Genomic DNA, 57,671 nt, shown 5'->3' with positions numbered 1-57,671 from the left:
TCAGCGCGCAGATCGAGCGCATCGCCCGGCGCGATCCCGCCCAGTACCAGTGGACCTACAAGCGCTATACGTTGCGCCCGCCCGGCAGCGGCGAAGCCAATCCCTACGCCACCGCCCGCCATCCCCACTGAAGCGGCCGGCACGCAGTTTCCCGGCCGCGGGGTTTGGCCGATCCGCCGCCTGCCACGACAATGGCATGCCGGACGCATCGCCTTGCGGCCGGCCGCTCCCGTCGCCATCTGGTGTTCCATGTCCGTCGATCCATCCCCGCACACGCCCGATTCCCCCTTCGGCATTCCCGCCGCGATCCGCTGCGAGCGCGCGGTATCCGAGCTGCGCGCGGGGCGGCCGGTGCTGCTGGACGACGGCACCGGCACGCGCCGGGCGGTGATGGCGCTGGACAGCACCAGCCCGCAGGGCTACGCCGCCTTCGCCCGCGCCGCCGGCGGCCGCCACTACCTGTTCCTGACCGCGGTCCGCGCCGGCACGCTGGGCCTGCAGGCGCCCGAGGGCGCGCGCATCGCCCTGGCCGGGCGCGACCTGCCCGACCTGGCCGGCCTGGCCTATCGCCGCGATGGCCTCGCCCCAACCGAATGGCAGCCCGGCGACGTGCTCGACCGCGCCGCGGCCGAACTGGCGCGGCTGGGCCTGCTGCTGCCGGCGGTGCTCGAGGCGGACGTCGCGGCCGGCGATGCCTTCGAGGGCTGCAGCCGCCTGACCCTGGACGAGCTGGCCGAAGGCGGCGCCAGTGCCACGCGCAGCTACGAGATTGTCGCGCGCGCGCCGGTGCCGCTGCGCGAAGCCGGCCCGGCCGAGTTCGTGGTGTTCCGTGGCGGCGTGGCCCAGCGCGACCAGGTCGCGGTGGTGGTCGGCCAACCGGATCCGTCGCGCCCGGTGCCGGTGCGCGTGCATTCCTCGTGCCTGACCGGCGACCTGTTCGGCTCACTCAAGTGCGACTGCGGCGACCAGTTGCGCAACGCCCTGGTGGCGCTGCGCGCGCTGGGCGGCGGCGTGCTGGTGTATCTGGACCAGGAGGGCCGCGGCACCGGCATCGCCTCGAAGATGCGTGCCTACGGCTACCAGCACGACGGCCTGGACACCATCGATGCCGACGCCCAGCTCGGCTATGGCGCCGACGAGCGCCGCTACGGCGCCGCGGTGGCCATGCTGCGCGCCCTGGGCATCGCCCGGGTGCGGCTGCTGACCAACAATCCCTCCAAGGTCGAGCGCCTGCGTGCGGCCGGAATCGACGTGGTCGAGCGGATCCCGGTCACCGGGCGCATCACTCATGAGAACGAGCAGTACCTGCGCACCAAGGCCGCACGCGCCGGCCACCAGCTGGACGTGGACGCGCTGCTGCACGGCTCGCACTGAGCCGTTGCGTCGCGACGCGGGGCACGCATCCGCGGCACCCGTCGGCCGGAAGCCTGCCCTTGTGCGCCGGCGGCGCGCGCTCAGGGCGTCGCGCCGGTCGCGGATCCCCGTCCGGACGAGAATCCGGACGGGAACACCGCGCCGTCACGCATCCACCGCGGAATGCGACGCCGACCGGCGGGTGGCCCGGGCACGGCGAGGCGATCCCCATCCCGATCCGGACGATCCCGACTCCCGGCAAGCGCGCTCCGCCCCGACCGGGTGGAAGCGATACACGCCAGCGCCACGCGGCGCGGTCCCGGCCGCCACGCCGGCACCGTCACCGCGCCCCCGGCCCCCAGTAGCCCAGCTCGCGGCGGATCTGCAGGCGCCGCCACAGGGCGCCCGGCGGCTTGCGGCGCAGGCGCGCGGCGCCCCCGGCGGCGATGAACGCCTCGGTGGCCGCGATCACCCGCTCCGACGAGCGGCCGTCGCGGTACGGATGGATCCAGTCGGCATAGCGCACGATCTCGGCCATCAGCGCCGGCTCCGGCGCCAGCGCGCGCGCCAGCATCGCCGGCAGCAGCGCCGGATCGGCGAAATCGATCATGTGCGGCTGCGGCACGCGGTTGCGGAAGGTCACCACCGGTTTGTGCTGGACCACGAACTCGGACACGATCGAGGAGGTGTCCGAGACCAGCACGTCGGCGGCGCGCTGCGCGGCCATCACCTGCTCGGGCTCGACGAAACGCGCGTTCGTGCCGGCCAGCGCGCGGTAGCGGTCGAACAGTTCCGGCGCGCACTTGGGATGCAGGGTCAGCAGCCAGTAGCGTTCGCCGCGGGCGATGTCGGCGGCGATCTCCTCGTACAGCACCGGCGCGGCGCTGAGGCGCTCGGTGAAGGTCGAGCCGAACAGGATCACCGGCCGCCCCGCGGCCGGGGCGCGCAGCGCCGCGCTGGCGCCGCCGTCGTCGCGGAACAGCGGGTCGAGCTTGGGCCAGCCGGTCTCGGTGACCGCGAAATGCCCATCCTCGGCGGCCAGGGCCTGGAACGGCGCGGTGGTGGCCGGTCCCTGCGTGCAGTACAGGTCGAACAGGCCGCGCACGCGGAAGTGGCCGCGGCCGTCCGCACGCTTCTGCACGTTGAAGCCATGGAACAGCTGCACCTTGACGCCGGACACGAAGGTCGGCACCCAGTTGGCCGCGCTCAGCACCGCGCGCGGCCGCATCGCCAGCGCCTGGCGCAGGCCGATGCCTTCCACGCCGTCCAGGCGCGCGCCGGCGGCGCCGCCTTCGAACCACGCCGCCACCGGCTGGCCGGCGGCGTGCAGGGCGCGGGCCACTGGCGCCAGAATAGGCAGCGCATAACGCTCCGTCGCGAACAGCAGGTACCCGGCCATCGACACTCCATCCTCAACGACCGCCCGCGGCGAACGGCCTTGCGTCTCGGCCTGCATTATCGCGTTCAACGAAGCCGATCGCATCGGCGATTGCCTGCGCTCGCTGGACTTCTGCGACGAGATCGTCGTGGTCGATTCGGGCTCCACCGACGCCACCCCGTCCATCGCCGCCACCTTCGGCGCCACCGTGCTGCACCGCCCCTTCGACGGCTACCGCAGCCAGAAGGCCTTCGCCGTGGCCCAGGCCGGCCACGACTGGGTGCTGTGCCTGGACGCGGACGAGCGCATCGACGACACCCTGCGCGCGGCGATCCTGCGGGCCCGCGACGGCGGTTTCGCCGGCGCTGCCGGCTACCGCTTCGCGCGCCTGTCGGACTACTTCGGCAGGTTCCTGCGCCATGGCAACGCCTATCCCGACCGGGTGCTGCGCCTGTTCGACCGCCGGCGCGGCGGCTGGCGCGGCAGCCGCGAGATCCACGAGGCGGCCCGCGTGGACGGCCCGGTGCGCGACCTGCCCGGCGACCTGCTGCACTTCCCCTACCGCTCCCTGCAGCAGCAGCTGGCCAAGACCGAGCGCTACGCGCGGATGATGGCCGAGCACGACTTCGCCCGCGGCCGGCGCGCCACCTGGGGCAAGCTGGTGCTGGCGCCGGCCTGGCGCTTCTGGCGCGGCTACGTGTTCCGTCTCGGTTTCCTGGACGGCTGGCGCGGGCTGGTCTATGCCTACGTGCGCGCCAACTACGTGCGCCAGAAGGCGATCATGCTGTGGCTGCTCCAGCACGGCCAGCCGGTGTCCGACCCGGTGCGCGGGTGAGCGCGGCGCGCTGCATCGCCTGCAGCGACAGGCCGGCCAGCACGCCGACCGCGACGCTGTAGAAGCTGGCCGCGAGCTGGTGGGCGAACATCGACTGGGTCAGCCCGCACAGCGCGAACACCGCCACCAGCATCAGCCCGGCCGGCGCGGTGCCGCGGACCCCCCGCCACGGGCCGCGCCGCCAGGCGCGCAGGAACCACACCAACGGCACCGCGTACACCAGCACCAGCAGCGCCGCGCCCGGAAGGCCCTGCGTGGCGCCCCACTCGGCCAGGTCGTTGTGGGCATGCCCCAGGTGGCAGCGCGCGACCTGCGGCAACCTGCATTCGGGCACGTAGCGCTGCATGGCGCTGTCGAACTGGCCGATGCCCACCCCGGTCAGCGGATGGTCGAGCACGGTCCTGCCGGCCACCTGCAGGCGTTCCAGGCGTGCGCCGGTGGAGGAGTTATCGTCGCCCCGCTCCAGGCGCGACATGTCCTGGCGCAGCTCGGTGATGCGCGCCTGCCGCGCCAGGTCGGGCACGCCCACCAGCAGGGCCGTCGCCAGCGCCACCGCACCGACCAGCAGCCCCAGGCGCACCGCCAGGGTCCGCCAGGGCGCGGTGCACACCATCACCACCAGCAGCAGCGCCATCGCGGGCAGGGCCCCGCGGCTGCCGCTGAGGACGATCGTCGCCAGTGCCGCGACCAGGGTCGCCAGGCGGATGCGCGGGGCATCGGCGACCAGCAGGGCCGCGAGCACGGCCAGGCCCACGGTGACGTCGGCGAACACGATCGCGTTGTTCCAGCCGTCGGCCCGCGGCATGCCCAGCGCGAGCACCTGCACCAGCGCCACCCCCAGGGCGGCCCAGATGCCGGCGACCGCACCACGCCACAACCAGCGCGGATCCGGCGCCAGCGCGCAGGCCCACAACGCCGCCCACGGCAGGGCCAGGAAGCGCGTGCGCTTTTCCACCACGTGCAGGCCCAGGTCCCATCGCCAGGACGAGAACAGCGCCAGCACGACCACCGCCACGGACAGCCACAGGGTCCAGCGCAGGGCGCGCCGCTGCGGCGGGGCGATCCGCCACAGCGACCGTGCCGTCGCCACGCTGGTGCCCAGCAGCAGCGCCCCGAACGGCAACATGCCGCTGGGCATGGACACCGCGCACAGGCCGAACAGGAACAGGGCCAGCGAAGCGATTACCTGCGATTTGCCTTGCCATGGCCATGCCTGGCCGGTCGTGGGGAGCTGCGCGGTCGTCATGGGCCGCATTGTCCCGGCTGTCCCCCCAACGCCGCCTCAATCGCGGCACCGCCGGGCATCACCCCGGCGGCCTGCAAGGCGCCTTCCAGACGCAGGCGGAACTGCCGGTCATGCTCGAGGAAGAACGCCCTGGCGGCGGCGGAAAGCGCGCCGATCCGCGCCTCGTCCAGCGCCAGCGCACGCTCGATCGTACGCTCAAGCGCCGCGGCCTCCACGCGATAGCGCACGCCGAGGTTGTCGGCGGCCTGGCCCTCGACCGGGATCAGCAGCCCGCGCTGCGGCGTGACCAGCTCGTTCATCGGTGCCCCGTCGGTGGCCAGCACGATCGCGCCGGCACCGAGGGCCTCCATCAGGTAATGGCCGAAGCCCTCCACCCGCGAGGGGCACAGGTGGAACAGGTGGCTGTTCTGCAGGGTGCGCAGGAGCGAAGCCGGCATGTAGCCGGTGTGCTGCTCGACGTTGGGCAGGTCCACCGCCACCGCCTTGCGTGCGTCCTGCACCACGGTCAGCGGCGGCCACTCCGGATGCCGCGCCCACAGCTGCAACACCAGGTCGGTGTTCTTGGCCGAGCTGTGGCCGGCCAGGTGGAAGAAGCGGCGCTGCCGCGGCACCTGCGGCTCGTAGGGATCCTGGCTGGTGAAGCCGACGTAGCGGCAGGGACGGCCGAACGGCGCGAAGACGCTCTCGGCCTGGTGGCTCTTGCACCACACCGCATCGAAACGCGGCAGCCAGCGCGCCCAGCGCGGCTGGAACCATTCCGGATTGGGCACCAGCACGTTGCGGCGCCCCGCGGCCAGGCAGGACGGATAGACCCGTTCCAGGAAGATCTGCAGCTCCGCCGGCCGCTGCAGGCGCGGGCGCAGGCCCTGCAGCCACACCCGCGCGGCGCCGCTGCCGAATCCCAGCACCTGCACCTGCGCCTGGGGGCGCAGGCGGCGCAACGCCTCGGCCATCAATGCCAGGTCCTGGCTCAGGCCGACACCGTTGTCGCGGCTGATCAGGCGGATCAGGGGCACGCGCGGCCTCCCGGGCCAGCGCCGGCATGGCCGTGGTGTGTCCTTCCCTCCGTGGACCGGGCCGGCTTCGACATGCACCGATGATAGCGGTCAGTCGCGACGCCGCAGCCGCGCATAGAAGAAGCCGTCGGCGGCCTGCTCCCCGGTCAGGCGCTGGCGGCCCGCGCCGGAGGCGTGGCCGAACGCCGGCGCCAGCGGCTCGGGCTCGGCATCGGGCGTGCGGGCGAGGAAGGCCTGCACCTGGCCGGCGTTCTCGCGCGGCAGCAGCGAGCAGGTGGAATACAGCAGCACGCCGCCGGGCCGCAGCACCTGCCAGGCGGCATCGAGCAGGCGCGCCTGCAGCGCGGTCAGCGCGTCCAGGTCCGAGGCGCGCCGGTGCAGCAGCACGTCCGGCTGGCGCCGCACCACGCCGGTGGCCGAGCACGGCGCATCCAGCAGTACCGCATCGAAGGGCACGCCGTCCCACCACGCCCGCGGCGTCCCGGCATCGGCGGCCACCAGCCGTTCCGCGGCCGTGCCGGTGCGCGACAGGGTCTCGGCCACCCGCTGCAGGCGGCGCGCATCCACGTCCAGCGCGGTCAGGCGCAGCGAGGGATCGCGCTCGAGCAGGTGCGCCGCCTTGCCGCCCGGGGCGGCGCAGGCGTCGAGCACGCGCGCACCGCGCCCGGGAGCCAGCGCATCGGCCACCTGCTGCGCCGAGCCGTCCTGGACCGAGACCCGCCCCTCGGCGAAGCCGGGCAGCGCCGCCACGGCCACCGGCACGTCGAGCAGCACGGCATCGGCGAAGCCGTCCACGCAGCGGCCCGCCACGCCGGCCTGCGCCAGCGCCTGCACGTAGTCCGCGGGCGTGGCCAGGCGCCGGTTGACGCGCAACCACATCGGCGCGGGCAGGGCGCTGGCCCGGAACACGTCCCCGGCCTGGGCCGGCCAGGCCTGGCCGATCTCCCGCACCAGCCAGGCCGGCCAGCCGGCTTCCGGCGGCAGCCCGGGCAGGCCCTCGCGCTGCAGGCGCCGCAGCACCGCGTTGACCAGGCCGGCCTGGCGGGTGCGGCCAAGCGCGCGCGCGGCCTCGACCGTGGCCGACAGCGCCGCGTGCGGCGCCAGGCCGAGACCGTCGAGCTGGGCGAATCCCGCCAGCAGCAGGCCGAGCAGGTCGGCATCGCCGCGGCCCGGCGGGCGCGACAGCCATTGCCTGAGCGCCGCGGCATAGGCGGCATGCCGGCGCACGCCGGCCAGGCAGATCGCCTCGGCCAGGGCGCGGTCGCGGGGATCGTCCAGCCGTGGCAGGGCGGCGGCCAGTTCGGCCTTCAGCGAACGCCCCTTGCCCACCACCGCGCCGAGCACGTGCGCGGCGGCCACGCGCACCGCAACGCCCGGTGCCAGCGGGGAAGTGGGCGCCATCATGGTCAACCGGCGACCGGCAGGTCGCGGCGGGCGTTGAGGTAGTCGGCCGCGGTGATCGTCCTGCCGCCGTCGCGCTGGACCGCGAGCAGGCGCAGCGCGCCGCGCCCGCAGGCGATGTCGATGCCGGCCCGGGAAGCGGCCAGCACCGTGCCGGGCGCCGCGCCGTCGTGTCCGGGAACCGCCACCGCGCCGTGGATGCGCAGGCGCTCGCCGGCCACCTCGGCCTCGGCCACCGGCCACGGATCGAAGGCGCGCACCTTGCGCGCCAGCACCTCGGCCGGCTGGCCCCAGTCCAGCCGGGCCTCGTGCTTGTCGAGCTTGTGGGCGTAGGTGACCCCGTCCTGCGGCTGCGGCACCGGCCGCGGCGCCAGGCCGGCGCGCAGCAGGCCCAGCCCGTCGGCGAGCACCTGCGCACCGAGCTCGGCCAGGCGATCGTGGAGCTGGCCGCCAGTCTCCTCGGCGTCGATGTCGGTGGTGATGGCCAGCAGCACCGGGCCGGTGTCCAGGCCGGCCTCCATCTGCATTAGGCACACGCCGGTCTCGGCATCGCCGGCCTCGATCGCGCGCTGGATCGGCGCGGCGCCGCGCCAGCGCGGCAACAGCGAGGCATGCACGTTCCAGCAGCCCTGGGTCGGGATGGCCAGCACCGCCCGGGGCAGGATCAGCCCGTAGGCGACCACCACCAGCAGGTCCGGCGCCAGCGCGCGTAACGCCTGCTGCGCCGCTTCGTCGCGCAGGGTCTGCGGCTGGTACACCGGGATGCCGCGGGCGACGGCCTCGCGCTTGACCGGCGAGGCGGCCAGGCCGCGGCCGCGGCCGGCCGGGCGGTCCGGCTGGGTGTAAACCGCCACCACCTCGTTGTGGCGGGCGGCCGCGCGCAGGGCGGGCACGGCGAAGTCGGGGGTACCGGCAAAGACGATTCTCATCGGCGCTCGGAAGTCGGGGGACCGGGCGACCGGTCGTGACGAAACGGCCGCCCGCCACGGGCTGCGGCGGACGGCCGGAGGAGGAGCGGACCGCCCCGGATCAGGCGACGTGCTTGCGCTGCTTGGCCAGCTTCTTGCGCACCATCTCGCGCTTGAGCGGGGACAGGTAGTCGATGAACAGCTTGCCTTCCAGGTGGTCGATCTCGTGCTGCACGCACACCGCCAGCAGGCCGTCGGTGGTCAGCTCCTGCGGCTGTCCCTGGCGGTCCAGGTAGCGCACGGTGATGGTGTCGGCGCGGGTCACGTCGGCGAAGATGCCGGGCACGGACAGGCAGCCCTCCTGGTAGACCTGGCCGCCCTGGCGCTCGACGATCTGCGGATTGATGAACACCCGCGGAGCGTCCTTCCCCTCGCTCACGTCGATGACCATGAAGCGCTTGTGCACGTCCACCTGGGTGGCGGCCAGGCCGATGCCCGGGGCTTCGTACATGGTCTGGAACATGTCGTCCAGCAGCTGCTGGAACGGCGCGCCGGTGATTTCGCCCGGCTCGACCAGTGCCGCGTGGGTGCGCAGGCGGGGGTCGGGAAATTCGAGAATGGGAAGAAGTGCCATGGTTCTCCCTCTATGGGGGCGCCGGCGTCTTCCGGCAAGGGTCTCAATTCTAGCGCGACCGCTTGTGCGGCCGGAGGTGTTGTGCACTATAGTGCGCCCACCTGTTGGGGAATCAGGCTGAATCCGCATGTTTAAACGACTCCGCACGGTCGTCGCCGTGGCGGCCCTGACCGTGGCGACCTACGCCGCGGCCACGACCGCCGGCGAGCACCCGGACACCTACGTGGTACGCAAGGGCGACACCCTGTGGGGCATCGCCGGCCGCTTCCTGGGCAAGCCCTGGCTGTGGCCGGAGATCTGGCAGGCCAATCCGCAGGTCGCCAACCCGCACCTGATCTATCCGGGCGACGTGCTCAGCCTGGCCTACCTGGACCGGGTCGCCAAGGGCGAGATCGCCCCCGGCCCGCGCCAGGAAGCGCCGATCGACGCCATTCCGCTGGCCGAGGTCGAGCCGTTCCTGAAGAACCTGAGCATCACCGACGAGAGCTTCCGCCAGCTGCCCTACGTGGTCGGCCTGGAGGACAACCGCCTGCGCGCCAGCGCCGGCCAGCTCGCCTACGTCGCCAACCTGCACGACGCCCGTCCCGGCCAGCGCTACGCCGTGGTGCGGCCCACCGTGCGCTACGCGCATCCGCGCCCGAACGAGGACCTGAACGCCGACGGCTCGCTCACGCCCGGCAGCGGCAACCTCTGGAAGTCCTTCATGGCCCCGGACGAGCGCCACGAGCTGCTCGGCTACGAGCTGGCCCAGGTCAACGTCGGCACCATCGTGCCGAGCGTGGGCGAAGGCCTGGACAGCGTCTCGCTGCGCCTGGAGGACAGCGGCCGCGAGGTCCGTGCCGGCGACCGCATCGTGCCGGTGCAGGCCCATCCCTACGACCTGCAGTTCATCCCGCACCCGCCCTCGGCGCAGGCCCTGGCGGCGGACGGGCGCGTGCTGGCCGTGGCCGACACCTTCACCTCCGGCGGCCCGCGCGACGTGATCGCCCTGTCCGTGGGCGCCCGCGACGGCGTGGACAACGGCACGGTGTTCTCGTTGTGGAACCAGAGCTCGTACGTCAACGACCGCGTCGGCCACCACCGGTTCTCGCGCGCCAACGCCGGCTACACGGCCGGCAGCGGCACGGTGAAGCTGCCGGAGGAATACGCGGCCCATGCGATGGTGTTCCGTACCTTCGACAAGGTCAGCTATGCCCTGGTGATGAAGGGCGTCAAGCCGGTCAAGGTCGGCTACCAGGGCCGCTCGCCGGACGACGCACCGTTGCCGCAGTGAGGCCGGAAATCCCCGACAGGTGAATGCGAGGGCGCCCGAGGGCGCCCTCGTCGCATCCGCGCCAGGCTCGGCCGGATGGAACCCGCCCTCGATCCCGGCCGCGACGACACCCACGCCCTGCTCGCCCTGGTCCTGGCCGGCGGGGCGGCCGCACCCCGCCTGCGTTTGCTGGAATGCCACGCCGCGCCGGCCGCCGCCTGGCGTGCCGGCCCCGCCGCCTGGCGCGAGGCCGGCCTGGACGCGCGCCAGATCGCCCGCCTGGGCACGCCGGACCGCGAACGCGCCGCCCTCGGGCGGGCGTGGCTGGACCTCCCCGGCCACCACCTGATCGGCTGGCGGGCACCGCAGTTCCCGCCGCTGCTGGCCGCCGCGCCGCAGCCGCCGCTGGCGCTGTTCGTCGAGGGCGACCCGGCGCTGCTGTGGCGGGCGCAGCTGGCGGTGGTCGGCGCCCGCGCCGCCACCGCCGGCGGCCTGGCCAACGCGCGTCTGTTCGCCCTCGCCTTCGCCCATACCGGATGGTGCGTGGCCAGCGGCATGGCCGCGGGCATCGATGCGGCCGCGCACCGCGCCGTGCTGGAGGCCGGGCATCCGACCGTGGCGGTGCTCGGCACCGGCCCGGACCTGGCCTATCCGCGCCACCATGCCGGCCTGCGCGAGGCGATCGCCGCCCACGGCGCGCTGGTCAGCGAGCACCCGCCCGGCACCGCCGCGCGCGCGGCGCACTTCCCGGCCCGCAACCGGATCCTGGCCGGCCTGGCGCTGGGCACCGTGGTGGTCGAGGCGGCGTTGCGCTCGGGCGCGCTGATCACCGCGCGGCTGGCCGCCGAGGCCGGGCGCGAGGTCTTCGCCCTGCCCGGCTCGATCCACAATCCCATGGCCCGCGGCTGCCACCGCCTGATCCGCGACGGGGTCGCCCTGGTGGAAACCCCGGACCAGGTGCTGGAGGACATGGCCGCCGCGTTAACGCGCTACGCCCCCGCCCGGCCCCATTCAGGGCGACGGAGCGGCGCCGCACGCCGCCGTTCCCGCCGCCGCGACGGCCGATCCCGACTACAACCGCTTGTGGTCGGCCCTCGGACACGACCCAACCGGTATGGACGAACTGGTCGGGCGCACCGGATTGACGCCCGCCCGGCTGTCCTCCATGCTGCTGGCCATGGAACTGGATGGAAAGGTGGCGGCCGCCCACGGGCGCTACCAGCGCGCACCCTAGTTTCTCCACCTCCACAGCGTCCGCGCGACGCAGGCCGAGGGGCAATGAAAGAGAGCATTCTGGACGTCCTGCTGTACCTGTTCGAACACTATTTCTCCGAGGACGCGGACCTGATCCGCGATCGCGACTCCCTCCAGAACGGCCTCATCCAGGCCGGCTTCAGCCCCGCGGAAATCAGCAAGGCCTTCGACTGGCTCGACGCGCTCGCCGAGCAGCGCCCGGAACTGGCCCCCGCGCGCGTGGACGGCCCGGTGCGGGTCTACCACGGCGCCGAGCTGGACCGCCTGGACACCGAATCGCGCGGGTTCCTGCTGTTCCTGGAGCAGCACGGCATCCTCTCGGCCGACCAGCGCGAGCTGGTGGTCGACCGCGCCATGGCCCTGGACCAGGACGAGCTGGACCTGGACGACCTGAAGTGGGTGGTGCTGATGGTGCTGTTCAACCAGCCCGGCGCCGAGGCCGCCTACGCCTGGATGGAAACCCAGATGTTCCTGGACGAGCCCGAGCCGGTCCATTGACCAGCCAGGCCGGGCATCGCCGGGCATCGCCGGGCCGCGCCGGTGCCCGCCGGCGTTGCCGCCGCCGCGCCCGGTGCGCAGGCCGCATGCCTTGACAGCCCGGCGCCGGCCGTGATTTGACTATAATGGGTTCAGGCAGACGCCCGGGGAATCGGATTCTCCGGGCGTCGCCGTCTATGTGGCCGGCACCGCGGCGCGTTCACCTCGCCGTGCACCGCCCCCCGTATACACGTCCCACTCCCTCCTTCTGCGCGCTGCCCCCACCATGCCCAAGCATCTGCTCATCGTCGAATCGCCCGCCAAGGCCAAGACGATCAACAAGTACCTCGGCAAGGACTTCCAGGTACTGGCGTCCTACGGGCACGTGCGCGACCTGGTGCCGAAGGAGGGCGCGGTGGACCCGGACCACGGCTTCGCCATGCGCTACGAGCTGATCGAGCGCAACGAGAAGCACGTCGACGCCATCGCCAAGGCGGCCAAGGCCGCCGAGGACATCTTCCTGGCGACCGACCCGGACCGCGAGGGCGAGGCGATCAGCTGGCACATCGCCGAGATCCTCAAGGAGCGCGGCCTGCTCGAGGGCCGGCCGCTGCACCGGGTGGTGTTCACCGAGATCACCCCGCGCGCGATCCGCGAGGCGATGACCCGCCCGCGCGCGATCGCCGACCATCTGGTCGATGCCCAGCAGGCGCGCCGCGCGCTGGACTACCTGGTCGGTTTCAACCTCTCCCCGGTGCTGTGGCGCAAGGTGCAGGCGGGCCTGTCGGCCGGGCGCGTGCAGTCGCCGGCGCTGCGCATGATCGTCGAGCGCGAGGAGGAGATCGAGGCCTTCAAGGCCCGCGAGTACTGGACCGTCAGCGCCGAGTGCAGCCATCCGGCGCAGCCGTTCAGCGCGCGCCTGGTCAAGCTCGACGGCGCCAAGGTCGAGCAGTTCACCCTCACCGACGGCGAGGGCGCCGAAGCCGCGCGCCTGCGCATCCAGCAGGCCGCCCAGGGCCGCCTGCACGTCACCGACGTCACCAGCAAGGAGCGCAAGCGCCGCCCGGCGCCGCCGTTCACCACCTCCACCCTGCAGCAGGAGGCCTCGCGCAAGCTCGGCTTCACCACCCGCAAGACCATGCAGGTGGCGCAGAAGCTGTACGAGGGCGTGACCCTGGGCGAGGAAGGCACGGTCGGCCTGATCAGCTACATGCGTACCGACTCGGTGAACCTCTCGCAGGAGGCCGTGGCCGAGATCCGCGACGTGATCGCCCGCGACTACGGCACCGGCTCGCTGCCCGACCAGCCCAACGCCTACCACACCAAGTCCAAGAACGCCCAGGAGGCGCACGAGGCGATCCGCCCGACCAGCGCGCTGCGCACGCCCTCGCAGGTGGCGCGTTTCCTGTCCGACGACGAGCGCCGCCTGTACGAGCTGGTGTGGAAGCGGGCGGTGGCCTGCCAGATGATCCCGGCCACGCTCAACACCGTCAGCGTGGAACTGGCCGCCGGCAGCGAGCACGGTTTCCGTGCCACCGGCACCACGGTGGTCGTGTCCGGCTTCCTGGCGGTGTACGAGGAAGGCAAGGACAGCAAGAGCAGCGAGGACGAGGACGAGGGCCGCAAGCTGCCGCCGATGAAGCCCGGCGACAGCGTGCCGCTGGAGCGCATCAACGCCGAGCAGCACTTCACCCAGCCGCCGCCGCGCTACACCGAGGCCGCGCTGGTCAAGGCGCTGGAGGAGTACGGCATCGGCCGGCCGTCCACCTACGCCTCGATCATCCAGACCCTGCTGACCCGCAAGTACGCCGAGATGGAGGGCCGTGCGCTCAAGCCCACCGACGTCGGCCGCGCCGTGGCGCGCTTCCTGTCCGGCCACTTCACCCGCTACGTGGACTACGACTTCACCGCCAAGCTCGAGGACGACCTCGACGCGGTCAGCCGCGGCGAAGAGCAGTGGGTGCCGCTGATGGAGCGGTTCTGGGGCCCGTTCCACGAGCTGGTCGAGGACAAGAAGGACACCCTGGACAAGACCGACGCCGGTTCGGTGCGCATGCTCGGCAGCGATCCGGCCAGCGGGCGCCCGGTCAGCGCGCGCATCGGCCGCTTCGGCCCGCTGGTGCAGATCGGCACCGCCGAGGACGAGGAAAAGCCGAAGTTCGCCTCGCTGCGCCCCGGCCAGAGCATCTACACCATCTCCCTGGAGGACGCGCTGGAGCTGTTCAAGCTGCCGCGCGTGCTGGGCGAGAACAACGGCGAGACGGTCAGCGTCGGCGTCGGCCGGTTCGGCCCCTTCGTCAAGCGCGGCAGCACCTATGCCTCGCTGAAGAAGGAGGACGACCCGTACAAGATCGAGCTCGAGCGCGCCGTGGCGCTGGTGGAGGAGAAGGAGGAGATCGCCCGCAACCGGGTGATCAAGGCCTTCGAGGGCAGCGACATCCAGGTGCTCAACGGGCGCTTCGGCCCGTACCTGAGCGACGGCACGCTCAACGGCAAGATCCCCAAGGACCGCGAGCCGGCCTCGCTGAGCCTGGAGGAAGCACGCCAGCTGCTGGAGGAAACCGGCAAGCCGGCGCGCAAGGGCTTCGGCCGCAAGGCGGCCAAGGCCCCGGCCAGGAAGAGCGCCGCCAGGAAGGCGCCGGCGGCGACCGATGCCGCGCCGCCGGCCAAGAAGGCCGCCAAGAAGGCCGTGGCCAAGAAGGCGGTCAAGAAGGTCGCCAAGAAGACCGTGGCGAAGAAGGCCGCCGGCTGAGCCGCGCGCGGCCGTGCCGGCGACGCCCGGCCGCGCGACAATGGCGCTTTCCCTGCGAGGAGACCGGGTCATGGACCTGTCCCTGGACCAGGCCGTCGCCGCGCTGCGCCGCGGCGGGCTGGTCGCCTGCCCCACCGAAGCGGTCTGGGGCCTGAGCTGCGATCCGATGGACGAGGCGGCGGTGCTGCGCCTGCTGGCGGCCAAGCGCCGCCCGATCGAGAAAGGACTGATCCTGGCCGCCGCGCGGCTGGAGCAGCTGCAGTCGCTGCTGGACCTGGCACGGGTGCCGCGCGAGCGCCTGGACGAGATCACCGCGCAGTGGCCGGGCCCGCATACCTGGGTGCTGCCGGCCAGCGCGCGCGCGCCGCGCTGGGTGACCGGGGCGCACGACGGCATCGCCGTGCGCGTCACCGCCCATCCGCAGATGCGTGCCCTGTGCGAGGCCTTCGGCGGGCCGCTGGTGTCCACCAGCGCCAATTTCGCCGGCATGCCGCCGGCCTATGCCCGCGACGAGCTGGATCCGGAACTGGTGGCCGCCATCGACGGCGTGCTCGACCACGGCGAGACCGGCGGGCTGGCCGGCCCCACGCCGATCCGCGATGCCCTCAGCGGCGCGCAGTTGCGCGCTTGATCCCCACGGCGGGGCTTGCGGGCTTCCGTCGCCGGGCGCTTGCCCGCAAGATGCCCGCATGCGCCGCGCCTTCCGTCCCCGCTGGCTGATCGCCCTGCTGCTGGCCCTGCCGGCGACGGCAGCCGACCGGGCCGACGACGAGGTGGTGCTGTATCGCTGCACCGCCGCCGGCGGTGCCCTCAGCGTGCAGGACGTGCCGTGCCCGGCCGGCCAGCGCCAGCAGGTCCTGCGCAGCGCGCGCCCGAAGGATCCGCCGGCACCGGTGGCGGGACAGCCACCGCCCGCCGCGGCAACGCAGGCGCCGCGCGACGTCCGCCTGGTCCAGGTGGCACCGCCGCAGCCGATGTACGAATGCGTCACTCCCGACGGCACGCGCTACACCAGCGACGACGGCGAAGGCAATCCGCGCTGGGTGCCGACCTGGACCTACGCCTGGATACCGGGCGCACCGGGCGGCGGCGGCAGGGGCCCCGCACCCGGCCGTCCAGCGTCCGGCCCCGCCCCGGCGTCCCCTTCGGTGCCGCCGCCGCGCGGCGGCGGCCGTGGCGCCATCGTCCCCTACGGCAGCGTCCAGGTCCGCGACCGCTGCCACGCCCTGCCGCAGCAGGAGGTGTGCAGCCGCCTGCGGGACCGCCGCTGGGAGCTGATCCGCCGCTACAACAGCGCCTTGCAGGGCGAGCAGCACGCGATCGAGCGCGAACAGCGCGGCATCGACGCACGCCTGGCGCAGGACTGCGGCGGCACCTGATGGCCGGCCCGCGCGTTTGGCGACTGCTCCTGCCGGCCCTGCTGCTGCCGGGGCCCGTCCACGCCCAGACCGTCACCCTGTACCGCTGCACCGATGCGCAGGGGGCGGTGTCGCTGCAGAGCGAGCGCTGCGCCCGCGGCAGCCGCCAGGAAGTACGCACGATGACGGCGCCTGCCGATGCGGTCGCTCCCCCGGCTCCGGGCGTCCCGCCGGCCGGCCGGGACGGCGCCGCGACGATGTTGTACGGCTGCCTGGATGCCGGCGACCGGCTCAGCGTGCAACAGGCCCCCTGCCCGCGCGGCAGCCGCCAGAAGTTCAAGCAGGTGGTGCAGGCCCTGGCACCTCCGCCTGCGCCCGCGCCGGCCTCGGCTGTCGCCGCCACGCCGGTGTCCCCTGCCTCGCCAGCCACCGCCTCGCCAGCCCCTGCGACGCCCGCGACGGAGGCCGAGGCGCCCGCGCAGGTCCCGGCTGACGACGACCGGCGGGAAGCCCCGCCGCCGCTGTACCGCTGCCGGATCTACGACGGCCGGAACTACCTCGGCGAAACCGACCAGCCGCCACCGCGCTGCGTGGCCATGCGCACCACCGGCCTGGGCGGCGGACGCGACCTGGGCGGTGCCCAGGCCTGCGAGGTCAAGCGCGACAAGTGCGACCCGGTGCCCGAGGCCGGGCTGTGCGCGGCCTGGCGCGAACGCGCGGCCGCACAGGAACAGGCCTGGCGCTTCGGCGGCGACACCGGCGAGGGGGTGGAGGCGGATGGCGCGGACGGACACGATGCTGCGCGCCTGGCCTTCGAGCGGGCCAGCGCCGTGCTGCGCGCCGCCGGCTGCGCGGATACGCCCGCCGACGGCGGGATTCAGAACCCGTAGGCGAGGAAGCCGCCGTCCACCGCCAAGCACTGGCCCGTGACGTAGGCCGCCGCCGGCAGGCACAGGAACGCGACCGCCGCGGCCACCTCCTCCGGCTCGCCGACCCGGCCCAGCGGGGTACGCTCGATCACCTGCTCGTAGTAGTCCGGGTCGGCCAGCAGCGCCGAGGTCCGCCGCGTGCGCACGTACCACGGCGCCACCGCGTTGACGCGGATGCCGTCGCCGGCCCACTCGCAGGCCAGGTCGCGGCTCATCTGCACCAGCGCGGCCTTGGCCATGCCGTAGACCACGCCGGTACGCAGGTGGGTCAGCCCGGCCACGCTGCCGACGTTGACCACCGCCGCGCCGGCATGGCGCGCCAGCTGCGGATGCAGGTAGCGCGACAGCTCGAAGGCGGAGAACAGGTTGGTCTCGAACAACCCGCGCCACTCGTCCTCGGTGTAGTCCACCGCCGCCCGCGCCAGGTTGGCGCCGACGTTGTTGACCAGGATGCGCAGGCCCTCGCCGCGGTCCTCCACCCAGTCCAGCAGGTCGCGCCGGTCGCCTTCCTCGGCCACGTCCGCGGCGATGGCCTCGATGGCGCAGCCGGGATGGTCCTCCAGCAGTTCCTCGCGCGCGGCCGCCAGCGCATCGGCATCGCGCGCGGTGAGCAGCAGGTCCGCGCCCAGCCCGGCCAGCTCGCGCGCCACCGCCAGGCCGATGCCGGCACTGGCGCCGGTCACGAACGCGGTCTGTCCATCCAGTCGCCAGCGGGAGGAAGTCATGGGCGGTCCGGTGTGCCGTGGAGGCGGGTAGGATACCCACAGCCCACCCTGGGATGCGCCGATGAACCGCTTGCCCCGTGTCCTGATCGCCGCCGGCCTCGTGCTGCTGGCCGCGTGCCGTCCCGAACCGCCGTCCCCCGACCGGCCGCCCGAGCCGCAGGCGCTGCGCCGCGCCATCCAGCAGCCGCTAGACAAGGCCAAGGCCGTGCAACAGAGCGTGGACGCCGACGCCGCGCGCCAGGCGGCGCAGATCGACCAGGCCAGCCGCTGAGCCTGCCGATGGCGGGTGCCGGGGACGCTGCTCGCGACGCCGCGCCACGTCCTGCCGTCCTGGCGGCCGGTGCCTCCGCGAGAAGGAGGCAGCAGGCATCACTCCCGGTGAGGTCGATCCGATACCGGCACTTCCGCCCCGCCAATTTCGCCGGACGCGCTGAATCCCCGTAACACCCGATAGAGCGCACGGGGGAACCACTTTCCTGCCGCGGGCCGCGCTGGGCTGCAGGCGCTCCCCAACGACGACGATGCCGGCCGGGCCTGACGTCGCCGACTGCGGCGCCACACCGGGAACGTCGCTCCAGCATCGGCGGAACCCCCATCCGGTCGCGCTAGCGCGGCCATCCAGGCATGGCGGACATCCAGACGAACGATGCCGCAAAACCGGTGCCGCAAAAAACCGCACCACAGGCGCCTGAGTGCCGGCCGGCCAGGCACAGGCGTACCGGCAACCCGGTGACCGGCTTCGTATCGGCCGGGCCGCTTCCCTGGGCCACGAGGACTGGCGGCGGCTGCCGGCCAGCGTCCACCCGATCACCTCGCTTCGAGCGCGCTACCGCGCGCCGGAGCGGAGCGGCACCGTAGCGCCGCCCCGTCCTTCAGCGCGCCCAGGTCACAGGCCCGCGCCGCAGAAGCAGTAGGCCAGCGTCTGCACCGGGGCCTGGCCGCTGCGCACGCGCTCGGCCGCATCCTGCACCATCTGCAGCTGCTGCTCGGTCTGCGGCAGCGTGCGCGCCAGCAGCACCCGCGCCAGGCTCGAATCGCCCAGCAGCCACGCCCCGACGCGGCTGCCGGAAAGCCCGGAGACGAACTGCGCGAACGGCGAGGCCGGCTTCTCCACGTAGCGCAGGCGGTATTTGCCGTCGGCCAGCTTGGCGCGGCTGGCCGCCTCGGCCACCGCGTCCTTGAGGCCGCCGAAGGCGTCGACCAGGCCGCGCTCCTTGGCCTGCGCGCCGCTCCACACGCGGCCCTGGGCGATCGCGTCGATGGCTTCCACCGACTGGTGGCGCGCGGCGGCCACGCGCCCGGTGAAGTCGGCGTAGCCCTTCTCGATCACCGACTGCATGGTCCGCGCGACCGCCGGATCCATCGGCCGGCTGATGTCGAACGCGCCGGCGAAGCGGGTGGTGCCCACGCCGTCGGTATGGACGCCGACCTTGTCCAGGGTGCGGGTGATGTTGGGCACCATGCCGAAGATGCCGATCGAGCCGCTGACCGTGGACGGGTCGGCGAAGATGCGGTCGGCGTCCATGCTGATCCAGTAGCCGCCGGAGGCGGCCAGGTCGCCCATCGACACCACCACCGGCTTGCCGGCCTGCTTGAGCGCATCGACCTCGCGGCGGATCTGCTCGGAGGCGAACACCTCGCCGCCGGGCGAATCCACGCGCAGCACCACCGCCTTGACGTCCTTGTCCTTGCGCGCCTGGCGCAGCAGCGCGGAGGTGGAGTCGCCGCCGATCTTGCCCGCGGCCTGCTCGCCGCCGCGGATCTCGCCCTCGGCCACCACCACGACGACCTGCGGCCGGCTGTCCAGCGCCGGGGTGCGGGCGTTGACCTGGGCCAGGTAGCCGTCGAAATCGACGTTGCGGAACCCGGTATCGGCGTCCTTGTCGGCCACGCCGCGCTCGGTCACCAGCTGCTCGAACTGCTCGCGGGTCTTCAGGCCGTCCACCAGCTTCTGCTGCAGGGCGTAGCGCGCCAGGTCGCCGCCGGCGGCGGACACGCCCTCCGGCAGGGTGTCGATGCCGGCGGCGATCTGCGCCGGATCGAGCTTGCGCGCCGCACCGATGTCGGCCAGGTAGCGCTGCCAGATGTCGCCCATCCAGGCCAGGTCCGCCTCCTTCGCCTCCGGCGAGGCGCCGTCGAGCAGGAACGGCTCCACCGCGGACTTGAACTTGCCGACGCGGAACACGTGCACGTCCACGCCGAGCTTGTCGGCCAGCAGCTGGTGGAAGTACTGCTGGTAACGCGCCAGCCCGGTCAGCATCACCGAGCCCATCGGGTCCAGGTAGACCTCGTTGGCCTGCGCGGCCAGCAGGTACTGGCCCTGGCTCATGCTCTCGCTGAAGGCCAGCACCTGCTTGCCCGAGGCGCGCAGGTCGGCCAGCGCCGCGGCCACCTCGCGCAGCGAGGCGAAGCCGGAAGGCTGCAGCTTGTCCAGCTCCAGCACCACCCGCTCGACCTTCTTGTCGGCCTTGGCCGCCTCGATCACCCGCACCAGGTCGCGCAGCTGCACTTCCTCGCCGCTCTTGTCGTCCACCGCCCGGGCCAGGGCACGGCTGACCGGATCGGCGCTGAACTGCTCCACCAGCTTGCCCTCCGGGGCGATCACCAGGGTGGTGCGATCGGCCAGCGGCTTGACCGCGCCGCTCTGGCGCGCGGCCACGAAACCGAGCAGGACCAGCAGCAGCAGGCCGAAGAACAGCACGTTCAGGATCAGACGCCGGGTGAAGTTCATCACCCCCCACAACCCTGCGAAGAAGGCGAGGATGGGGTTGCGGCGCGCGGGTTGGTTCATGGAAGGCTCCGTCGGGGTGGAAGCGGCGCATCGCTGCATCGCCGGACCAGCATAGCGGTCGCGCGGCGCGGCGGCATGCGCTGGAAGTCAGGGCAGCGGCACCAGCCGGCGCACGCTGGCGCGCACGCGCCAGGCCATCAGCACCGCGGCCACCAGCAGGCCGGTGATCAGGCCTGCCCACATGCCCTGCGGCCCCCAGCCCAGCCCCAGGCCCAGCCCGGCACCCAGCGGCATGCCCACGCCCCAGTAGGCGAGCACCGCCAGCAGCATCGGCACGCGGGTGTCGCGCAAGCCGCGCAGCGCGCCGCTGGACATCACCTGGATGCCGTCGGGGAACTGGAACGCCGCCGCGTACAGCAGCAGGACCGAGGCCAGCCCCGCCACCGCGGCATCGTCGGTGTACAGCGACACGATGGCGCCGTGGCCGGCCAGCAGCACCAGCGCCGACAGGGCCTGGGTGCCGAGCACGATCACGTAGCCGGCCTGCACCGCACGGCGGATGCCGTCGGGGCGCCCGGCCCCCAGCGCGTGGCCCACGCGCACGGTGGTGGCCTCGGCCAGCGCCATCGGCACCATGAAGCACAGCTGGGCCACGTTGATGGCGATCTGGTGCGCGGCCGCGTCCACCGCGCCCAGGCGGCCGATCAGCAGCGCGGTGACGATGAACAGCCCGCCCTCCATCAGGATGGTCACGCCGATCGGCAGGCCGGTGCGCAGCAGCTCGCGGATCGGCGCCCAGCGCGGCGGCTCGAAGCGCGCGAACAGGCCCAGGTCGGCGAAGCGCCGCGCGCGCCACAGGTAGGCGGCCATCGCCAGGCTCTGCGCCCACAGGGTGATGGCCGAGGCGATGCCCAGGCCGGTCGCCCCCAGCGCCGGCAGCCCCAGCCGCCCGTAGGTCAGCACGTAGCCCAGCGGTGCCAGCAGCGCCAGCCCGCCGAAGCCGAGCACCATGGTCGGCAGGGTCCAGTGGGTGCCCTCGCTGAGGTAGCGCAGGCTGAAGTACAGCGGCAGCGCCAGCGCGCCCCAGCGCACCGCATGCAGGAAGCCGGTGGCGCCTGGCACGATCTCCGCGGCGATGCCCAGCGCCGGCAGCAGCGCCGGCACCACGCTCAGGAAGGCGAACATGACCAGGCCCAGCGCGGCCGCCAGCCACAGCGCCTGGCGGAACAGCGGGCCGATCTCGGCGCGGCGCCCGGCGCCGTCCAGGTGCGAGACCGCGGCGGTGAGCGCCACCAGCGTGCCGATCGGCACCAGCATCGGCAGCCACAGCAGCGAGGTGCCGATGGTGACGGCGGCCAGGGTGTCGGTCGCATGGTGGCCGGCGATGACGTTGTCGACGAAGCCGATCAGGCCGGTGGAGACGTGGCCGAGCATCAGCGGCAGCGCCAGGCGCGCCGTGGCGCGCACCTCGGGGACCAGGCGCGCGGGGGAAGAGGAGACGGTAGACATGGAACCGGGAGCGACTGCGGTCCGGCGCGTCATGCGCTGGCACCGGGCCGGTGGAATGTCTATCTTACCGGGCTTCCTCCCCCCGTTCATGCGGCCATGGCCGACCATCCCGACGCGTGCGCGTCATGCCGCAACTGCGGTACGCCCCTGCAGGGCGAGTTCTGCTACCACTGCGGCCAGTCGACCCATGACCCGGTGCGCAGCGTGGGCCACGCCGTGGAAGAGATGTTCGAGTCGTTCTGGCACCTGGACGGACGCATCTTCCGCACCCTGCGCGCGCTGCTCGCTCCGGGCCGGCTGGCCCTGGCCTACCTGTCCGGGCACCGGGTGCCGTTCGTAGCGCCGATGCGCCTGTTCGTGGTGCTCAGCGTGTTGACCTTCTTCGTGGCGCGGCTGGCCCTGCACGTGGAATACGGCGCCAGCGACGAGGCCGCCGCCGACCACGCCGCCGCGGCCGACGGCGGCCAGGCGTCGGACCGCTTCTCCGCCGCCCGTACCCCCCAGCAGGTGCAGGCCCTGCGCCACAGCACCGTGACCGAACTGCAGCACGCCCTGGACGCGCTGCCCGACGGCATGGGCAAGGCCGCGGGCGAGGCCTCGATGAAGCTGGCCATCGCCCGCGTCAACCAGCGCGCCGATGCGCGCCTGGCCGAGCTCGGCCAGGCCGATGCCGATGCCGATGCCAATACCACGGCCACGCCGTCCGCCGCTTCCGGTACCGATGCCGAGTCCGCACCCGGCACCGGCAAGGACGACAGCGGCGCCGCCGTCGCGGACACGGACACCGGCGCGGCCGACGTGCACGTGGATTTCCTGCCCGGTTTCGCCAACCGCTGGCTGACCGGGCAGATCGAGCACATCAAGGCCAACCTGCCGCGCCTGCACGACAACCCGCAACTGCTGGCCAACGCCTTCCTCGGTGCGGTGCCGAGCGCGCTGTTCGTGCTGGTGCCGCTGTTCGCCGCCCTGCTGCGGCTGTTCTACCTGGGCAGCGGGCGGCTCTACCTGGAACATCTGGTGGTGGCGCTGTACAGCCATGCCTTCCTGTGCCTGGACCTGCTGGTGGTGCTGGTGCTGGCCATGGCCCGCGCCTGGATCGCCCCGCATGCCGGCTGGGCCGCCGCCGGCCTGGGCCTGGTCGTGGCGGCCCTGGTCGCGTGGATGCCGGTGTACCTGCTGCTGATGCAGAAGCGCGTCTACGACCAGCGCTGGCGCTGGACCGTGCCCAAGTACATGGTGCTCGGCTGGCTCTACGCCTGGCTGGTCACCTTCGCCGCGCTGTGGCTGGCCTTCACCAGCCTGGCCCACCTGTAAGCCCGCACCCGCGGCACCGCCGGGCGCTTCAGCGCCGGGCGTGGCTGGCCAGCCAGGCGTCGCGTTCGCCCGGGGGCACCGCCAGCAACGCCTCGCGCAGGGCCGCGCGCTCGTGCGGCGGAGTGCGTGCGGCCAGGCGCACCAGTTCGCTGCGCTGCGCCGGCGCCAGGCCGTGCAGCAGGCCGAGCAGGACCTCGCGCTGGGCCACCGGCACGAAGCCGAACAGGGGTTGCAGGCCCGCCCAGTCGCCGCCCAGTTCCGGACCCAGCTGCCAGCCTTCGCGATGCAGGCGGTCCAGCGCGTCGAAGCGCGCCCGCAACGCCTGCCGCGCGGCCGGATCCAGCGCCTGCACCTGCACGGCCGCCGCGCGCACCCGCTGGCGTTCGGCCGGCGGCAATGCCTGCCAGGCGGCATAGCGCGCCCGCAGGTCGCGGCGCTGTCCGGGAGACATCGCCTGCCATTGCGCCATGCCCACCGGCGCCGGCCCGGAGCCGGCGCCGCCGGCATCCACCGCCGGCGGCAACGCCGCCGCCGCGGCCCAGACCGCGGCCAGGGCGCACGCGCCACCGGCCAGCGCCCGCTTCAGGCTATTCGTCCGCACTCTCGGTCTCCAGGGCGCCTTCGGCGGGGGCGTTCGCCGGCGGCGGCTCGGTCTCGGGCGCGGGCACCGGCTCGCCGGCCGCCACCCAGGCATAGAAATCGGCATCGCGGGCCAGTGCCAGGTCCGGATCGGCCAGCATCGCGGCGTCGGCCGCATCCGGCGCGGCCGGTACCGGCGCGATGTCGGCGTTGGTCCCGGGCAACGGCTCGGTCACGATCGCCGGCGTCCAGCCGCCGTCGGCATCCGGCGGCAGGGTCACATGGTGGCCCAGGCGATGCCACAGCAACGCACCGCCCGTCACGCCCAGCACCGCCGCGACGGCCAGCCACAGGCGCCGGCCGGGCCGCCACGACGGCCAACGCCAGGCCCGGCGGACGCGGCGCGGCGACGGCGGCCGGGCCGGCGTGGCCGGGCGCGGCCCGCCGGGAACGGGGACCGCCGGCGTCGCCGCGGGCACTGCCGGTTCGCTCCGGTAAAGCGCGTGCAGGCGCGCGACGATGGCCTCCGGCAGCGTGCGCACGCGCGCCTGCAGGGCCTCTGCCAGGGACCGCCAGGCGCCTGCGTCCGGCCGTCCCTGCGCATCGCGCGGGCAGGCCCGTGCCAGCGCGGCGCGGTAGCCGCCCTGGTCCACGTCCAGCGCCCGGGCCGCGGCCGCCTCGTCCAGCCCGGCGACGAGGCGCAGCAGCAACGCCAGCCGGTCCAGGGGCGCGATCGCCGCCAGCGCGGCCAGGTCCCGGGGCCAGTCGCCCGCGGCCACCGGCTGCCGCAGCAACGGGCTGGCCGCCAGCAGGTGCCAGAAGCGCGCCGGCCAGTCCGCGATCGGCGACGGTGCGGCACGCCCGGCGAAGGTGCGCATGGCGGCCGCGAGCGCGCGCGTGCCGGCGTCCTCGTCGCCGCACTGGCACAGCGCCAGCACCAGTCCGCGCCGCTCGATCCCGCGCAGGAACGCCGCCAGGGCGGCAGGCGGGGCGCCGTCGGCGGGGATCGCGGAAGGTGCATTCATCGCCGGCATGATAGCCAGCCCCCGCCGCGCCTGCCCGCTTGACTTTTGCGGCCGCGGCGCTCCGGCCGCGCGACGTTGTGCACAGCACGATGCGCCCCCCTCGTCAACCCGCACCGTTGCGCCGGCCGGCGCCGCGCGGCGCCATGGTTCCACGCCCATGTGATTGAAATAAAAGGATATTTTCAATATGGCGTTTTTTTGACCAATCCGGTCCCGATGCCGCGGTCAGGGGCCTGACGGCGTGAATCCACTCCCTCATGCACAGACTTATCCACATGCCGTGTGGATAAACCGGTTTCCCCAACAGGGACGTGCATTTACGCGATTTTCATGATTCCGAACGCAGCAACGTGGGCCAAGTACAGCGGTCCCGGCCGGTAGACTGACGCCATGCCCGACGCCGCCCCCGTCCTGCGGCTGGCCCTGCCGGTCCCGCTGCCGCAGCTGTTCGACTACCGCCCACCGCCCGGCCCGCTGCCGGCGCAGGTCATCGGCCAGCGCCTGCGCGTACCGCTGGGCCAGCGCGAGGTTGTCGGCCTGGTCGTGGCCACCCCCGCCGAAGCCGACGCGGGGGCCGAGCTGCGCCCGGCCCTGGCCTGGCTGGACGCCGATGCCGATGCCGATGCCGGGCCGTTGCTGCAGGGCGAGCTGCTGGAATCGCTGCACTGGCTGGCCCGCTACACCCACGCACCGCTGGGCGAGGTGCTGGCCACCGCACTGCCGGCCGCACTGCGCCGGGGCGAGGCGCTGCCCGACCCGCGCCCGTGGGGCTGGCGCCTGACCGAAGCCGGCGCCACCGCGCTGGCCGGCATGCGCGAGGGCCGGCCGCGCCGGCTGGCACGGTTGCTGCTGGACGAGGGGGCCCTCGCCGAGGATCGGCTGGAAGGGGTCGTCGGGGACTGGCGCGATGCCGCCCGCACCCTGGCCCGGCGCGGGCTGGCCGAGCGCGTGCCGCTGGACGCGCCGGCGGCGGCCACCGCCAGCGTCGGCCCGCCGCTCAACGACGAGCAGGCCGCGGCCGTGGCCGCGATCGTCGCCGCGCGCGGCTTCGCCCCGTTCCTGCTCGACGGCGTCACCGGCTCGGGCAAGACCGAGGTGTACCTGCACGCGGTGGCCGACTGCCTGGCCCGCGGCCGCCAGGCCCTGGTGCTGGTGCCTGAGATCGGCCTGACCCCGCAGACGCTGGCGCGCTTCCGCGCCCGCCTGGGCGTGCCGGTGCACGCCCTGCACTCGGGCCTGTCCGACGGCGCACGCGCGCGGGTGTGGGCGGCCGCGCGCAGCGGCCAGGCGCGGCTGGTCGTCGGCACCCGCTCGGCCGTGTTCACGCCGCTGCCGGAGGCCGGGCTGATCGTGATCGACGAGGAGCACGACGGCAGCTACAAGCAGCAGGACGGCATCCGCTACCACGCCCGCGACTTCGCCCTGGTGCGCGCCCGCGCCCTGGACGTACCGGTGGTGCTGGGCAGCGCCACGCCGTCGCTCGAGTCGCTGCACAACGCGCACGGCGGGCGCTATGCGCACTTGCGCCTGTCGCGCCGCGCCGGGGCCGCGCGGCCGCCGGCGGTACGCGTGCTGGACGTACGCAAGCGCCCGCTGCAGGACGGCCTGTCGCCGGAGGCCATGGCCGGCATCGAGCGCGCCCTGGGCGCCGGCGGCCAGGTGCTGGTATTCAAGAACCGGCGCGGCTACGCCCCGGTGCTGCTGTGCCACGACTGCGGCTGGAGCGCGGAGTGCAAGCGCTGCGATGCGCCGATGACCGTGCACGCCGGCGGGCGCCGCCTGCAGTGCCACCACTGCGGCGCGCGCCAGCCGGCGCCGCTGGCCTGCCCGGCCTGCGGTTCGCTGGCGCTGCAGCCGCAGGGCGTGGGCACCGAGCGCCTGGAGCAGCGCCTGGTCGAGGCCTTCCCCGACGTGCCGGTGCTGCGCGTGGACAGCGCCACCACCGCGCGCCGCGACGCGCTGGAGAACCAGCTGGCCACGCTCGGCCAGGCGCCCGGCATCCTGGTCGGCACCCAGATCCTGGCCAAGGGCCACGACCTGCCGCAGCTGACCCTGGTGGTAGTGGTGGGCGTGGACGAAGGCCTGTTCTCGGCCGATTTCCGCGCCGGCGAGAAGCTGGCCCAGCAGCTCATCCAGGTCGCCGGCCGCGCCGGTCGCGCCGCATTGCCCGGCGAGGTCTGGCTGCAGACCCACCATCCCGGCAACGCCCTGCTCGGCACCCTGGTCCAGGGCGGCTACCACGCCTTCGCCGAGGCGGAGCTGGCGCAGCGCGAGGCCGCCGGCTTCCCGCCGTTCGCCCACTTGGCGCTGATGCGCGCCGAGGCCAAGCAGGGCCAGGTGGCCGAGCAGTTCCTGGCCCAGGTCCGCGCCCTGGCCGACGACCCGCAGGTGGAAGTGCACGGCCCGATGCCCGCGCCGATGCCGCGCCGGGCCGGCTTCCAGCGCAGCCAGCTGCTGTTCTCGGCCGGGCGGCGGCCGCCCCTGCACCACCTGCTCGACCGGCTGCTGCCGCAGGTCTATGCCCTGCCCGCCGCGCGCCGGGTGCGCTGGTCGCTGGACGTGGATCCGCTGGACCTGTACTGAGGCGACGCCGAGGCAGCCACGACGCCTGCCTCGGCCGCGCAACCGGGCCGAAGGGCGGCCGCCGCCTGCGCCCGACGCACATGCGGGGAGCGCGATGCCGCCAAGCATCGCCGGTACCGCCTCGCTCCGTCGCCGGCGGGTGCCTGCCGCGGGACCCTGTCGCGGACAGTCCCCTGCGTCGGCGACACCGGGCGAAAGCGCAAGCAGCGTGTGCGCCGCGCTTGGCTTGCGGGCCACCCTGCAGGCCGCTGCCGACTCCCTGCATGCGTAGATGGGCGAGTCCGTGTGCCGCCGGCTCGACGGCGTGTCGGACGGGCACGAGGGGCGAGGGGCGGCTACCATGCGCTGGCCGGGCAGCGGGGCCGCTACCCTGGCGCGTCGGCAGCCCGCCGGCCACCCTGCCCGGAGCACGCAGGACCCGCCGCCTGGTCCAGCGTCGCGCAGCTCCCTCCGCTTCGACCGCCACGAGCCAGGGGCCGGATCGCAGCAGCCATCCCTCCCCTGCGCCAGCGGCACCAACCTGGTTGCCGGCACCGGGACGCGGGAGCGCCTTGCGCCGGTCCCGCCGCGCAGCCAGGTTCCGCCCCGCTGCCGGCAGGCGCCCGCGAGCAGGCTCGCGTTCGCGTTCCCTCCGGCAGCCGTTCCCCGTGCCAGCGACGCCAACCTGCTTGCCCGCGGCGGGACACGGAAGCGCCTTGCGTCGGCCCCGCCGCGCAGCCAGATTCCGCCCCGCTGTCGACAAGCGTCCGCGGGCAGGACTACGTTCGCGTTCCCTCCGGCAGCCGTTCCCCGCGCCAACGGCACCAACCTGGTTGCCGGCACCGGGACGCGGGAGCGCCTTGCGCCGGTCCCGCCGCGCAGCCAGGTTCCGCCCCGCTGCCGACAAGCGTCCGCGGGCAGGACTACGTTCGCGTTTCCTCCGGCAGCCGTTCCCCGCGCCAACGGCACCAACCTGGTTGCCGGCACCGGGACGCGGGAGCGCCTTGCGCCGGTCCCGCCGCGCAGCCACCCGCTGCCGGCATGCGCCCGCGGGCAGGATCGCGTTCGCATTCCCTCCAGCAGCCGTTCCCCGCATCGGCGGCGCCCATCCGGCTGTCGCCCCAGGACGTGCGAAGACCCATGCATCAGCGCAATCGCAGCCCTGTTGCACCTCGCCGCGGTCATGCGACCGGCAGGCGGGATCGGGGCCGGCCGCCGCCCGTCCCGTGCGCTAGCATGGAGTGGCGGCCGGCGACGCGTCGCCGGCCGCCACTCCCCTCGCTTCCACATTGCCGATGCAAACCCCGCTCCCCCACCTGATCGTCGTCGGTGGCGGCTTCGCCGGTCTATGGGCCACCCGCGCCCTGGCCGACGCGCCGCTGCGCATCACCCTGATCGACCGGCGCAACCACCACCTGTTCCAGCCGCTGCTCTACCAGGTCGCCACCGCCGGCCTGTCGGCGCCGGACATCGCCGCGCCGCTGCGCCACATCCTGCGCGACCAGCGCAATGTCGAGGTCTGGCTCGGCGAGGTCGAGCACGTCGCACCGGCGCAGCGCCAGCTGCAACTGGCCGACGGCCGGCGCCTGGACTACGACTACCTGCTGGTCGCCTCCGGCGCCACCCACGCCTATTTCGGCCACGACGAATGGGCACGCGCGGCGCCGGGGCTGAAGACCCTGGGCAACGCGCTGAACATCCGCCGCAAGCTGCTGATGGCGTTCGAACGCGCCGAGATGGAGACCGATCCGGCCGCGCGCCGGGCGTGGCTGGATTTCGCCATCGTCGGCGGTGGTCCCACCGGCGTCGAACTGGCCGGCACCCTCGCCGAGATCGCCCGCCACACCCTGAACAACGAGTTCCGCCACATCGACCCGCGCCACGCGCGCGTGCGCCTGATCGAGGCCGGCCCGCGGGTGCTGCCGAGCTTTCCCGACGATCTCACCGCCAAGGCCCGCAAGCAGCTGGAGAAGCTGGGCGTGGAGGTGGTGACCGGCATGCCGGTCACCGAGATCAACGAACGGGGCTATCGGCTGGGTCCGGACTTCGTGCCGGCGCGCACCGTGATCTGGGCGGCCGGCGTGGCGGCCTCGCCGCTGGGCCGCAGCCTGGGCGTACCGCTGGACCGGGCCGGCCGCGTGCAGGTCGCCCCGGACCTGAGCGTGCCCGGCCACCCGGAGGTGTTCGTCGCCGGCGACCTGGCCGCGATCGCGCAGGCCGACGGCAGGCCGGTCCCCGGCGTGGCGCCGGCCGCCAAGCAGATGGGCCGGCACGTTGCCGCGGTGCTGCGCCGCCGCCTCGGCGGCGATACCGCCACGGTGCCGTTCCGCTACCGCGACCACGGCAACCTGGCCACCATCGGCCGCATGGCGGCGATCGTGCACCTCGGCCGGCTCAAGCTGTCCGGGCTGCCGGCATGGTGGTTCTGGCTGGCTGCGCACGTCTACTTCCTGATCGGCTTCCGCAACCGCTTCGTGGTGCTGGTCAACTGGGCGCTGGCCTACTGGAGCTACCAGCGCGCCGCGCGGATCATCTTCGGCCAGCCGCACGAGGCCGCGGCCAGACCGGGCGACGAGACCGGATTGCCGCCCTCGCCCTGACCCTGCCCCCGGTGCCGGCCTGCCCGGCACTGGGGCGGTTCGCTTCATCAGGCGCGGTCGCGCTGCCGACGGCACCGCGGGTGGCCAGGACTGGCCGGCCGCATCCGCGGCGTTTCCCGGGCCGCATACGCAAGGACCCGGCCGAGGCCGGGTCCTTGCTGCATCGCGACGCGGGTGGCGGCATCACGCCACGAACAGCGCCTTCATCTTCTTCAGCGCATTGGCCTCGATCTGGCGGATGCGCTCGGCCGACACGCCGTACTCGTCGGCCAGGTCCTGCAGGGTGACCTTGTGCTCATCGTCCAGCCAGCGCCGGCGGATGATGTCGCGCGAACGCGCATCCAGCTCGGCCAGGCCCTCGCGCAGCAGCTGCAGCTGGTTGTCCTCGCTGTCCTCGCGCTCGTAGGCCTGCGACGGGTCCTCCTGGTCGGCGACCAGGTAGGCGGCCGGCGACGGCGGCGCGTGGTCGTCGTCCTCGTCGGACGGCGCATCGAAGCCGATGTCGCGGCCGGACAGGCGCGACTCCATCTCCAGCACCTCGCGCTCGGACACGTTCAGGTCCTTGGCCACGGCGCTGACCTCGGCCGCGTTCATCCAGCCCAGGCGGGTCTTGGACTTGCGCAGGTTGAAGAACAGCTTGCGCTGCGCCTTGGTCGTGGCGACCTTGACGATGCGCCAGTTCTTGAGGATGAACTCGTGCATCTCCGCGCGGATCCAGTGCACGGCGAAACTGACCAGGCGCACGCCCATGTCCGGGTCGAAGCGCTTGACCGCCTTCATCAGGCCGATGTTGCCTTCCTGGATCAGGTCGCCCAGCGGCAGGCCGTAGCCGTTGTAGCCGCGGGCCACGTGGACGACGAAGCGCAGGTGCGAATGCACCAGCTCGCGCGCGGCGTCCAGGTCCTCGTTATCGCGGAAACGCACGGCGAGCGCATGCTCGTCCTCGGCCGTGAGCACCGGGATCTGGTTCACCGCGCCGATGTAGGCGTCCAGGGAACCGAGCGCGCTGGGGATGGGCAGGTTGTTGGGAACCAATGCGGTAGTGGTGTTCTGGCTCATGGGATCTCATCTTAGCAGTCGACTTATTGGACTGCTCGGTACAGGAAAAAGTTCCTGAATTCCAACGATGGAACGCCGGCCGGGCCGTCCTGCAGCCATACCCGACCGGAACCCGAGCCTAGCACCCTCCGCGGGCGCTGGCTGAACCGGCGGAAACGGCTTCAGCCGTCGCCCGGACCGCCGTCGTGGAGCATGGCCTCGACCTGCGCCCGCGGCGGCAGCGACCAGTCCACCGGCGCCTGCCCGCGGCGCTGCAGGTATTCGTTGGCGGCGGCGAAGTGGCCGCAGCCGAAGAACCCGCGGTAGGCCGACAGCGGCGAGGGATGCGGGGCCTTGAGCACCTTGTGGCGGCGCGTGTCGATGACCCGGCCCTTGGCCTGGGCGTAGCTGCCCCACAGCAGGAACACCAGCCCCTCGCGCTCGGCCGACAGGGTGCGGATGACATGGTCGGTGAAGCCCTCCCAGCCCTTGCCCTGGTGGCTGCCCGCACGGCCCTCCTCCACCGTCAGCACCGCGTTGAGCAGCAGCACGCCGCGCCGCGCCCACGGCAACAGGCAGCCGTGGTCGGGCGGGGCGATCCCCAGCTCGTCCTGGATCTCCTTGAAGATGTTGACCAGCGAGGGCGGCACCGGCACCCCGGGCAGCACCGAGAAGCACAGCCCGTGCGCCTGGCCGTAGCCGTGGTACGGATCCTGGCCCAGGATCACCACCTTGACCGCCTCGAACGGGGTCGCATCGAAGGCGGCGAAGATCTTGCGGGCCGGCGGGAAGATGCGCACCCCGGCATCGCGGCGCTGGCGCAGGAACACGGCCAGCTCCCGCATTTCCGGGCGCAACAGCCAGTCCCCGACCCGCGCCTTCCACGACGGTTCCAGGCGCACCCGCTCGAGCCCGGCGTTCATGCCGCCTCCGGCGCGTGCAGCCGCGCCAGGCGCAGCTGGAACAGCACCTTGGTCGCCAGCAGGCGCTCCTCGATCGGTTTGAGCACCAGGTCGTTGGCACCGGCGCGCAGCAGTTCGGACTGGTTGTGCGGGTTGCTGTCGCCGGTCATCACCAGCACCGGCAGGCGGCGCTTGCCGTAGTCGAAGTCCACGCGGATGCGCTGGACCACGTCGCGCCCGCTCAGCTCGCCCTTGAGGGTGACGTCGGTGAGCACCAGGTCCAGCGGCGCCACCTTGCCCAGCGATTCGGCGGTGAGCAGGGCGAAGGCCTCCTCGGCGCTGGCCACGTGCACCACCTCCAGCCGCTGGCGCTCGAGCATGCGCCGGGTGGCCTCGGCGACCACGCGGCTGTCCTCGATGTAGAGCACGCGCGCGCCGGGGATCGGCTCGGGCTGCACGTAGCCGCGCACGAACGCGGCCAGCGCCTCGTGGCCGAGCGACTTGTCGAAGTAGTCGGTGACGTACTCGGTGAAGCGTCGTTCCACCAGGTGCTGCTGGGCGTCGCCGGAGACCACGATCACCGGTACGTAGGCCTGGCCGGGGCTCTCGCGCACCAGCTTGGCCAGGGCCAGGCCGTCGCCGTCGTCCAGGGTCAGGGCGGTGGTCACCAGGTCCACCGGCCCGGCCAGCAGCGTGCGCCGGGCCTCCTCCACGCCGGCGCAGCCGACCACTTCCACGCCCGGCAGCTGGCGCTGCAGGACATCGCCGATCAGCTTGCGCACCAGGCGCGAGCCGTCAACCACCATCACCCGGGGATGGTCGCCGATGGCGTGGATCGGGGCGGACGCGTCGGTGTGCGGATGCATGCTCAGATCTCCGTGGGACGGGACTGGCGCAGGAAATGGCCGGTCACCAGCCAGGCGCCCAGCCAGCCCAGCACCGTGGTGCCGGCCAGCACCGCCAGGCACTGCAGCGGATCCAGGCCCTGCAGGGCGAAGCGGCTGCCGTAGCTCTCGCTGAGCGCCGCCAACGGCATGCGCAGCGCCAGCCCGGCACCGGCCACCAGCACCAGCGCCAGCGCGCCGGCCACCAGCCCGTACCAGGCGCCTAGATAGACGAACGGCCGGCGGATGAAGCCGTCGCTGGCGCCGAGCAGCTGCAGCACGCCGATCTCCTCGCGCCGCGACTGGATGTCCAGGCGCACGGTATTGCCGACCACCAGCACCGCCCCGGCCACCAGCAGCACGCCCAGCACCTGCACCAGCCGTACCCCCAGGCCGAGCCAGCCGTCCAGGCGCCGGCGCCACAGCGCGTCGTGCTGCACCTGGTCGACCTGCGGCAGCTCGCCCAGCGCCTGCGCCAGGCGCGCGTCGTCGGCCGCCGCCGCGGGCGTGACGATCAGCAGCGTGGGCAGCGGGTTCTCGCCGAGCGCATCGATGGCCGCGTCCAGCCCGGCGCTGGCGCGCAGCTCCTGCAGGCCCTGCTCGGGCGTGCGCAGCTGCACCCCGGCCACGTCGGCCCGGTCGCGCAGCTGCACGGCCAGGGCCTGCGCCGGCGCGGCAGCCACCTCGGGCTTGAGGAATACGTTGATGTCGCGCGAGGCCTGCACGTCGCCGGTGAAATGGCGCAGGTTGGCCAGCGCCGCGGACATGCCCAGCGGCAACGCCAGGGCGATGGCCATCACCAGCACGGTCAGTGCGGTCGACCACGGCCGCTGCAGCGCCCGGCCCAGGGCCAGGGCGATGCTGTGCAGGTGGTGGTTCCACCACACCACCACGCGCGCGGGAGAAGTCGAGGCAGGCTTGTTCATTCGGCCAGGTCCTGGGGCGAGATGTCGTCCACCAGCCGGCCGTGGTCGAGCACCAGCACGCGCCGGCGCATGCGCTTGATCAGTGCCAGGTCGTGACTCACCACCACCACGCTGGTACCGCGCCCGGGCAGTTCGGCGAACAGGGCCATGATCTCCTCGGCCAGGGTCGGGTCGAGATTGCCGGTCGGCTCGTCGGCCACCAGCAGCGGCGGTTCGGCGACGATGGCGCGGGCGATGCCCACGCGCTGCTGCTCGCCGGCCGAGAGCTGCTGCGGCAGCGCCTGCCCGCGCTCGGCCAGGCCGACCCGTTCCAGCGCCGAGCGCACGCGCTTGCCGGTCTCCGCGCGCCGGGTTCCGCGCAGGATCAGCGGCAGGGCGACGTTGTCGGCCACGCTGCGGTCGGCCAGCAGGCGGTGGTCCTGGTAGACCACCCCGACCTGGCGCCGGTGCAGGGCGACCTTGCCGCCGCGCACCTTCAGCAGGTTGCGTTCGCCGAACAGCACCGCACCGCGGCTGGGACGCTCGCTCAGGTGGATGAGCCGGAGCAGCGTGCTCTTGCCGGCCCCGGAATGGCCGGTGACGAACAGCATCTCGCCGGGGGCGACCTCGAAGCTGACGTCGACCAGCGCCTCGCGGCCACCGGCGTACTGCTTGCTGACGTTGTCGAAGCGCAGGACATTCATCCGGCGATTATGCCGGAGCGCCGCCCCGAGGGGGCCGGGGCGGCGCGCAGGTCAGGAACCGGACACCAGCGAACGCAGGCGCCGGCCCAGCCGGGTGAGGAACGATTCGCCGCGCACGCCGGCCGGCTTGGCCACCACCTGCACCGGCTTGTGCGCAGCCAGCGGCGCGGCCTTGTTGCCCGCCGGGCGCGGCGCGTGACGGTCGCGGCCCCGCTCGCCGGCGACGGCAGTCGCCGGGGCGGCCGCGGCTTCGCCGGCGGTCGGCGCCGAGCCGGGCGCGGCATCGACCGGACGGCCCTTGCGGCGACGGCGGCGCTTGCGCGGCGCCTTGCCTTCGCCGGATTCCGCGGCGACGGCCGCGGCAGGCACGCCCGGGGCGGCCGCGTTCTCGGTCACATCCGGCGCTGCAACCGGGGTTGCATCGGACGCGGCGGCAGCCGTGGCCGCCGGAGCACCCTCCACGCCCGCGTGCGGCGCACGCCGCCGGCGCGGCTCGCCCTCGCCCTCGCGGCGCGGTCCGCGTGCGGGCCGGCCATCGCGGCCGCCACGGCGCTGGCCCTCGGCCGCCTTCTGCTCGCGCACCTCGCGGAAGATCTCGCCGATGCTCTCGCCCTCGGCGTCGTCCTCCTCGCCGGCCGCCGGCGCGGCGCGCTCGGGCCGCGGCAGCGCGGTCAGCAGCTCCCGGGTGACGGTCTCGACCGGGATCTTCATGCCGATGTACTGCTCGATGTCCGGCAGGCTCATCGCGTACAGCTCGCAGGCGAAGCTGATCGCATCGCCCTCCTCGCCCAGACGCGCGGTGCGGCCGATGCGGTGCACGTAGTCCTCGGCGTCGAACGGCAGGTCGTAGTTGTAGACGTACTTGATGCCGTCGATGTGCAGGCCGCGCGCGGCCACGTCGGTGGCCACCAGCACTTCCAGCTGGCCCTTCTGGAAGCGCGCCAGCAGGCTCTCGCGCTTCTTCTGCGGCACGTCGCCGGAAAGCACGCCCACCCGGTAGCCGGCCCGGTCCAGCGCGCGCGCCACCTTCTCCACCCACGCCTTGGTGTTGACGAACACCATCGTGCGCGCTCCCTCGCTGCGCGAGAGCAAGCCCAGCAGCAGCGGGATCTTCTCCTCGTTGGCCGGGAAGTAGACGCGCTGGCGCACGCGGTCGGCGGTGACGTGCTCGGTCTCCACCACCAGCTTTTCCGGGTCGTTCATGTGCTCGTAGGCCAGCTCCAGCACGCGATGGCTGAGGGTGGCCGAGAACAGCAGGGTCTGGCGGGTGGTGCGCTCGGGCATGCGCCGCAGCAGGAAGCGGATGTCCTTGATGAAGCCCAGGTCGAACATGCGGTCGGCCTCGTCCAGCACGCACATCTCGCAAGCGTGCAGCGACACCACCTTGTGCTGTTTGACGTAGTCGATCAGCCGGCCGGGGGTGGCGATGATCACGTCGGCGCCGGCCTGCAGCTGCTCGCGCTGCTTGTCGTAGTCCACGCCGCCGTAGACCAGCGCGAAGCGCAGGCCCAGGTCGGAGGCGAACTTCATCGCGTCCTTGTGGATCTGGATGGCCAGCTCGCGGGTCGGCGCCAGGATCAGCGCGCGCGGGTCCTCGGGCTTGCGCTCGGCCAGCGCCGGGCGGGTCAGCAGGCGGTTGATCACCGCCACCAGGAAGGCCAGGGTCTTGCCGGTGCCGGTCTGCGCCTGGCCGGCGACATCGCGGCCCTTCAGCGCGAACGGCAGGGTCAGGGCCTGGATGGGGGTACAGCGGGTGAAACCCGCGCCTTCCAGGCCGGCCTGCAGGGTCGGGTCCAGGTCGAAGGCGGAGAAGGTGACGTCGGTCAGCGGTTTGTCGCTCATCAATTCATAATCTTGTCAGGGGGCGCACGGCTGCGGGGGGCATGCGTGCGCCGGAGCCGGGGCTTCCGGCCGGTCATGGGCGCTGGATGCGCGCGAACGGCCGGCGTCGGGATACCGGGGCGGCGCCAGGGCCGCCCCGGCCCCAAGGACCGGACATCGCGCGATCGTGCCGGAAAACGGCGCACGGGAAGGAGATCCAGGCCGGCGCCATGCGGTCCGGAAGCGGGCATGCCCGCTTCGCAGATTTACAAAGTGTAGCGCGCCACGGTGAACGCGTGGAAACGGCGTCCGTCCGGCCGGGCGGCTTGCAACGCCGGCGGGGGCGTCGCACACTGCCGCGGCCAGGCGGCCCGCCTTGCGCGCGTGCCGGGCCGTCCCCATGTACAGCAGACGCGGGCCCGCCGTTCCGGCACCCGCGAACCCTCCGGGAGATGCCAGTGAGCGACAAGGTCATCCATGTCGGTGACACCGACTTCGACACCCAGGTGTTGCAGTCCGACGAGCCGGTGCTCGTGGATTTCTGGGCCGAATGGTGCGGCCCCTGCCGCATGATCGCGCCGGTGCTGGACGAGCTGGCCACCGCCTACGACGGCAAGCTCAAGATCGCCAAGGTCAACGTCGACGAGAACCGCGCCCTGGCGGTGAAGTACCAGGTGCGCTCGATCCCGATGCTGCTGCTGTTCCGCGGCGGCCAGGTGCAGGCCACCCAGATCGGCGCGGTCGGCAAGGGCCAGCTGGCCCAGCTGATCGACAAGACCCTGGACAACGCCGCCTGACCCCGGCGGCGCCCCGCGCGCCGCTGAACCGTTCCATCTCCACCGTCTTGCGCGTCTTCACGCTGCGGTGTTAACGTCCGGGCATCTGGCATGCCGCACCCCCGTCTGGACCCTCTCCCCGGAATCCCCAGTCCCCGCCGGCACCGCCGCCGGGCGCTCGCAGCACGTCAAGCGAGGAACAACCCTTGTCCGAGAACACTCCGACCGAAATCGGGAGCGCCGACGCTCCTGTCGAGAAGCGCGTGCGCAAGCCCCGCGCAACCAAGGCCACCGCCAGCGAAGGCGACCAGGCCAACCTGCCCCTGCCCAGTGCCGAGGCGCCCGCCGCACCGGCGCAGCCCGCACCGGCAGCCCCGCCCGCGGCCCCTCCCGCCGCTGCCAGCGCATCCGCCGGCGATGCCGGTCCCGCGCCGCGCGAACCGCGTGCGGAAGGCCCCGCCCAGGACGGTGGCCAGCAGGAAGGCGGCCAGGATGCGCAGGGCCAGCCACGCAACGGCAACAACAACCAGCAGCAGTTCGGCAACGGTAACCGCCGCGAACGCTTCCGCAACCGCCGCAACCGCGACCGCTTCCGCAACGAGGAAGGCGGCCAGGGCAACCAGGGCGGCGAGAGCAACGAGAACTACGCGCCGCGGGCGCAACCCAACGTCCCGGAAGGGTTCCCGCAGTACACGCTGAGCGACCTCAAGCGCATGCCGGCGCAGAAGCTGCTGGAGATCGCCGACCAGCTCAGCATCCACGAGGGCGTGGCGCGTGCGCGCAAGCAGGACGTGATCTTCGCCCTGCTCAAGGTGCTGACCCGCCACGGCGACGGCGTGCAGGCCGACGGCGTGCTGGAGATCCTGCCCGACGGCTTCGGCTTCCTGCGCGCGGCCGAGGCCAGCTACCTGGCCGGCCCGGACGACACCTACATCTCGCCCAGCCAGATCCGCCGCTTCAACCTGCGCACCGGCGACTACCTGTCCGGCCGCATCCGCTTCCCCAAGGACGGCGAGCGCTACTTCGCCCTGTCGGTGGTGGACACCATCAACGGCGAGCCGATCGAGGCCTCCAAGAACAAGGTCCTGTTCGAGAACCTGACCCCCCTGTTCCCGCGCCGGCGCTTCCGCCTGGAGCGCGGCGACGGCTCCACCGAGGACATCACCGGCCGCATCCTCGACCTGATGGCGCCGCAGGGCAAGGGCCAGCGCGCGCTGATCGTCTCCCCGCCCAAGGCGGGCAAGACGATGATGATGCAGCAGGTCGCCACCGCCATCACCACCAACCACCCGGAAGTGCACCTGATCGTGCTGCTCATCGACGAGCGTCCGGAGGAAGTGACCGAGATGCAGCGCACCGTGCGCGGCGAGGTCATCAGCTCCACCTTCGACGAGCCGGCCGCACGCCACGTGCAGGTCGCCGAGATGGTGATCGAGCGCGCCAAGCGCCTGGTCGAGCACAAGAAGGACGTGGTGATCCTGCTCGACTCGATCACCCGCCTGGCGCGCGCCTACAACAACGTCGTGCCCAGCTCCGGCAAGGTGCTGACCGGCGGCGTGGACGCCAACGCGCTGCACCGCCCGAAGCGCTTCTTCGGCGCGGCGCGCAACGTCGAGGAAGGCGGCTCGCTGACCATCATCGCCACCGCGCTGATCGACACCGGCAGCAAGATGGACGAGGTGATCTACGAGGAGTTCAAGGGCACCGGCAACAGCGAAGTGCACCTGAACCGCCGCATCGCCGAGAAGCGCGTCTACCCGGCCATCGACATCAACCGCTCCGGCACCCGCCGCGAGGACCTGCTGATCGAGCCGGAGCTGCTGCAGAAGATCTGGATCCTGCGCAAGCTGCTGCACCCGATGGACGAGATCTCGGCGATGGAGTTCATGCTCGACAAGATGAAGAACACCAAGTCCAACGACGAGTTCTTCTCTTCGATGAAGCGGTGAACGGCTGCCCGGCCCGATGAAGCGCTGATCCGGCGCGGTATCGTCGATACGGAAACGCCCCGCGGTTGCGGGGCGTTTTCTTTTGCGACCGGCCCTGCGACGAAGGCGGTGGCGGGTGCGTTCAACCGCCCTGCAGCGGCGTGCGCAGTTGCGGCAGGTCGCTACGGTCGGCCATGTAGATGCCGCCTTCCCCGCCCAGCGCATCAGGCGAGAAATCCGCCTCTTTTCCCTTGCCGCGCCAGGGCGCGGGCGTACGCGGCCCCGGGATGTAGGCTTCCCAGACGCCGGACTCGTTGCCGGTCCTGGAATCGGAGTTCAGGCGGAAGCTGACCGGCACCCGCACGCTCCAGAACGGCGCGTCCACGCCTGCGCCCTGGGTGGGCGGGACGAACTGCCAGCCGCGCGCCGCGTCGAGCGACGCGTTGGCCAGCAGCTGGCGGGCACGGCGCATCTCCGCTTCGTTGCCGAGCACGCGCAGGTTGACCTGCTCGGCAACGACGTCCTCCACCTGCCCCTGGCGACCGATCTTCAGCAGCAGATAGACGTCGCCGGCGATGCCGGACTTGTACGCCGCCTCGGGATAACGCGGCGGCGTCATCTTGCGCGAACTGACCGAGCGGCCGCTCTTGTCATGCCCGTCGCCAGAGAAGTCCGCGTTGCGGATGGCGACCTCGTAATTGTCCTGGTCCTGCTTCTTGGCCACGAGGCGCACCGTCACCGGTGCCCGCGCCGGCACCGGCTGGCCGTTGCGCATGACCGGCTCGAACTTCCAGGCCATGATGGCATCGTGCACGAACGTGGCGATCCCGCCCGGCAGCTTGTTCGCCGGATCGATCGAGACGGCCGTGACATTGCCGCTGCGGTCGATATCCAGCTGGCCGCGTACCAGCATGCTGCTCTCGATCTGCTTGCGGATCTCGGCGCGGCTGGCGGCCTGCGCCAGCGGCGCCGCGACCAGCAGCGCCAGCACCAGCCAGGCGATGCGCCCCGGCAGCTGCCGAAAGGGGTGGAACGATGTATGCCCGTACGTCATGAGTCTCCTTCTCCCAACGGTGGTGGCTGACAGGCGGATTGAACCACACTCCGGCCGGCGCGGAAGCGGGAAGCCGGGCGCTCAGGCCAGCCGCAGGGCCGGCGGGTACGGCGGCGTGTCCGGCACGTCGCCCAGCGCCAGCCGCGCCTGCAGGGTGCGCCACCATTGCGGGTCGAATAGCTGGCCGTGGGCGGTGCGCACCGCCTCCAGCAGTGGCCGCGGCAGGCCCATGAACAGCGGGAAGCGCTCGGGGAACACGTCGCGCGGGCCGACATGGAACCAGGGCTCGTCGGCGATCTGCTCCTCGTAGCTCTGCGCCCTGGGCCAGTCGCGGAAATTGCAGTCCACCACCCGGCACAGTTCGTCGTAGTCGTAGAACACGGCCTTGCCGTGGCGCGACATGCCGAAGTTCTTGAGCAGCATGTCGCCGGGGAAGATGTCGTTGCGCGCCATGTCGGCGATCGCCTGGGCATAGTCGAGCGCCGCCGCGCGCGCCGCCTCCGGGGTCTGCTCGCGCAGGTACAGGTTGAGCGGGCGCAGGCGCCGTTGCACGTAGCACAGCGAGAGCACCAGGTCATCGCCTTCCTGGCGCACGCTGTGCGCGCAGGTGGACAGCAGCTCGGCCAGCAGCTCGGCGGAAAAGCGCGCGCGCGGGAAGCGCAGGGCCCGGTACGGCTGCGCATCGAGCAGGCGGCCGACGCGGTCCAGGTTGAACACCATGGCGTAGCGCGCCTCCACGTCCTGCCGGCTCATCGTCTTGGGATAGGCGAAGCGGTCGCGGATCATCTTGAACACCAGCGGGTAGCTGGGCAGGGTGAACACCGCCATGACCATGCCCGGCGTGCCCTCGGCCCGCACCAGGCGCTCGTCCGGGTGCTGGTCGAAATGGCGGAAGAAGGTACGGAAGCGCTCGGTCTTGCCCTGCTTCGCGCGGCCGAGCACGGTATACAGCTCGTCGATCGGCTTGTGCGGCAGCAACGTGCGCAGGAACACCACGGCATCGCCGACGGTGGCCAGGTCGGCGTGGAAGTAGCTGCGCGAGATGCCGAACAGCTGGGCCACGTCGGCGCGCCGGGTGAGCACCGCCTCTGCGCGCAGCCCGCGCTCGTCGTTGACCAGGGCGATCACGCAGGGCGAGTAGCGCAGCTCGCCGAACACGCGCCCCACCAGGTAGGCGCGGCGCTCGCGGTAGAACACCGTCTCCAGCAGTTCGATGCCGCGCACCGGCGCATGGCCCCAGTGCGCCAGGTCGTCCTGCAGGCGCACCGCGATGGCCGCCGCGCAGCGGGTGACATGGGCATAGGGCACGTCGAAGCGGTAGTCGCCGAGCAGGCGCACGAAGGCATCGATCGGCCGCTCCGGCGAGACCGCGTAGCTGTGCCGGGCGACCGGGTGGGTGATGGCATCGGTCGGCACGATGTCCAGGGCGACGAACTCGATCGCCGCATCCACGCCGCGGGTGCCGAAGAAGCGCCGGGTCAGCGTGTTGTAGAAGGTCTTGTACAGCTCCTGGTCGATCAGGCCGGCCAGCATCGCCTCGAAGCGCTGGCGCACCTGCTGCCACAGCCAGCGGTCATGGGCGCGATCGAGCAGCACCGTGCGCAGGCGCAGCATGCATTCGGTCACGCATTGGTCGTACAGGGCGATGCGCTCCACCGCGTCCTCGCGCGCGCCGGCCCAGTCGCGCGCCTCGAAACGCAGCCGCGCGCGCCGGGTGATGGCGGCGAAGCGGGCGTGGTAATCCTCGAAGGCGTCGCGGATCAGCTGGGCGATGGCTTCGGCGGGTTCGCTCATGGCCGCATCCTAACCGCCTGCCCGGCGAGGACGACGACGGGCGGGCACGGCCGCCATCTCGGCTGCCCGGTCCAGCGCGGCCTGCTCGCCCAGCCACTGGCGGAACGCGAGGAAGCCGCGATGGCCGGCCGAGCGCGGCGGGTAGACCAGGTAGTGCGACCAGGGCGTCTTCAGGCGCTGCCGGGACAGCGCCACCAGCTGGCCGGAATCGAGCAGCAGGCGCGCCCGGGTGACCCGTCCCAGCGCCACGCCGACGCCGTCTAGCGCGGCGCGATGGTGCGATTCGGAATCGTCGAACACGGCAACGTAGCGCGATGGCGGCGCCTCGCCGGCCAGCGCGAACCAGCGGTCCCACTCGCCGTCCGGGTCGCCCAGCAGCGGCCACTGCGCCAATCCGGCCAGGCCCTGGCTGCGCATGCGCTCGACCAGCGCCGGACTGGCCATCGGTACCAGCCATTCGTCCAGCAGCGGCTCGGCGGTGAGGCCCGGCCAGTGGCCGTTGCCCACGCGCAGCGCGGCGTCGACGTGGACCTGGCGCTCGAAATCCACCAGGCGTTCGCTGGAGAGCATGTTGAGCTCGATCTTGGGATGGCGGGCGAGGAAGTCGGGCAGGCGCGGCACCAGCCAGGCCGAGGCCATCGACGGGGTGATGCTGATGGTCAGTACGTCCTCGCGCCGCGCGGCGAAAGGCTGCAGGGCCTGGGCGATGGCGTCCAGGTGCGGGCCGATGCGATCGAGAAGCTGCCGCCCCTCCGCGGTGAGCACCACGCCGCGTGCGTGGCGTGCCAGCAGGCGATAGCCCAGACGGTCCTCCAGGGCCCGCATCTGGTGGCTGAGCGCGCTGACGGTCAGGTGCAGCGCATCGGCCGCGCGCGACAGGTTGCCCAGCCGGGCGGCAGTGACGAAACCCTGCAGGGCGTGCAGCGGTGCGCGTGACATGTTGAATCCAGTTCAAGCCTGGCTTGCGGAATGCTCGCTTTTCCAGCCGTGCACGCGAGCCTACCTTGAAACGTACTCAATCGGGAGCCCCGCCATGAAGCTCCATCGCGACCTGCTGTTCCACCACGGCCACGTGACCAACGCCGACCTGGCACGCGCCCTGGCCGAAGATCCGCCCGAAAGCGACGGCGCGCACGGCTCCGGCCAGTCCGGCGCCGAGGCCGAGGACGACTGCGACGCGCCGGTCCGCGGCCGCACGACTCCGGAGAATGCCGCACCGGGAACCACGGCCACCTGCGCCGACGCACGCTACGCCCGGCTGGTCCGCATGATGACGGCGCTGTCGCCGTTTCGCTGAATCCCGCGCAAGATCCGCGCGGCAGGGGCGGCACACGTTGCACACGTCTCGCACCGGTGCCGATGCCACGGCCGCAAGACTCCGAAAGACACCGGCCCGGAGCCACATCCACCTGCACCGACGCCAGCTACGCTCGGCCGGTCCGCATGACGACGGCGCTGTCGCCGTTCCGCTGAGCCCCGCGCACGATCCACGCGCCAGGGACGGCGCACGTTACACGCACCTCGCACTGGTGCCGACGCCACGCCCGCAAGGCTTCGAAGGACACCGGGTCGGGAGCCACAGCCACCTGCGCCGACGCTACGCTCGGCCGGTCCGCATGATGACGGCGCTGTCGCCGTTCCACTGAATCCCGCACACGATCCGCGCGCGGCACGGTGCGACGCGCGTTGCACACACCTCGCACTGGTGCCGACACCATGGCTGCAACGCTCCGGAGGACGCCGGCCCAGGTTCCATATCGCCCGACGCCGACGCACGCTACGCCCGGCTGGTCCGCATGATGACGGTCGCGTTGCACGCGCCTCGCATCGGTGCCGACGCCACGCCCGCAAGGCTCCGAAGGACACCGGGCCGGGAGCCACATCCACCTGCGCCGACGCACACTACGCCAGGCCGGTCCGCATGATGATGGGGCCGTCGCCGTTCCGCTGAGCCCCGTGCACGATCCGGTGTCCGCGCACGACGCGTGCAACTGGGTACGGCGCGCGTTGCACGCGCCGCACCCCGCACAGGTGCCGGCTCAGCCCGCCAGCGTCGCCAGCACGGCGTTGAACGTGGCGCTCGGGCGCATGGCCGCGGCGACCTTGTCCAGGTCCGGATGGTAGTAGCCGCCGATCTCCACCGGCTGGCCCTGCACCCCGACGAGCTCGGCGACGATGGCCTGCTCGTGCCCGGCCAACGCCTCGGCCACCGGCGCGAACGCGGCCTTCAGGCCGGCATCCTCGTCCTGCCCGGCCAGCGCCTGCGCCCAGTACAGGGCCAGGTAGAAATGGCTGCCGCGGTTGTCCAGGCCACCGAGCTTGCGCGTCGGCGAGCGGTTCTCGTCCAGGATCCGGCCGTTGGCCAGGTCCAGCGCCCAGGCCAGGGTCTTCGCCCTGGCATCGCCGGTGGTGTTGGCGACGAACTCCAGCGAGGCGGCCAGCGCGAGGAACTCGCCCAGCGAATCCCAGCGCAGGTAGTTCTCCTCGAGGAACTGCTGCACGTGCTTGGGAGCCGAGCCGCCGGCGCCGGTCTCGAACAGGCCGCCGCCGGCCATCAGCGGCACGATGGACAGCATCTTGGCGCTGGTGCCCAGCTCCATGATCGGGAACAGGTCGGTGAGGTAGTCGCGCAGCACGTTGCCGGTGACCGAGATGGTGTCCTCGCCCTTGCGGATGCGCTCCAGCGAGAACTTCATCGCCGCCACCGGCGGCAGGATGCGGATGTCCAGGTCGCTGATGTCCTGGCCCATCGCCTTCAGCTCGGCCTCGACCTTGGCGATCACCTGCGCGTCGTGGGCGCGCTCCGGATCCAGCCAGAACACCGCCGGCGTGCCGCTCAGGCGCGAGCGGTTGACCGCCAGCTTCACCCAGTCGCGGATCGGCGCGTCCTTGGTCTGGCACATGCGCCAGATGTCGCCCGCCTCCACCGCGTGCTCGAAGATCACCGTGCCGGCCTCGTCGGTGACCTGGACGATGCCGTCGTGCGGGATCTGGAAGGTCTTGTCGTGGCTGCCGTACTCCTCGGCCGCCTGCGCCATCAGGCCGACGTTGGGCACGCTGCCCATCGTCGCCGGGTCGAACGCGCCATGCGCCTTGCAGTCCTCGATCACCGCCTGGTAGATCGTGGCGTAGGAGCGGTCCGGGATCAGCGCCTTGGTGTCCTGCGGCTTGCCCTCGGCATTCCACATCTTGCCGCCGTCGCGGATCATCGCCGGCATCGACGCATCGACGATCACGTCCGAGGGCACGTGCAGATTGGTGATGCCCTTGTCGGAATTGACCATGGCCAGCGCCGGGCGGCGCGCGTATTCGGCGGCGATGTCGGCCTGGATGGCCGCCTGCTCGGCTTCCGGCAGCGTGGCGATGCGCGCGTACAGGTCGCCGATGCCGTTGTTCGGGTTGAAGCCGACCTGCTCGAGCACGCCGGCATGCCGGGCCAGCACGTCCTTGTAGAACTCGGACACGGCCACGCCGAACATGATCGGGTCGGAGACCTTCATCATCGTCGCCTTCAGGTGTAGCGACAGCAGCACGCCTTCTTCCCTGGCATCGGCGATGGCGTCGTCGACGAACTGCGCCAGCGCCTTGCGGCTCATCACCGCCGCGTCGATGATCTCGCCGGCCAGCACCGGGGTCTTTTCCTTGAGCACGTGGCTGATGCCGTCGGGCCGCACCAGGGTGATCTTCACGCTGCCGGCCTGGCCGACCACCGCCGAGCGCTCGCTGCCGTAGAAATCGTGGTCGGCCATGTGCGCCACGTGGGTTTTCGAATGCTTGTCCCATGCCGCCATGCGGTGGGGGTGCTTGCGCGCGTAGCTCTTCACCGACAGCGGCGCGCGGCGGTCCGAATTGCCCTCGCGCAGCACCGGGTTCACCGCGCTGCCCTTGACCTTGTCGTAGCGCGCCTTGACGTCCTTCTGCTTGTCGTCCTTCGGCACGTCCGGGTAGTCCGGCAGCGGGTAGCCCTGCGCCTGCAGCTCCTTGATGGCCGCCTTCAGCTGCGGCATCGAGGCGCTGATGTTGGGCAGCTTGATGATGTTGGCTTCCGGCGTCTTGGCCAGCTGGCCCAGCTCGGCCAGGTCGTCGCTCACCTTCTGCGCATCGGCAAGCAGCTCCGGGAACTGCGCCAGGATGCGACCGGCCAGCGAGATGTCGCGCGTCTCCACCGCGATCCCGGCGCTGGCGGTGAACGCCTTGACGATGGGCAGCAGCGAGGCCGTGGCGAGGAACGGGGCTTCGTCGGTAAGGGTGTAGAGGATCTTGGACATGGGTACCTGTCGGGCATGGACGCAGAAGGGAAGCGGGACGTGGCCGCCGGCCAGGCGCTGGAGCCCGGGCCAGGCGGAGCCGGGTCCCGCATCGGCCCTGGATTGTCGCGTTTCCCCGGGGCCAGGGCAAAGGGAGGATTCCGATGAAACGATGCCCATCCGGGACCCGGGCGGCAGGCCTATGATCTCGTCGGCTGCGACAGGCCCTCCTTAACCTAGAGATCCGGTGCCCTGTATCAACCAATGAGATGACTTGAGCGTAGTGTTCCTGCCATTCGGCTAGCCGTTGGCTGATGCCGTACGCGACAAGGGGAAACAAGGATGGAGTTCTACGCACATTCCTCATCACGGCCGGATAGGGCCGACTGGCAGCACCTGGCCGACCACCTGCGCCAGGTCGGCGACACCGCCGCGCGCTACGCCGCCGCCTTCGGCGGGCAGGACATGGCCCGGGTCGCCGGCCTGTTGCACGACCTGGGCAAATACACCGAACGATTCCAAGGCCGCCTGAGCGGCGACCTTCACAAGGTAGACCATGCCACCTGGGGTGCCATCGTGGTGCTGGAACGCTACAGCGCGCGCGAACGCATCCTGGCCATGCTGCTGGCCTATACCATCGCCGGCCATCACGCGGGACTGGCCAACGGCCATGGCGGAGAACAGCGCAGCGCCCTGCAGGAGCGGCTCTCGGCCGACTACCGGGCCACGCTGCCGCCGTTGCTCGACGCTTGGCGGCAGGAAATCGAGTTGCCGGCACATCTCGCCCTGCCCAAGGGCTTCACGCCCAGGCAAGATCGTGGTGCTTTCCAGCTCGCGCTACTGGCAAGGATGATCTTCTCCTGCCTAGTCGATGCCGATTTCGTCGATACCGACAACTTCTATCGTGGTATCGAGGGCGAGCCAGCGCGCAAGGAAAATGCCGGTCCTTCGCTGCAAGCCCTGCGCCAACGCCTGGACGCGTACCTCGCCGGCTTGCCGCGCGAGGGCGGCATCAACCCGCTGCGCACGCACATCCTCACCCACATCCGCGGCCAAGCGACAGAGAGGCCGGGCCTGTTCTCGCTCACCGTGCCCACAGGCGGTGGCAAGACCCTGGCCTCGCTCGCCTTCGCGCTGGACCACGCGCTCGTCCACGGCCTGCGCCGAGTGATCTACGTGATCCCGTTCACCAGCATCGTCGAGCAGAACGCGCAGGTGTTCCGGCGCGCCTTCGGCGATCTCGGTGAGGCTGCGGTGCTGGAGCATCACAGTGCCTTCTTCGACGATCCCCGCTCCGCGCCGCAGGCCATCGAAAAGCGGCGGTTGGCAATGGAGAACTGGGACGCGCCGGTGGTCGTCACCACCGCCGTGCAGTTCTTCGAGAGCCTGTTCGCCGACCGTTCCTCACGCTGCCGGAAGCTGCACAACATCGCCGGCAGCGTGGTGATCCTGGACGAGGCCCAGACTCTGCCGCTGGAACTGCTGCGCCCGTGCGTGGCGCTGCTCGACGAGTTGGCGCTGAACTACCGCACGAGCCTGGTGCTGTGTACCGCCACCCAACCCACGCTCACCCGTGCGCAAGGCTTCAAGGACGGCCTGGAGCATGTGCATGAACTCGCCCCCGACCCGCCAGCGCTGTATCGGCAACTGCGCCGCGTCGGCGTACGCCATGTAGGACCGCTCGGCGACGATGCACTCGCCGATTACCTGCGCCAACGGCAGCAGGTGTTGTGCATCGTCAACAATCGTCGCCATGCCCGCCACCTGTTCGAATCCATCGCCGATGCGCCGGGCACACTGCACCTGACCACACTGATGTATGCGCACCACCGCAGCCAGGTGCTGCACGAAGTGCGGCGGCGGCTCAAGGCCGGGGAGCCATGCCGGGTCGTGAGCACGAGTTTGATCGAGGCGGGCGTGGACGTGGACTTCCCCACCGTGCTGCGGGCCGAGGCGGGCCTGGACTCCATCGCCCAGGCCGCCGGCCGCTGCAACCGCGAGGGACGCCAGCCGATCGAAACCAGCGAAGTGCTGGTGTTCGAGACTGCCAATCCAGACTGGGCGCCGCCGCCGGAACTGCGCCAGTTTGCTGCCGCCTTCCGCGAGGTCGAGCGCCATCATCGCCAGGATCTGCTTGCGCCGGAAGCGGTGGATGCCTATTTCCGGCAACTCTATTGGCTGTTGGGCGACGACAAGCTGGACAAGCATGGCTTGCTCAACCTGCTCAAGGGCGCGCGTGAGGACAGCTTGCCCCTGGAGACACTGGCAGCCCGCTTCAAGGTCATCCAGACCGCGATGCGTCCTGTGATCGTGCCGTTCGATCCCGATGGCGGTCGCATTGCCGAGGTGGACAAGGCACTGGATGACCTCGCCTATGCGCCCGCTGCCGCCCGCAAGTTGCAGCCCTATCTGGTGCAGGTGCCGCGGCAAGCCTACGACGCACTGTGGCAGGCCCACGCCATCGAGCCGGTGGCACCGGACCGGTATGGCGACCAGTTCGTGAGGCTGGTCAATCCGCGGCTCTATGACACCCGCTTCGGGCTGCATTGGGACGATCCGCAATTCCTTGCAGCGGAGTCGCTGGTCGCATGAATCCAGTATCAGCCGGTGAGACAGGAATGCCTAGAATCAGGCACACAACAGGGGAACAAGGATGAGCTACGGAGTGAAGCTCCACGTCTGGGGCGAGCGGGCGCTGTTCACACGCCCCGAGATGAAGGTGGAAAGGGTTTCGTACGACATCATTACGCCGTCCGCTGCGCGCGGCGTTCTCGAGGCGATCCACTGGAAGCCGGCCATCCGCTGGGTGGTGGACAGCATCCAGATACTCAAACCGGTGCGCTTCGAGTCCATCCGCCGCAACGAGGTCGGCGGCAAGCTATCCGCCGCCAGCGTCGGCAAGGCGATCAAGGCCGGGCGCACGGACGGGCTGGTGAGCTACGTCGAGGACGATCGCCAGCAGCGTGCCGCCACCGTGCTGCGCGACGTGGGCTACGTCATCGCCGCGCATTTCGAGCTCACCGACCAAGCCGGTCCCGAGGACAACGTCGGCAAGCACCTGGATATCTTCAACCGGCGTGCGCGACGCGGGCAGTGCTTCCAGGCGCCGTGCCTTGGCACACGGGAATTCCCGGCCAGTTTCGCCTTGCTTGAAGAAGGCAGCGCGGCACCGGTCTCCGACGCCGCGCTGGCTGGCGAACGCGACCTTGGCTGGATGCTGCACGACATCGACTTCGCCCACGGCATGGCGCCGCGCTTCTTCCGCGCACGCATGGTCGATGGCCGGGTGGACGTACCGCCGTTCGACGGCGAGGAGGTCCGCGCATGATCCTCGCCGCGCTCGATGACTATTATCAACGGCTGCGGGACGACCCGGACTCCGGGATCGCTGCGCCCGGCTACAGCCAGGAGAAAATCGGCTATGCCATCGTGCTTGACCGCGATGGGCAGGTTGTCGACATCAATGACCTGCGCGATGCGAGTGGCAAGAAGCCACTGCCACGTCTGCTCGGCGTGCCTGCGCCGGAAAAGCGTACCGCTGGCATCAAGTCCAACTTTCTTTGGGATAAGACCAGCTACGTTTTCGGCGTCAGCGCCACCAGCAAGCGCAGCAAGCAGGAGCACGCAGCCTTCAAGGCCCTGCACCGGCAGGCACTGGCCTGCAGCGACGATCCCGGCCTGAAGGCACTGCTGGCGTTCCTGGATGGCTGGACTCCAGAAACGTTCCAGAACAACCCAAACTTCGCAAGCCAGGGCGAAGCCTTCCTCGACGCCAACGTGGTGTTCCGGCTGGACGGTGAACGCCAGTACCTGCATGAGAGGCCGGCGGCGCTTGAAGCATGGAGCCGGCTGCGGGATACGAGCGCCGACGGTGTGCAGGGCACCTGCCTGGTGACCGGGCAGCACGCTCCCCTGGCTCGTCTGCATCCGGCAATCAAGGGAGTCAATGGCGCGCAAAGCGCCGGCGCTTCCATCGTCTCGTTCAATCTCGATGCCTTTGCCTCCTACGGCAAGCGCCAGGGCGAAAATGCCCCGGTTTCCGAACAGGCAGCGTTCGCCTACACCACCGCACTCAACCACCTGCTGCGACGGGATACGCACAACCGTCAGCGCCTGCAGATCGGCGACACCACCGTGGTGTTCTGGGCACAGGCCGCCGAAAACGCCGAGGCCGAGGAAGCCGAGGATCTGATGGCTGCGTTTTTCGGCACCCAGGAGACCGACGAACAGGCCACCCAACGGCTGCAGACAGCGCTGGAACAGATCCGTCAGGCACGCCCGCTGCGCGAACTGCCCGGCCACCTGGACGATGGCACCCGAATTTTCGTGCTTGGGCTGGCCCCCAATGCCTCGCGCCTGTCGATCCGCTTCTGGGAGACCGCCACGCTCGACGTCTTCGCCCAGCGGCTGGCCGACCACTACCACGATCTGGCCATGGAACCGGCAGCGTGGAAGCGCACGCCCACACCCCAGTATCTGGCCCTGCAGACCGCACCGGTGTATGGCGAGAAGGGCAAGCCCAAGGCCGAGGACGTCTCGCCATTGCTCGCCGGTGAACTGACCCGCGCCATCCTCACCGGAACACGTTATCCACGCAGCGTACTGGCGGCGATCGTCATGCGCTTCCGCGCCGACGGGCAGATATCGCCGCTGCGCGTAGCGTTGTGCAAAGGGGTCCTGGCACGTTCGGCACGCCTGGACAAGCTACAAGGAATCACATCCAACAAGGGGGAACCACCCGTGAGTCTCGATATCGGCAATACCGATCCCGGCTACCTGCTGGGACGGCTGTTTTCGACGCTGGAGAACCTCCAACGTGCCGCACTTGGCAGTCAGATCAATGCCACCATCCGCGACCGCTACTACGGCGCCGCCTCGGCCACGCCGGCCAGCATCTTCCCGGTGCTGCTGCGCAGTGCGCAGAACCACCTGGGCAAGCTGCGCAAGGAGAGGATCGGCCAGGCCGTGAACCTTGAGAAGGAGATCGGCCAGATCATCGGCCTGCTCGGGCCAAGCTTCCCGCGCAGCCTGTCGATCGAGGAACAGGGCCGCTTCGCCATCGGCTATTACCACCAGACCCAATCCCGGTTTGCCCGCTACAACGAGCAGGACGCCACCGACATCGCATCCGAAGGAGAAGCCGCATGAGTGTCATCAGCCACCGTTACGAGTTCGTCTACCTGTTCGACGTCACCAACGGCAACCCCAATGGCGACCCGGACGCCGGCAACCTGCCGCGCCTGGACCCGGAAACCAACCGCGGCCTGGTCACCGACGTGGCGCTCAAGCGCAAGATCCGCAACTACGTGGCGCTGGAGAAGGAAAAAGAGGCTGGCTATGCGATTTACATGCAAGAAAAAGCAATCCTAAATCAACAACATCAGAAATCCTGGGAAGCTCTCGGCATCCCGCCCGATGCCAAGGACGGCTACAAGAAGCTCCCCAAGGAAGAAGCAAAGGCTCGTGAGCTGACTGCGTGGATGTGCCAGAATTTCTTTGACGTCCGCACCTTCGGAGCAGTGATGACGACCGGCGTCAACACCGGCCAGGTTCGGGGCCCGGTACAACTTGCCTTCGCCACATCCGTTGAGCCGGTGCTGCCTTTGGAAGTATCGATAACCCGGGTAGCTGTCACCACGGAAAAGGAAGCCGAAGCACAAAGTGGCGACAACCGCACCATGGGCCGCAAGCATATCCTGCCCTATGGCCTGTACCAGGTTCATGGCTTCATTTCCGCCAAGCTCGCCGAGCGCACCGGCTTCTCGGAGGACGACCTGCAACTGCTTTGGCGCGCGCTGACCAACCTGTTCGAGCACGACCGCTCCGCTGCCCGTGGCGAGATGGCTGCGCGCAAGCTGATCGTTTTCCAGCACGACCACCCAATGGGCAATGCCCCGGCCCACGTGCTGTTCGACAAGGTGAAAGTGGTGCGCAAGGACGGCCAGGACACTCCTGCGCGCAGCTTTGCCGATTACGTGATCGAGATTGATCGTGACACGTTGCCGGCCGGCGTAAGCCTGACCGAACTGTTCTAGGAACCTGGAGAGCGGGCCCAGTGGACGACGAAGACCTCATCCCGCTCTCCGCCCTCCAGCACTATCTCTACTGCCCGCGCCAATGCGCATTGATTCATCTGGAGCAGCAGTGGGCCGAGAACCGGCAGACGGCCGAAGGCCGCCTGCTGCACGAGCGTGCCGACGTCCCGCAGGCCGAACGCCGGCGGGGCGTGCGAACTGTGACCGCGATGCCGTTGCTGAACCTGGAACTGGGCATCACCGGCAAGGCCGACGTGGTGGAGTTTCACCGCACGGATACCGGCGAACGTGCCTTTCCCGTCGAATACAAGCGCGGCCGCCCCAAGGCACATCGTGCCGACGAAGTGCAACTGTGTGCCGAGGGCCTGTGCCTGGAGGCAATGCTGGGTGCCACCGTCGATGCCGGTGCCCTTTTCTACGGTCAAACGCGGCGCCGCAAGGACGTGGCCTTCGACATGGAACTACGCGAGCTGACCCAGCGCACCATCGCCGACACCCGCGCCATGCTGGCGTCCGGGCAGACGCCATCTGCCCGCTACGAAGCCAAGCGCTGCGATGCATGTTCGCTGCTCGACCTGTGCCAGCCGAAGCTGCTCGGTCGTCGCAGCGTCACTGCCTGGCTGCAGCGGCAACTGCAAGATGGAGACGACTGATCATGCGACGCCAGCTCAACACCCTGTATGCCACCAGCGACGGCGCCTGGCTGCGCAAGGACGGCGCCAATATCGTGATGGAGGTCGAACGACAGGAACGGGCGCGACTGCCGGCACACATGCTCGAGAGCCTTGTCTGCATCGGTCGCGTGGCCGTCTCGCCACAACTGCTCGGCTACTGCGCCGAACAGGGCATCAGCATCTGCTACCTGACACCGCAGGGACGTTTCCTGGCCCGGGTCGAAGGGCCGGTTTCGGGCAATGTGCTGCTGCGCCGCGCCCAGTACCGCGCCAGCGACGACCCGCCACGCTGCGCCGCCATCGTGCGCAACCTGCTCGCCGGCAAGATACACAACCAGCGCGCCGTGCTCGCCCGCGGCTGGCGCGACCATGGCGACAAGCTCACCGACGTCCCCGCGTTCCGGCATGCGCTGCAGCGACTCAAGCGCATCCCGCAGCGGGTGATGCAGGAACAACACAACGTGGACGTGCTGCGCGGACTCGAGGGAGAGGCCGCACAGTCCTACTTCGGCGTGTTCGGGCAACTGATACGCGCCACATCGCCGCTGCTGCACTTCGGCGGCCGCAACCGTCGCCCGCCACGCGACGCCTTCAATGCCCTGCTCTCCTTCCTCTACACGCTACTGACCCACGACTGCCGCTCCGCATTGGAGACCGTTGGCCTGGACCCGGCAGTGGGCTTCCTACACCGCGACCGTCCCGGCCGGCCCAGCCTCGCCCTCGACCTGGCCGAGGAATTTCGCCCGCTACTGGGCGAACGCCTGGCGCTGTCGCTCATCAATCGGCGCCAATTGAACGAACGCGACTTCCAGGTCTTCGATAACGGCGCCGTGCAACTCAAGGACGACGCCCGCAAGACGGTGCTGGTGGCCTACCAGGAGCGCAAGCGCGAGCAGGTACAGCACCCGTTTCTGGACGAGAAGATCGACATTGGTCTGCTGCCGTTCGCTCAGGCACAGTTGCTTGCCCGCCACCTTCGCGGCGATCTTGACGGCTACCCGCCGTTCCTGTGGAAATGACTCGGGAGTCCGCGCCATGATGGTCCTGGTCAGCTACGATGTCAGCACGATCTCCGCTGGCGGGGAGAAACGCCTGCGCAAGGTCGCCAAGGCCTGCCGAGACCTGGGCCAGCGCGTCCAGTACTCGGTATTCGAGATCGAGGTCGAGCCAGCGCAGTGGGTACAACTGCGTCAGCGGCTGTGCGACCTGATCGATCCGGAGGTCGACAGCCTTCGTTTCTACCTCCTCGGCGCGAGATGGGAAGGTCGAGTGGAGCATGTCGGCGCCAAGCCGACCCTGAACCTCAAAGGACCGCTGGTCTTCTGACGCGAACCTCAAGCGACCGGAAAACCTCCGGCAGGTTCGCGCTCCTCCAAGCCATTGATCTGCAATGCAAACCGGGCGTGATCAGGTTCGGCCGTAGGCAAGACACACCGTTTCTCCCGAGGCTCGCGAAAACACGACTTCCCCGCTTGCGAGAACAAGCATTTATGCTGGGGTGGTCGCGCCCCACGCGGGGCGCGTGGATTGAAACTCCAACGCTCCCGGCATCGACGGCGGCGTGCTGACTGGTCGCGCCCCACGCGGGGCGCGTGGATTGAAACCCGAACGGGCTGGTCGATGCCATCGCCTATGCCGTCGCGCCCCACGCGGGGCGCGTGGATTGAAACCTCGTAGTCAGTGCCCCCCATGTCGCCCGCAGCGGTGTCGCGCCCCACGCGGGGCGCGTGGATTGAAACCAGGTCACGGTGTCCGATCACCCTCGCCAGTTCCAGTCGCGCCCCACGCGGGGCGCGTGGATTGAAACGCCTACCAGGGCAGCGGGCGCAAGACGAGGCACACGTCGCGCCCCACGCGGGGCGCGTGGATTGAAACGCCAAGGTCTTCGTCCCAGATCACCGGGTATACAGGTCGCGCCCCACGCGGGGCGCGTGGATTGAAACCCATCGAACTCCTTCGCCACGCGTCGCGTCTGCGCCGTCGCGCCCCACGCGGGGCGCGTGGATTGAAACGATGGCGGCACGATGTACGTTGCGCTCCAGGACGTGTCGCGCCCCACGCGGGGCGCGTGGATTGAAACTCGTACAGGGCCATGAACGGCGCACGATCCTCGCCGTCGCGCCCCACGCGGGGCGCGTGGATTGAAACCAACGAAGCACCCGAGGCCGAGGACTTCGAAACGGGTCGCGCCCCACGCGGGGCGCGTGGATTGAAACCTCTTGCGCTCGGCGTCCGCTTCTTCCCAGCCGGAGTCGCGCCCCACGCGGGGCGCGTGGATTGAAACCCGTATGATGTGCTTGCACCCACTGCAAACCATTGTCGCGCCCCACGCGGGGCGCGTGGATTGAAACTGGTGTCACGGCGAAAATACGGCGAGGGGTGCTGGTCGCGCCCCACGCGGGGCGCGTGGATTGAAACGGGGTCTACGTACCGGCGGCCGGCAACGAGGGAGGTCGCGCCCCACGCGGGGCGCGTGGATTGAAACATCCGCATCATCCACAGCGAGGGCCGGTACTCCATGTCGCGCCCCACGCGGGGCGCGTGGATTGAAACAGGCGTTAGCTGGCAATGGCACAACTCCAAGGCCTGTCGCGCCCCACGCGGGGCGCGTGGATTGAAACCCGGTCCTGCATTGGTCCGATCAAGAATACTGTTGTCGCGCCCCACGCGGGGCGCGTGGATTGAAACGTGCGAGCCATAAGGTCGGATGCGCGCGATGCGGTGGTCGCGCCCCACGCGGGGCGCGTGGATTGAAACCCGCGTGACGTGCTCGGCCCCGACTTCGTGCGAGCGTCGCGCCCCACGCGGGGCGCGTGGATTGAAACCAGGAAGTATTGGTTCTCGAAGTCCCGGACCTGCCGTCGCGCCCCACGCGGGGCGCGTGGATTGAAACATCGAGAGCCGGGCCGGCGCGCTCCAGATCGAGGGGTCGCGCCCCACGCGGGGCGCGTGGATTGAAACCAATACAATTGGTGGATTGGCTCCAATATGGATGGTCGCGCCCCACGCGGGGCGCGTGGATTGAAACTAGGTGGGAAGTATTCACCAGATGGTGAGGATGATGTCGCGCCCCACGCGGGGCGCGTGGATTGAAACTGGCCGAGGCGATGACGGATCTTGGTGCGCCGCCAGTCGCGCCCCACGCGGGGCGCGTGGATTGAAACGTTGCCAGCGCGGCGACGGCGACGATCCAGCCGGTGTCGCGCCCCACGCGGGGCGCGTGGATTGAAACTTCGGTCGGCGCGCAGATGCCCAGCACGTCGCGCAGTCGCGCCCCACGCGGGGCGCGTGGATTGAAACAAGTACCTGCCGGTGTCGATCGAGATCCAGCGCGGTCGCGCCCCACGCGGGGCGCGTGGATTGAAACATCGGTGGCCTGCTGGCCAAGCCGCCGCGCGAGACGTCGCGCCCCACGCGGGGCGCGTGGATTGAAACGATCAAGGCGTGTACTGGCAGCACTGGGATTTCCCGGTCGCGCCCCACGCGGGGCGCGTGGATTGAAACATCGGTGGCCTGCTGGCCAAGCCGCCGCGCGAGACGGTCGCGCCCCACGCGGGGCGCGTGGATTGAAACCGTGGCGGCAAGCCACGCGCCGAGCGCAATCTGCCGGTCGCGCCCCACGCGGGGCGCGTGGATTGAAACGGCCTGGAACCGCTGTCCGCGCTGGCCAGCGACCCGTCGCGCCCCACGCGGGGCGCGTGGATTGAAACGCTGCGAGCGACCTCAACGGCGACGAAACCGCGTAGTCGCGCCCCACGCGGGGCGCGTGGATTGAAACTCGTAAGGCAGAGCCATCACGGAACCTCCGGCGCGTCGCGCCCCACGCGGGGCGCGTGGATTGAAACTCGATTGTGGCAACCATATTGCTGATGTCGTGCGGGTCGCGCCCCACGCGGGGCGCGTGGATTGAAACAAGCATCCCTTCTGCCTTCGCTCGGCAATAGATTGTCGCGCCCCACGCGGGGCGCGTGGATTGAAACGCGCAGCTGGATGTGCAGGCCGCTGGCGATGATGGTCGCGCCCCACGCGGGGCGCGTGGATTGAAACCGGTGCTGGGCCGCCATGGCGCAACGCCGTTGAAAGGTCGCGCCCCACGCGGGGCGCGTGGATTGAAACCAGGTCCTGCGACAGGGCAGCGTACAGGCGGCGGTCGCGCCCCACGCGGGGCGCGTGGATTGAAACCAATGAATCCGTCCAATCCATCATCGGGGCCACGGTCGCGCCCCACGCGGGGCGCGTGGATTGAAACTGTTAAAGTGGACAATCGCAGACGCCCCAGCAGCTGTCGCGCCCCACGCGGGGCGCGTGGATTGAAACTGTTAAAGTGGACAATCGCAGACGCCCCAGCAGCTGTCGCGCCCCACGCGGGGCGCGTGGATTGAAACAACAACTACATCGTCAACCCCGTGGCGCGGGCGGGTCGCGCCCCACGCGGGGCGCGTGGATTGAAACGATAGTGATGCTGCTCATTACCATGCCCCCCAGGTCGCGCCCCACGCGGGGCGCGTGGATTGAAACCCGCTAGTGAATTCGTGCACCTACAGTGATCGGAGGTCGCGCCCCACGCGGGGCGCGTGGATTGAAACCAAACTCCGGCGCTTCGCCGGATGGCCTTATCGGCGTCGCGCCCCACGCGGGGCGCGTGGATTGAAACTGAAAGCATGGAAGATGAGCCAGGAGGCCGGCGATGTCGCGCCCCACGCGGGGCGCGTGGATTGAAACACCATTGCGGGCGTGTACGACGTTCACCCGCAGACCGTCGCGCCCCACGCGGGGCGCGTGGATTGAAACCGCACAGTTGCGCTTACGGTCGTCCTGCGAGCGCGTCGCGCCCCACGCGGGGCGCGTGGATTGAAACCCTAGCGCGTTGGACTAGATCACTCACCACCCACGTCGCGCCCCACGCGGGGCGCGTGGATTGAAACCAGGGCGAACAGGAAGGCAAGGGCGATCCGGTCAGGTCGCGCCCCACGCGGGGCGCGTGGATTGAAACATCCATGGAGCCAATCCTGTGGCATGGCGATAAGGGTCGCGCCCCACGCGGGGCGCGTGGATTGAAACTTCGTTCACC

At 71.2% G+C, this 57,671-nt stretch carries 44 protein-coding genes, 1 pseudogene and 1 CRISPR repeat array (2 of these 46 only partly in view); of the genes and pseudogenes, 24 read left to right on the top strand and 21 right to left on the bottom strand.

Annotation, left to right across the window (positions count from 1 at the left end; all coding sequences use genetic code 11):
* Window positions 1-131, top strand: partial view of a lauroyl acyltransferase gene (locus tag BN3794_RS01755; protein WP_066092445.1) — the 3' end only. The gene continues 790 nt to the left of window position 1, outside the view; only the last 131 of its 921 coding nucleotides appear in the window; the start codon falls outside the window, past its left edge; its stop codon occupies window positions 129-131.
* A gap of 118 nt (window positions 132-249) precedes the next feature.
* Window positions 250-1,374, top strand: coding sequence for a GTP cyclohydrolase II RibA (gene ribA / locus BN3794_RS01750; RefSeq protein ID WP_066092442.1), 1,125 nt, complete (start codon window positions 250-252; stop codon window positions 1,372-1,374).
* Between the two features lie 319 nt (window positions 1,375-1,693).
* Here the strand turns inward: ribA and BN3794_RS01745 are convergent, their stop codons facing one another.
* Window positions 1,694-2,752 carry a CDP-glycerol glycerophosphotransferase family protein gene (locus BN3794_RS01745; protein WP_066092439.1) on the bottom strand — a complete coding sequence of 353 codons (1,059 nt, stop codon included), beginning with the start codon at window positions 2,750-2,752 and terminating at the stop codon, window positions 1,694-1,696.
* Here BN3794_RS01745 and BN3794_RS01740 point away from each other — a divergent pair.
* Complete coding sequence (locus BN3794_RS01740) at window positions 2,751-3,566, top strand: glycosyltransferase family 2 protein (RefSeq protein ID WP_066092436.1); 816 nt, start codon at window positions 2,751-2,753, stop codon at window positions 3,564-3,566. The two genes, BN3794_RS01745 and BN3794_RS01740, sit on opposite strands and share 2 nt — an antisense overlap.
* Here BN3794_RS01740 and BN3794_RS01735 read toward each other — a convergent pair.
* The 5 genes from BN3794_RS01735 to def form a co-directional block, all read right to left on the bottom strand.
* On the bottom strand, window positions 3,511-4,812 hold the full coding sequence (locus BN3794_RS01735) for an O-antigen ligase family protein (RefSeq protein WP_066092497.1): 1,302 nt from the start codon (window positions 4,810-4,812) through the stop codon (window positions 3,511-3,513). The genes BN3794_RS01740 and BN3794_RS01735 overlap by 56 nt on opposite strands.
* Window positions 4,809-5,828, bottom strand: coding sequence for a glycosyltransferase (locus BN3794_RS01730; protein WP_078059520.1), 1,020 nt, complete (start codon window positions 5,826-5,828; stop codon window positions 4,809-4,811). Before BN3794_RS01730 ends, BN3794_RS01735 begins: the two co-directional genes overlap by 4 nt.
* A 90-nt stretch (window positions 5,829-5,918) precedes the next feature.
* Window positions 5,919-7,229 (bottom strand): 16S rRNA (cytosine(967)-C(5))-methyltransferase RsmB, encoded by a 1,311-nt coding sequence (gene rsmB, locus BN3794_RS01725; protein ID WP_425476683.1) that lies wholly within the window; start codon window positions 7,227-7,229, stop codon window positions 5,919-5,921.
* 5 nt (window positions 7,230-7,234) lie between these two features.
* Window positions 7,235-8,158, bottom strand: coding sequence for a methionyl-tRNA formyltransferase (fmt, locus tag BN3794_RS01720; RefSeq protein ID WP_066092430.1), 924 nt, complete (start codon window positions 8,156-8,158; stop codon window positions 7,235-7,237).
* Window positions 8,159-8,258: 100 nt separating this feature from the next.
* Window positions 8,259-8,771 carry a peptide deformylase gene (def, locus tag BN3794_RS01715; protein WP_066092427.1) on the bottom strand — a complete coding sequence of 171 codons (513 nt, stop codon included), beginning with the start codon at window positions 8,769-8,771 and terminating at the stop codon, window positions 8,259-8,261.
* A gap of 127 nt (window positions 8,772-8,898) precedes the next feature.
* Here def and BN3794_RS01710 point away from each other — a divergent pair, with 127 nt between their 5' ends.
* From BN3794_RS01710 to BN3794_RS01680, 7 genes and pseudogenes are all read left to right on the top strand, one after another.
* Window positions 8,899-10,044 carry a LysM peptidoglycan-binding domain-containing protein gene (locus tag BN3794_RS01710; protein WP_066092423.1) on the top strand — a complete coding sequence of 382 codons (1,146 nt, stop codon included), beginning with the start codon at window positions 8,899-8,901 and terminating at the stop codon, window positions 10,042-10,044.
* A gap of 75 nt (window positions 10,045-10,119) precedes the next feature.
* Window positions 10,120-11,257 (top strand): annotated as a pseudogene (dprA, locus tag BN3794_RS01705) (DNA-processing protein DprA).
* A 44-nt stretch (window positions 11,258-11,301) separates the two neighbouring features.
* On the top strand, window positions 11,302-11,775 hold the full coding sequence (locus BN3794_RS01700) for a DUF494 family protein (protein ID WP_066092420.1): 474 nt from the start codon (window positions 11,302-11,304) through the stop codon (window positions 11,773-11,775).
* A gap of 265 nt (window positions 11,776-12,040) precedes the next feature.
* Window positions 12,041-14,506 carry a DNA topoisomerase I gene (locus BN3794_RS01695; RefSeq protein ID WP_066092417.1) on the top strand — a complete coding sequence of 822 codons (2,466 nt, stop codon included), beginning with the start codon at window positions 12,041-12,043 and terminating at the stop codon, window positions 14,504-14,506.
* Between the two features lie 70 nt (window positions 14,507-14,576).
* Entirely contained in the window at window positions 14,577-15,137 is a 561-nt protein-coding gene (gene tsaC / locus BN3794_RS01690; protein ID WP_066092414.1) for an L-threonylcarbamoyladenylate synthase type 1 TsaC, read from the top strand.
* 58 nt (window positions 15,138-15,195) lie between these two features.
* Entirely contained in the window at window positions 15,196-15,885 is a 690-nt protein-coding gene (locus tag BN3794_RS16175) for a DUF4124 domain-containing protein (protein WP_066092411.1), read from the top strand.
* Window positions 15,885-16,754: a DUF4124 domain-containing protein gene (locus tag BN3794_RS01680; RefSeq protein WP_066092408.1), complete on the top strand. Its 870-nt coding sequence runs from the start codon at window positions 15,885-15,887 to the stop codon at window positions 16,752-16,754. The genes BN3794_RS16175 and BN3794_RS01680 overlap by 1 nt, the downstream gene beginning before the upstream one ends.
* Here the strand turns inward: BN3794_RS01680 and BN3794_RS01675 are convergent.
* Entirely contained in the window at window positions 16,742-17,518 is a 777-nt protein-coding gene (locus tag BN3794_RS01675) for an SDR family oxidoreductase (RefSeq protein ID WP_066092405.1), read from the bottom strand. The two genes, BN3794_RS01680 and BN3794_RS01675, sit on opposite strands and share 13 nt — an antisense overlap.
* 61 nt (window positions 17,519-17,579) lie before the next feature.
* On the opposite strand from BN3794_RS01675, the gene BN3794_RS01670 reads away from it, so the two are divergent.
* Entirely contained in the window at window positions 17,580-17,789 is a 210-nt protein-coding gene (locus tag BN3794_RS01670; protein ID WP_066092402.1) for a hypothetical protein, read from the top strand.
* Window positions 17,790-18,404: 615 nt separating this feature from the next.
* On the opposite strand, the gene sppA is transcribed toward BN3794_RS01670, so the two are convergent.
* The gene (gene sppA, locus BN3794_RS01665) at window positions 18,405-20,309 is read right to left on the bottom strand and encodes a signal peptide peptidase SppA (protein WP_066092399.1); all 1,905 of its coding nucleotides are present in this window, start codon (window positions 20,307-20,309) and stop codon (window positions 18,405-18,407) included.
* 87 nt (window positions 20,310-20,396) lie between these two features.
* Complete coding sequence (locus BN3794_RS01660) at window positions 20,397-21,758, bottom strand: MATE family efflux transporter (RefSeq protein WP_066092397.1); 1,362 nt, start codon at window positions 21,756-21,758, stop codon at window positions 20,397-20,399.
* Window positions 21,759-21,854: 96 nt separating this feature from the next.
* Between BN3794_RS01660 and BN3794_RS01655 the strand changes: the two genes are divergently transcribed.
* Window positions 21,855-23,072 (top strand): DUF3667 domain-containing protein, encoded by a 1,218-nt coding sequence (locus tag BN3794_RS01655; RefSeq protein WP_066092394.1) that lies wholly within the window; start codon window positions 21,855-21,857, stop codon window positions 23,070-23,072.
* 28 nt (window positions 23,073-23,100) lie between these two features.
* On the opposite strand, the gene BN3794_RS01650 is transcribed toward BN3794_RS01655, so the two are convergent.
* On the bottom strand, window positions 23,101-23,673 hold the full coding sequence (locus BN3794_RS01650) for a DUF3106 domain-containing protein (RefSeq protein ID WP_236493140.1): 573 nt from the start codon (window positions 23,671-23,673) through the stop codon (window positions 23,101-23,103).
* Window positions 23,660-24,676, bottom strand: a complete 1,017-nt coding sequence (locus BN3794_RS01645) for a hypothetical protein (RefSeq protein ID WP_066092390.1) — start codon at window positions 24,674-24,676, stop codon at window positions 23,660-23,662. The genes BN3794_RS01650 and BN3794_RS01645 overlap by 14 nt, the downstream gene beginning before the upstream one ends.
* A 390-nt stretch (window positions 24,677-25,066) precedes the next feature.
* Between BN3794_RS01645 and BN3794_RS01640 the strand changes: the two genes are divergently transcribed.
* Window positions 25,067-27,259, top strand: coding sequence for a primosomal protein N' (locus tag BN3794_RS01640; RefSeq protein ID WP_066092387.1), 2,193 nt, complete (start codon window positions 25,067-25,069; stop codon window positions 27,257-27,259).
* Window positions 27,260-28,533: 1,274 nt separating this feature from the next.
* A complete protein-coding gene (locus BN3794_RS01635; RefSeq protein ID WP_066092384.1) occupies window positions 28,534-29,838 on the top strand; it encodes an NAD(P)/FAD-dependent oxidoreductase in 1,305 nt (434 codons plus the stop codon).
* A gap of 183 nt (window positions 29,839-30,021) precedes the next feature.
* Here BN3794_RS01635 and rpoH read toward each other — a convergent pair whose 3' ends face one another.
* From rpoH to rhlB, 6 genes are all read right to left on the bottom strand, one after another.
* Complete coding sequence (rpoH, locus tag BN3794_RS01630; RefSeq protein WP_066092381.1) at window positions 30,022-30,897, bottom strand: RNA polymerase sigma factor RpoH; 876 nt, start codon at window positions 30,895-30,897, stop codon at window positions 30,022-30,024.
* A 161-nt stretch (window positions 30,898-31,058) separates the two neighbouring features.
* A complete protein-coding gene (gene ung, locus BN3794_RS01625) occupies window positions 31,059-31,799 on the bottom strand; it encodes a uracil-DNA glycosylase (protein WP_066092379.1) in 741 nt (246 codons plus the stop codon).
* On the bottom strand, window positions 31,796-32,644 hold the full coding sequence (locus BN3794_RS01620) for a response regulator (protein ID WP_066092376.1): 849 nt from the start codon (window positions 32,642-32,644) through the stop codon (window positions 31,796-31,798). Before BN3794_RS01620 ends, ung begins: the two co-directional genes overlap by 4 nt.
* A 2-nt stretch (window positions 32,645-32,646) precedes the next feature.
* Window positions 32,647-33,588, bottom strand: coding sequence for a permease-like cell division protein FtsX (gene ftsX / locus BN3794_RS01615; RefSeq protein WP_066092374.1), 942 nt, complete (start codon window positions 33,586-33,588; stop codon window positions 32,647-32,649).
* Window positions 33,585-34,271 carry a cell division ATP-binding protein FtsE gene (ftsE, locus tag BN3794_RS01610; RefSeq protein ID WP_066092371.1) on the bottom strand — a complete coding sequence of 229 codons (687 nt, stop codon included), beginning with the start codon at window positions 34,269-34,271 and terminating at the stop codon, window positions 33,585-33,587. The genes ftsX and ftsE overlap by 4 nt, the downstream gene beginning before the upstream one ends.
* A 51-nt stretch (window positions 34,272-34,322) precedes the next feature.
* Window positions 34,323-36,113 carry an ATP-dependent RNA helicase RhlB gene (rhlB, locus tag BN3794_RS01605; RefSeq protein ID WP_066092368.1) on the bottom strand — a complete coding sequence of 597 codons (1,791 nt, stop codon included), beginning with the start codon at window positions 36,111-36,113 and terminating at the stop codon, window positions 34,323-34,325.
* Between the two features lie 437 nt (window positions 36,114-36,550).
* Between rhlB and trxA the strand changes: the two genes are divergently transcribed.
* On the top strand, window positions 36,551-36,889 hold the full coding sequence (gene trxA / locus BN3794_RS01600) for a thioredoxin TrxA (RefSeq protein WP_066092365.1): 339 nt from the start codon (window positions 36,551-36,553) through the stop codon (window positions 36,887-36,889).
* 185 nt (window positions 36,890-37,074) lie between these two features.
* Window positions 37,075-38,817, top strand: coding sequence for a transcription termination factor Rho (gene rho, locus BN3794_RS01595; protein ID WP_066092362.1), 1,743 nt, complete (start codon window positions 37,075-37,077; stop codon window positions 38,815-38,817).
* Window positions 38,818-38,938: 121 nt separating this feature from the next.
* Here rho and BN3794_RS01590 read toward each other — a convergent pair whose 3' ends face one another.
* The 3 genes from BN3794_RS01590 to BN3794_RS01580 form a co-directional block, all read right to left on the bottom strand.
* The gene (locus BN3794_RS01590; RefSeq protein ID WP_078059516.1) at window positions 38,939-39,850 is read right to left on the bottom strand and encodes an energy transducer TonB; all 912 of its coding nucleotides are present in this window, start codon (window positions 39,848-39,850) and stop codon (window positions 38,939-38,941) included.
* 81 nt (window positions 39,851-39,931) lie between these two features.
* Entirely contained in the window at window positions 39,932-41,644 is a 1,713-nt protein-coding gene (aceK, locus tag BN3794_RS01585) for a bifunctional isocitrate dehydrogenase kinase/phosphatase (RefSeq protein WP_066092359.1), read from the bottom strand.
* 9 nt (window positions 41,645-41,653) lie between these two features.
* Window positions 41,654-42,583 (bottom strand): LysR substrate-binding domain-containing protein, encoded by a 930-nt coding sequence (locus BN3794_RS01580; protein ID WP_066092356.1) that lies wholly within the window; start codon window positions 42,581-42,583, stop codon window positions 41,654-41,656.
* Window positions 42,584-42,677: 94 nt separating this feature from the next.
* Between BN3794_RS01580 and BN3794_RS01575 the strand changes: the two genes are divergently transcribed.
* Window positions 42,678-42,941, top strand: coding sequence for a hypothetical protein (locus BN3794_RS01575; RefSeq protein WP_066092353.1), 264 nt, complete (start codon window positions 42,678-42,680; stop codon window positions 42,939-42,941).
* A gap of 742 nt (window positions 42,942-43,683) precedes the next feature.
* Here BN3794_RS01575 and BN3794_RS01570 read toward each other — a convergent pair.
* Complete coding sequence (locus BN3794_RS01570) at window positions 43,684-45,912, bottom strand: NADP-dependent isocitrate dehydrogenase (RefSeq protein ID WP_066092350.1); 2,229 nt, start codon at window positions 45,910-45,912, stop codon at window positions 43,684-43,686.
* A 321-nt stretch (window positions 45,913-46,233) separates the two neighbouring features.
* Here BN3794_RS01570 and BN3794_RS01565 point away from each other — a divergent pair, with 321 nt between their 5' ends.
* The 7 genes from BN3794_RS01565 to cas2 all read left to right on the top strand — a co-directional run bounded on the left by BN3794_RS01565 (window position 46,234) and on the right by cas2 (window position 53,926).
* A complete protein-coding gene (locus BN3794_RS01565) occupies window positions 46,234-48,483 on the top strand; it encodes a CRISPR-associated endonuclease Cas3'' (RefSeq protein WP_066092347.1) in 2,250 nt (749 codons plus the stop codon).
* Between the two features lie 61 nt (window positions 48,484-48,544).
* Window positions 48,545-49,219, top strand: coding sequence for a type I-C CRISPR-associated protein Cas5c (cas5c, locus tag BN3794_RS01560; protein ID WP_066092344.1), 675 nt, complete (start codon window positions 48,545-48,547; stop codon window positions 49,217-49,219).
* Window positions 49,216-51,039, top strand: coding sequence for a type I-C CRISPR-associated protein Cas8c/Csd1 (gene cas8c, locus BN3794_RS01555; RefSeq protein WP_066092341.1), 1,824 nt, complete (start codon window positions 49,216-49,218; stop codon window positions 51,037-51,039). Before cas5c ends, cas8c begins: the two co-directional genes overlap by 4 nt.
* Window positions 51,036-51,926 (top strand): type I-C CRISPR-associated protein Cas7/Csd2, encoded by an 891-nt coding sequence (gene cas7c, locus BN3794_RS01550; RefSeq protein WP_066092338.1) that lies wholly within the window; start codon window positions 51,036-51,038, stop codon window positions 51,924-51,926. Before cas8c ends, cas7c begins: the two co-directional genes overlap by 4 nt.
* Before the next feature lie 20 nt (window positions 51,927-51,946).
* Window positions 51,947-52,579, top strand: coding sequence for a CRISPR-associated protein Cas4 (gene cas4, locus BN3794_RS01545; RefSeq protein WP_066092335.1), 633 nt, complete (start codon window positions 51,947-51,949; stop codon window positions 52,577-52,579).
* A gap of 2 nt (window positions 52,580-52,581) precedes the next feature.
* A complete protein-coding gene (gene cas1c, locus BN3794_RS01540; RefSeq protein ID WP_066092332.1) occupies window positions 52,582-53,619 on the top strand; it encodes a type I-C CRISPR-associated endonuclease Cas1c in 1,038 nt (345 codons plus the stop codon).
* Between the two features lie 16 nt (window positions 53,620-53,635).
* Window positions 53,636-53,926, top strand: coding sequence for a CRISPR-associated endonuclease Cas2 (gene cas2, locus BN3794_RS01535; protein WP_066092329.1), 291 nt, complete (start codon window positions 53,636-53,638; stop codon window positions 53,924-53,926).
* Between the two features lie 175 nt (window positions 53,927-54,101).
* Window positions 54,102-57,671: a CRISPR direct-repeat array (repeat unit 33 nt; unit sequence GTCGCGCCCCACGCGGGGCGCGTGGATTGAAAC) (it continues 4,739 nt past the right edge of the window).

This window comes from Xanthomonas massiliensis (assembly GCF_900018785.1).
In the GTDB taxonomy this organism is placed as follows: domain Bacteria; phylum Pseudomonadota; class Gammaproteobacteria; order Xanthomonadales; family Xanthomonadaceae; genus Xanthomonas_B; species Xanthomonas_B massiliensis.
The sequence above is the reverse complement of the archived record's forward strand: the minus strand, read 5'-3'. Positions and strand labels throughout refer to the sequence as shown.

Coding starts and splice junctions, on each gene's coding strand:
- ribA (WP_066092442.1), top strand. CDS start 250: ATGTCCGTCGATCCATCCCCGCACACGCCCGATTCCCCCTTCGGCATT.
- BN3794_RS01745 (WP_066092439.1), bottom strand. CDS start 2,752: ATGGCCGGGTACCTGCTGTTCGCGACGGAGCGTTATGCGCTGCCTATT.
- BN3794_RS01735 (WP_066092497.1), bottom strand. CDS start 4,812: ATGACGACCGCGCAGCTCCCCACGACCGGCCAGGCATGGCCATGGCAA.
- rsmB (WP_425476683.1), bottom strand. CDS start 7,229: ATGGCGCCCACTTCCCCGCTGGCACCGGGCGTTGCGGTGCGCGTGGCC.
- fmt (WP_066092430.1), bottom strand. CDS start 8,158: ATGAGAATCGTCTTTGCCGGTACCCCCGACTTCGCCGTGCCCGCCCTG.
- def (WP_066092427.1), bottom strand. CDS start 8,771: ATGGCACTTCTTCCCATTCTCGAATTTCCCGACCCCCGCCTGCGCACC.
- BN3794_RS01710 (WP_066092423.1), top strand. CDS start 8,899: ATGTTTAAACGACTCCGCACGGTCGTCGCCGTGGCGGCCCTGACCGTG.
- BN3794_RS01700 (WP_066092420.1), top strand. CDS start 11,302: ATGAAAGAGAGCATTCTGGACGTCCTGCTGTACCTGTTCGAACACTAT.
- BN3794_RS01695 (WP_066092417.1), top strand. CDS start 12,041: ATGCCCAAGCATCTGCTCATCGTCGAATCGCCCGCCAAGGCCAAGACG.
- tsaC (WP_066092414.1), top strand. CDS start 14,577: ATGGACCTGTCCCTGGACCAGGCCGTCGCCGCGCTGCGCCGCGGCGGG.
- BN3794_RS16175 (WP_066092411.1), top strand. CDS start 15,196: ATGCGCCGCGCCTTCCGTCCCCGCTGGCTGATCGCCCTGCTGCTGGCC.
- BN3794_RS01680 (WP_066092408.1), top strand. CDS start 15,885: ATGGCCGGCCCGCGCGTTTGGCGACTGCTCCTGCCGGCCCTGCTGCTG.
- BN3794_RS01675 (WP_066092405.1), bottom strand. CDS start 17,518: ATGACTTCCTCCCGCTGGCGACTGGATGGACAGACCGCGTTCGTGACC.
- BN3794_RS01670 (WP_066092402.1), top strand. CDS start 17,580: ATGAACCGCTTGCCCCGTGTCCTGATCGCCGCCGGCCTCGTGCTGCTG.
- sppA (WP_066092399.1), bottom strand. CDS start 20,309: ATGAACCAACCCGCGCGCCGCAACCCCATCCTCGCCTTCTTCGCAGGG.
- BN3794_RS01660 (WP_066092397.1), bottom strand. CDS start 21,758: ATGTCTACCGTCTCCTCTTCCCCCGCGCGCCTGGTCCCCGAGGTGCGC.
- BN3794_RS01655 (WP_066092394.1), top strand. CDS start 21,855: ATGGCCGACCATCCCGACGCGTGCGCGTCATGCCGCAACTGCGGTACG.
- BN3794_RS01645 (WP_066092390.1), bottom strand. CDS start 24,676: ATGAATGCACCTTCCGCGATCCCCGCCGACGGCGCCCCGCCTGCCGCC.
- BN3794_RS01640 (WP_066092387.1), top strand. CDS start 25,067: ATGCCCGACGCCGCCCCCGTCCTGCGGCTGGCCCTGCCGGTCCCGCTG.
- BN3794_RS01635 (WP_066092384.1), top strand. CDS start 28,534: ATGCAAACCCCGCTCCCCCACCTGATCGTCGTCGGTGGCGGCTTCGCC.
- rpoH (WP_066092381.1), bottom strand. CDS start 30,897: ATGAGCCAGAACACCACTACCGCATTGGTTCCCAACAACCTGCCCATC.
- ung (WP_066092379.1), bottom strand. CDS start 31,799: ATGAACGCCGGGCTCGAGCGGGTGCGCCTGGAACCGTCGTGGAAGGCG.
- BN3794_RS01620 (WP_066092376.1), bottom strand. CDS start 32,644: ATGCATCCGCACACCGACGCGTCCGCCCCGATCCACGCCATCGGCGAC.
- ftsX (WP_066092374.1), bottom strand. CDS start 33,588: ATGAACAAGCCTGCCTCGACTTCTCCCGCGCGCGTGGTGGTGTGGTGG.
- ftsE (WP_066092371.1), bottom strand. CDS start 34,271: ATGAATGTCCTGCGCTTCGACAACGTCAGCAAGCAGTACGCCGGTGGC.
- rhlB (WP_066092368.1), bottom strand. CDS start 36,113: ATGAGCGACAAACCGCTGACCGACGTCACCTTCTCCGCCTTCGACCTG.
- BN3794_RS01590 (WP_078059516.1), bottom strand. CDS start 39,850: ATGACGTACGGGCATACATCGTTCCACCCCTTTCGGCAGCTGCCGGGG.
- aceK (WP_066092359.1), bottom strand. CDS start 41,644: ATGAGCGAACCCGCCGAAGCCATCGCCCAGCTGATCCGCGACGCCTTC.
- BN3794_RS01580 (WP_066092356.1), bottom strand. CDS start 42,583: ATGTCACGCGCACCGCTGCACGCCCTGCAGGGTTTCGTCACTGCCGCC.
- BN3794_RS01575 (WP_066092353.1), top strand. CDS start 42,678: ATGAAGCTCCATCGCGACCTGCTGTTCCACCACGGCCACGTGACCAAC.
- BN3794_RS01570 (WP_066092350.1), bottom strand. CDS start 45,912: ATGTCCAAGATCCTCTACACCCTTACCGACGAAGCCCCGTTCCTCGCC.
- BN3794_RS01565 (WP_066092347.1), top strand. CDS start 46,234: ATGGAGTTCTACGCACATTCCTCATCACGGCCGGATAGGGCCGACTGG.
- cas5c (WP_066092344.1), top strand. CDS start 48,545: ATGAGCTACGGAGTGAAGCTCCACGTCTGGGGCGAGCGGGCGCTGTTC.
- cas8c (WP_066092341.1), top strand. CDS start 49,216: ATGATCCTCGCCGCGCTCGATGACTATTATCAACGGCTGCGGGACGAC.
- cas7c (WP_066092338.1), top strand. CDS start 51,036: ATGAGTGTCATCAGCCACCGTTACGAGTTCGTCTACCTGTTCGACGTC.
- cas1c (WP_066092332.1), top strand. CDS start 52,582: ATGCGACGCCAGCTCAACACCCTGTATGCCACCAGCGACGGCGCCTGG.
- cas2 (WP_066092329.1), top strand. CDS start 53,636: ATGATGGTCCTGGTCAGCTACGATGTCAGCACGATCTCCGCTGGCGGG.